62 protein-coding genes and 1 other annotated feature (2 of these 63 running past the window's edge) are annotated in these 57,671 nt (G+C 35.1%); of the genes, 25 read left to right on the top strand and 37 right to left on the bottom strand.

Annotated features, from left to right (window positions below):
• Positions 1 to 190: the 3' portion of a pyridoxamine 5'-phosphate oxidase family protein gene (locus tag IEV35_RS08650; RefSeq protein ID WP_188384277.1), read on the top strand. Its footprint begins 233 nt before the window's first position; the window shows 190 of its 423 coding nt (coding positions 234-423); its start codon lies off the left edge, out of view; its stop codon occupies positions 188 to 190.
• Between the two features lie 32 nt (positions 191 to 222).
• On the opposite strand, the gene IEV35_RS08645 is transcribed toward IEV35_RS08650, so the two are convergent.
• Positions 223 to 1,410, bottom strand: coding sequence for an amidohydrolase (locus IEV35_RS08645; protein ID WP_188384276.1), 1,188 nt, complete (start codon positions 1,408 to 1,410; stop codon positions 223 to 225).
• Between the two features lie 63 nt (positions 1,411 to 1,473).
• Positions 1,474 to 2,895: an MFS transporter gene (locus tag IEV35_RS08640; RefSeq protein ID WP_188384275.1), complete on the bottom strand. Its 1,422-nt coding sequence runs from the start codon at positions 2,893 to 2,895 to the stop codon at positions 1,474 to 1,476.
• Between the two features lie 196 nt (positions 2,896 to 3,091).
• On the opposite strand from IEV35_RS08640, the gene IEV35_RS08635 reads away from it, so the two are divergent.
• Together IEV35_RS08635 and trpS are read left to right on the top strand one after the other, a co-directional pair.
• Positions 3,092 to 4,003, top strand: a complete 912-nt coding sequence (locus tag IEV35_RS08635; protein WP_188384274.1) for a nuclease-related domain-containing protein — start codon at positions 3,092 to 3,094, stop codon at positions 4,001 to 4,003.
• An 829-nt stretch (positions 4,004 to 4,832) separates the two neighbouring features.
• Positions 4,833 to 5,004, top strand: a binding site (T-box leader).
• A 56-nt stretch (positions 5,005 to 5,060) separates the two neighbouring features.
• The gene (gene trpS, locus IEV35_RS08630) at positions 5,061 to 6,050 is read left to right on the top strand and encodes a tryptophan--tRNA ligase (protein ID WP_188384273.1); all 990 of its coding nucleotides are present in this window, start codon (positions 5,061 to 5,063) and stop codon (positions 6,048 to 6,050) included.
• A 37-nt stretch (positions 6,051 to 6,087) separates the two neighbouring features.
• Here the strand turns inward: trpS and IEV35_RS08625 are convergent, their stop codons facing one another.
• The 7 genes from IEV35_RS08625 to IEV35_RS08595 form a co-directional block, all read right to left on the bottom strand.
• Positions 6,088 to 6,948, bottom strand: coding sequence for an MBL fold metallo-hydrolase (locus IEV35_RS08625; protein WP_188384272.1), 861 nt, complete (start codon positions 6,946 to 6,948; stop codon positions 6,088 to 6,090).
• Positions 6,949 to 7,020: 72 nt separating this feature from the next.
• Positions 7,021 to 7,794: a YjbA family protein gene (locus IEV35_RS08620; RefSeq protein ID WP_188384271.1), complete on the bottom strand. Its 774-nt coding sequence runs from the start codon at positions 7,792 to 7,794 to the stop codon at positions 7,021 to 7,023.
• A 139-nt stretch (positions 7,795 to 7,933) separates the two neighbouring features.
• Entirely contained in the window at positions 7,934 to 8,140 is a 207-nt protein-coding gene (locus IEV35_RS08615) for a YuzI family membrane protein (RefSeq protein WP_188384270.1), read from the bottom strand.
• A gap of 513 nt (positions 8,141 to 8,653) precedes the next feature.
• A complete protein-coding gene (gene fabF, locus IEV35_RS08610) occupies positions 8,654 to 9,895 on the bottom strand; it encodes a beta-ketoacyl-ACP synthase II (RefSeq protein WP_188384269.1) in 1,242 nt (413 codons plus the stop codon).
• 106 nt (positions 9,896 to 10,001) lie between these two features.
• Positions 10,002 to 10,937 (bottom strand): beta-ketoacyl-ACP synthase III, encoded by a 936-nt coding sequence (locus tag IEV35_RS08605; protein WP_188384268.1) that lies wholly within the window; start codon positions 10,935 to 10,937, stop codon positions 10,002 to 10,004.
• Between the two features lie 123 nt (positions 10,938 to 11,060).
• Complete coding sequence (locus IEV35_RS08600) at positions 11,061 to 12,020, bottom strand: BMP family ABC transporter substrate-binding protein (RefSeq protein ID WP_229740691.1); 960 nt, start codon at positions 12,018 to 12,020, stop codon at positions 11,061 to 11,063.
• 33 nt (positions 12,021 to 12,053) lie between these two features.
• Positions 12,054 to 12,662, bottom strand: coding sequence for a hypothetical protein (locus IEV35_RS08595; RefSeq protein WP_188384266.1), 609 nt, complete (start codon positions 12,660 to 12,662; stop codon positions 12,054 to 12,056).
• A 129-nt stretch (positions 12,663 to 12,791) separates the two neighbouring features.
• On the opposite strand from IEV35_RS08595, the gene IEV35_RS08590 reads away from it, so the two are divergent.
• Positions 12,792 to 12,968, top strand: a complete 177-nt coding sequence (locus IEV35_RS08590) for a YjzD family protein (protein WP_188384265.1) — start codon at positions 12,792 to 12,794, stop codon at positions 12,966 to 12,968.
• A 66-nt stretch (positions 12,969 to 13,034) separates the two neighbouring features.
• On the opposite strand, the gene IEV35_RS08585 is transcribed toward IEV35_RS08590, so the two are convergent.
• Positions 13,035 to 13,388, bottom strand: coding sequence for a hypothetical protein (locus IEV35_RS08585; protein WP_188384264.1), 354 nt, complete (start codon positions 13,386 to 13,388; stop codon positions 13,035 to 13,037).
• Positions 13,389 to 13,473: 85 nt separating this feature from the next.
• Here IEV35_RS08585 and IEV35_RS08580 point away from each other — a divergent pair, with 85 nt between their 5' ends.
• Positions 13,474 to 14,286 carry an undecaprenyl-diphosphate phosphatase gene (locus IEV35_RS08580; protein ID WP_188384263.1) on the top strand — a complete coding sequence of 271 codons (813 nt, stop codon included), beginning with the start codon at positions 13,474 to 13,476 and terminating at the stop codon, positions 14,284 to 14,286.
• Between the two features lie 59 nt (positions 14,287 to 14,345).
• Here IEV35_RS08580 and IEV35_RS08575 read toward each other — a convergent pair whose 3' ends face one another.
• Entirely contained in the window at positions 14,346 to 14,657 is a 312-nt protein-coding gene (locus tag IEV35_RS08575; protein WP_188384262.1) for a metal-sulfur cluster assembly factor, read from the bottom strand.
• A gap of 68 nt (positions 14,658 to 14,725) precedes the next feature.
• On the bottom strand, positions 14,726 to 15,490 hold the full coding sequence (locus IEV35_RS08570) for an alpha/beta fold hydrolase (RefSeq protein ID WP_308419776.1): 765 nt from the start codon (positions 15,488 to 15,490) through the stop codon (positions 14,726 to 14,728).
• Positions 15,491 to 15,632: 142 nt separating this feature from the next.
• On the opposite strand from IEV35_RS08570, the gene IEV35_RS08565 reads away from it, so the two are divergent.
• The 4 genes from IEV35_RS08565 (at position 15,633) to IEV35_RS08550 (ending at position 17,492) form a co-directional block, all read left to right on the top strand.
• The gene (locus tag IEV35_RS08565) at positions 15,633 to 16,463 is read left to right on the top strand and encodes a Cof-type HAD-IIB family hydrolase (RefSeq protein WP_188384261.1); all 831 of its coding nucleotides are present in this window, start codon (positions 15,633 to 15,635) and stop codon (positions 16,461 to 16,463) included.
• A 178-nt stretch (positions 16,464 to 16,641) separates the two neighbouring features.
• Positions 16,642 to 16,791 (top strand): hypothetical protein, encoded by a 150-nt coding sequence (locus IEV35_RS08560; RefSeq protein WP_188384260.1) that lies wholly within the window; start codon positions 16,642 to 16,644, stop codon positions 16,789 to 16,791.
• Between the two features lie 3 nt (positions 16,792 to 16,794).
• Entirely contained in the window at positions 16,795 to 16,989 is a 195-nt protein-coding gene (locus IEV35_RS08555) for a DUF3813 family protein (protein ID WP_188384259.1), read from the top strand.
• Between the two features lie 239 nt (positions 16,990 to 17,228).
• Positions 17,229 to 17,492, top strand: coding sequence for a NifU N-terminal domain-containing protein (locus IEV35_RS08550; RefSeq protein ID WP_188384258.1), 264 nt, complete (start codon positions 17,229 to 17,231; stop codon positions 17,490 to 17,492).
• Between the two features lie 41 nt (positions 17,493 to 17,533).
• Here IEV35_RS08550 and IEV35_RS08545 read toward each other — a convergent pair whose 3' ends face one another.
• Complete coding sequence (locus IEV35_RS08545) at positions 17,534 to 17,941, bottom strand: hypothetical protein (protein ID WP_188384257.1); 408 nt, start codon at positions 17,939 to 17,941, stop codon at positions 17,534 to 17,536.
• 10 nt (positions 17,942 to 17,951) lie between these two features.
• Positions 17,952 to 18,794, bottom strand: a complete 843-nt coding sequence (locus tag IEV35_RS08540; protein ID WP_188384256.1) for a YitT family protein — start codon at positions 18,792 to 18,794, stop codon at positions 17,952 to 17,954.
• Positions 18,795 to 18,893: 99 nt separating this feature from the next.
• On the opposite strand from IEV35_RS08540, the gene fakB reads away from it, so the two are divergent.
• From fakB to yppF, 3 genes are all read left to right on the top strand, one after another.
• Positions 18,894 to 19,754: a DegV family protein gene (gene fakB / locus IEV35_RS08535; protein ID WP_188384255.1), complete on the top strand. Its 861-nt coding sequence runs from the start codon at positions 18,894 to 18,896 to the stop codon at positions 19,752 to 19,754.
• A gap of 202 nt (positions 19,755 to 19,956) precedes the next feature.
• Positions 19,957 to 22,206: a beta-propeller domain-containing protein gene (locus IEV35_RS08530; protein WP_188384254.1), complete on the top strand. Its 2,250-nt coding sequence runs from the start codon at positions 19,957 to 19,959 to the stop codon at positions 22,204 to 22,206.
• A 321-nt stretch (positions 22,207 to 22,527) separates the two neighbouring features.
• Positions 22,528 to 22,716: a YppF family protein gene (gene yppF / locus IEV35_RS08525; RefSeq protein WP_188384253.1), complete on the top strand. Its 189-nt coding sequence runs from the start codon at positions 22,528 to 22,530 to the stop codon at positions 22,714 to 22,716.
• 92 nt (positions 22,717 to 22,808) lie between these two features.
• Here yppF and IEV35_RS08520 read toward each other — a convergent pair whose 3' ends face one another.
• From IEV35_RS08520 to IEV35_RS08495, 6 genes are all read right to left on the bottom strand, one after another.
• Positions 22,809 to 23,192, bottom strand: coding sequence for a nuclear transport factor 2-like protein (locus IEV35_RS08520; protein WP_188384252.1), 384 nt, complete (start codon positions 23,190 to 23,192; stop codon positions 22,809 to 22,811).
• Between the two features lie 14 nt (positions 23,193 to 23,206).
• Positions 23,207 to 23,713 (bottom strand): hypothetical protein, encoded by a 507-nt coding sequence (locus IEV35_RS08515; RefSeq protein ID WP_188384251.1) that lies wholly within the window; start codon positions 23,711 to 23,713, stop codon positions 23,207 to 23,209.
• Positions 23,714 to 23,794: 81 nt separating this feature from the next.
• Positions 23,795 to 24,223 carry a DUF1801 domain-containing protein gene (locus tag IEV35_RS08510; RefSeq protein ID WP_188384250.1) on the bottom strand — a complete coding sequence of 143 codons (429 nt, stop codon included), beginning with the start codon at positions 24,221 to 24,223 and terminating at the stop codon, positions 23,795 to 23,797.
• A 46-nt stretch (positions 24,224 to 24,269) separates the two neighbouring features.
• Positions 24,270 to 25,448 (bottom strand): PstS family phosphate ABC transporter substrate-binding protein, encoded by a 1,179-nt coding sequence (locus IEV35_RS08505; RefSeq protein ID WP_188384249.1) that lies wholly within the window; start codon positions 25,446 to 25,448, stop codon positions 24,270 to 24,272.
• A 215-nt stretch (positions 25,449 to 25,663) separates the two neighbouring features.
• Positions 25,664 to 27,163, bottom strand: coding sequence for an alpha-amylase family glycosyl hydrolase (locus IEV35_RS08500; RefSeq protein WP_188384248.1), 1,500 nt, complete (start codon positions 27,161 to 27,163; stop codon positions 25,664 to 25,666).
• Between the two features lie 145 nt (positions 27,164 to 27,308).
• Entirely contained in the window at positions 27,309 to 27,674 is a 366-nt protein-coding gene (locus IEV35_RS08495) for a YisL family protein (protein ID WP_188384247.1), read from the bottom strand.
• Positions 27,675 to 27,957: 283 nt separating this feature from the next.
• Here IEV35_RS08495 and IEV35_RS08490 point away from each other — a divergent pair, with 283 nt between their 5' ends.
• The 7 genes from IEV35_RS08490 to IEV35_RS08460 all read left to right on the top strand — a co-directional run bounded on the left by IEV35_RS08490 (position 27,958) and on the right by IEV35_RS08460 (position 31,527).
• A complete protein-coding gene (locus IEV35_RS08490; protein ID WP_188384246.1) occupies positions 27,958 to 29,154 on the top strand; it encodes an ornithine--oxo-acid transaminase in 1,197 nt (398 codons plus the stop codon).
• 407 nt (positions 29,155 to 29,561) lie between these two features.
• Positions 29,562 to 29,774, top strand: coding sequence for a spore germination protein (locus IEV35_RS08485; RefSeq protein ID WP_188384245.1), 213 nt, complete (start codon positions 29,562 to 29,564; stop codon positions 29,772 to 29,774).
• Between the two features lie 15 nt (positions 29,775 to 29,789).
• Positions 29,790 to 30,011: a spore germination protein GerPB gene (locus IEV35_RS08480; RefSeq protein WP_188384244.1), complete on the top strand. Its 222-nt coding sequence runs from the start codon at positions 29,790 to 29,792 to the stop codon at positions 30,009 to 30,011.
• A gap of 77 nt (positions 30,012 to 30,088) precedes the next feature.
• Positions 30,089 to 30,664 (top strand): spore germination protein GerPC, encoded by a 576-nt coding sequence (gerPC, locus tag IEV35_RS08475; RefSeq protein ID WP_188384243.1) that lies wholly within the window; start codon positions 30,089 to 30,091, stop codon positions 30,662 to 30,664.
• A 4-nt stretch (positions 30,665 to 30,668) separates the two neighbouring features.
• Positions 30,669 to 30,848, top strand: coding sequence for a spore germination protein GerPD (locus IEV35_RS08470; RefSeq protein WP_188384242.1), 180 nt, complete (start codon positions 30,669 to 30,671; stop codon positions 30,846 to 30,848).
• A 12-nt stretch (positions 30,849 to 30,860) separates the two neighbouring features.
• Positions 30,861 to 31,232: a spore germination protein GerPE gene (locus IEV35_RS08465; protein ID WP_188384241.1), complete on the top strand. Its 372-nt coding sequence runs from the start codon at positions 30,861 to 30,863 to the stop codon at positions 31,230 to 31,232.
• Between the two features lie 76 nt (positions 31,233 to 31,308).
• On the top strand, positions 31,309 to 31,527 hold the full coding sequence (locus IEV35_RS08460; protein WP_188384240.1) for a spore germination protein: 219 nt from the start codon (positions 31,309 to 31,311) through the stop codon (positions 31,525 to 31,527).
• Positions 31,528 to 31,560: 33 nt separating this feature from the next.
• On the opposite strand, the gene addA is transcribed toward IEV35_RS08460, so the two are convergent.
• From addA to IEV35_RS08445, 3 genes are all read right to left on the bottom strand, one after another.
• Entirely contained in the window at positions 31,561 to 35,310 is a 3,750-nt protein-coding gene (gene addA / locus IEV35_RS08455; protein ID WP_188384239.1) for a helicase-exonuclease AddAB subunit AddA, read from the bottom strand.
• Complete coding sequence (gene addB / locus IEV35_RS08450; RefSeq protein ID WP_188384238.1) at positions 35,303 to 38,806, bottom strand: helicase-exonuclease AddAB subunit AddB; 3,504 nt, start codon at positions 38,804 to 38,806, stop codon at positions 35,303 to 35,305. Before addB ends, addA begins: the two co-directional genes overlap by 8 nt.
• 81 nt (positions 38,807 to 38,887) lie before the next feature.
• Positions 38,888 to 39,544, bottom strand: coding sequence for a TVP38/TMEM64 family protein (locus IEV35_RS08445; protein ID WP_188384237.1), 657 nt, complete (start codon positions 39,542 to 39,544; stop codon positions 38,888 to 38,890).
• Positions 39,545 to 39,767: 223 nt separating this feature from the next.
• Between IEV35_RS08445 and IEV35_RS08440 the strand changes: the two genes are divergently transcribed.
• Positions 39,768 to 40,157: a YhjD family protein gene (locus IEV35_RS08440; protein WP_188384236.1), complete on the top strand. Its 390-nt coding sequence runs from the start codon at positions 39,768 to 39,770 to the stop codon at positions 40,155 to 40,157.
• Here IEV35_RS08440 and IEV35_RS08435 read toward each other — a convergent pair.
• From IEV35_RS08435 to IEV35_RS08420, 4 genes are all read right to left on the bottom strand, one after another.
• The gene (locus IEV35_RS08435) at positions 40,111 to 40,629 is read right to left on the bottom strand and encodes a competence protein ComK (protein ID WP_188384235.1); all 519 of its coding nucleotides are present in this window, start codon (positions 40,627 to 40,629) and stop codon (positions 40,111 to 40,113) included. The two genes, IEV35_RS08440 and IEV35_RS08435, sit on opposite strands and share 47 nt — an antisense overlap.
• 137 nt (positions 40,630 to 40,766) lie before the next feature.
• Positions 40,767 to 40,907, bottom strand: coding sequence for a hypothetical protein (locus IEV35_RS08430; RefSeq protein ID WP_188384234.1), 141 nt, complete (start codon positions 40,905 to 40,907; stop codon positions 40,767 to 40,769).
• Between the two features lie 147 nt (positions 40,908 to 41,054).
• Positions 41,055 to 42,050 (bottom strand): lipoate--protein ligase, encoded by a 996-nt coding sequence (gene lplA, locus IEV35_RS08425; protein ID WP_188384233.1) that lies wholly within the window; start codon positions 42,048 to 42,050, stop codon positions 41,055 to 41,057.
• Positions 42,051 to 42,125: 75 nt separating this feature from the next.
• Positions 42,126 to 42,857 carry an MBL fold metallo-hydrolase gene (locus IEV35_RS08420; protein ID WP_188384232.1) on the bottom strand — a complete coding sequence of 244 codons (732 nt, stop codon included), beginning with the start codon at positions 42,855 to 42,857 and terminating at the stop codon, positions 42,126 to 42,128.
• Between the two features lie 103 nt (positions 42,858 to 42,960).
• On the opposite strand from IEV35_RS08420, the gene yhfH reads away from it, so the two are divergent.
• Together yhfH and pepF are read left to right on the top strand one after the other, a co-directional pair.
• A complete protein-coding gene (gene yhfH / locus IEV35_RS08415) occupies positions 42,961 to 43,089 on the top strand; it encodes a protein YhfH (RefSeq protein WP_373284718.1) in 129 nt (42 codons plus the stop codon).
• 761 nt (positions 43,090 to 43,850) lie between these two features.
• Positions 43,851 to 45,668, top strand: coding sequence for an oligoendopeptidase F (gene pepF, locus IEV35_RS08410; protein ID WP_188384230.1), 1,818 nt, complete (start codon positions 43,851 to 43,853; stop codon positions 45,666 to 45,668).
• A gap of 743 nt (positions 45,669 to 46,411) precedes the next feature.
• Here pepF and hemY read toward each other — a convergent pair.
• The 3 genes from hemY to hemE are packed head-to-tail and all read right to left on the bottom strand — an operon-like array spanning position 46,412 to position 49,819.
• Positions 46,412 to 47,821, bottom strand: a complete 1,410-nt coding sequence (gene hemY / locus IEV35_RS08405; RefSeq protein ID WP_188384229.1) for a protoporphyrinogen oxidase — start codon at positions 47,819 to 47,821, stop codon at positions 46,412 to 46,414.
• Positions 47,821 to 48,756, bottom strand: coding sequence for a ferrochelatase (gene hemH, locus IEV35_RS08400; protein ID WP_188384228.1), 936 nt, complete (start codon positions 48,754 to 48,756; stop codon positions 47,821 to 47,823). The genes hemY and hemH overlap by 1 nt, the downstream gene beginning before the upstream one ends.
• A 34-nt stretch (positions 48,757 to 48,790) precedes the next feature.
• On the bottom strand, positions 48,791 to 49,819 hold the full coding sequence (gene hemE / locus IEV35_RS08395; protein ID WP_188384227.1) for a uroporphyrinogen decarboxylase: 1,029 nt from the start codon (positions 49,817 to 49,819) through the stop codon (positions 48,791 to 48,793).
• 351 nt (positions 49,820 to 50,170) lie between these two features.
• Between hemE and IEV35_RS08390 the strand changes: the two genes are divergently transcribed.
• Positions 50,171 to 50,659 (top strand): antibiotic biosynthesis monooxygenase family protein, encoded by a 489-nt coding sequence (locus IEV35_RS08390; protein WP_188384226.1) that lies wholly within the window; start codon positions 50,171 to 50,173, stop codon positions 50,657 to 50,659.
• A 70-nt stretch (positions 50,660 to 50,729) separates the two neighbouring features.
• On the opposite strand, the gene IEV35_RS08385 is transcribed toward IEV35_RS08390, so the two are convergent.
• The 7 genes from IEV35_RS08385 to IEV35_RS08355 all read right to left on the bottom strand — a co-directional run bounded on the left by IEV35_RS08385 (position 50,730) and on the right by IEV35_RS08355 (position 56,180).
• Entirely contained in the window at positions 50,730 to 51,203 is a 474-nt protein-coding gene (locus IEV35_RS08385; protein WP_188384225.1) for a thioredoxin family protein, read from the bottom strand.
• A 1-nt stretch (position 51,204) separates the two neighbouring features.
• Entirely contained in the window at positions 51,205 to 51,633 is a 429-nt protein-coding gene (locus IEV35_RS08380) for a disulfide oxidoreductase (RefSeq protein WP_188384224.1), read from the bottom strand.
• Positions 51,634 to 51,716: 83 nt separating this feature from the next.
• Positions 51,717 to 52,349: a response regulator transcription factor gene (locus IEV35_RS08375; RefSeq protein WP_188384223.1), complete on the bottom strand. Its 633-nt coding sequence runs from the start codon at positions 52,347 to 52,349 to the stop codon at positions 51,717 to 51,719.
• A gap of 38 nt (positions 52,350 to 52,387) precedes the next feature.
• A complete protein-coding gene (locus IEV35_RS08370; RefSeq protein ID WP_188384222.1) occupies positions 52,388 to 53,425 on the bottom strand; it encodes a sensor histidine kinase in 1,038 nt (345 codons plus the stop codon).
• 17 nt (positions 53,426 to 53,442) lie between these two features.
• Positions 53,443 to 54,195, bottom strand: coding sequence for a cell wall-active antibiotics response protein LiaF (gene liaF, locus IEV35_RS08365; RefSeq protein WP_188384221.1), 753 nt, complete (start codon positions 54,193 to 54,195; stop codon positions 53,443 to 53,445).
• Positions 54,192 to 55,448 carry an MFS transporter gene (locus IEV35_RS08360; RefSeq protein WP_188384220.1) on the bottom strand — a complete coding sequence of 419 codons (1,257 nt, stop codon included), beginning with the start codon at positions 55,446 to 55,448 and terminating at the stop codon, positions 54,192 to 54,194. Before IEV35_RS08360 ends, liaF begins: the two co-directional genes overlap by 4 nt.
• 93 nt (positions 55,449 to 55,541) lie before the next feature.
• Complete coding sequence (locus IEV35_RS08355) at positions 55,542 to 56,180, bottom strand: phosphatase PAP2 family protein (protein ID WP_188384219.1); 639 nt, start codon at positions 56,178 to 56,180, stop codon at positions 55,542 to 55,544.
• 125 nt (positions 56,181 to 56,305) lie between these two features.
• Between IEV35_RS08355 and IEV35_RS08350 the strand changes: the two genes are divergently transcribed.
• Entirely contained in the window at positions 56,306 to 57,475 is a 1,170-nt protein-coding gene (locus IEV35_RS08350) for a M20 family metallopeptidase (protein WP_188384218.1), read from the top strand.
• Between the two features lie 122 nt (positions 57,476 to 57,597).
• Positions 57,598 to 57,671 carry the start of a hypothetical protein gene (locus IEV35_RS08345; RefSeq protein ID WP_188384217.1) on the top strand. The gene runs 478 nt beyond the window's last position, so the window shows 74 of its 552 coding nt (coding positions 1-74); the start codon lies at positions 57,598 to 57,600; its stop codon lies beyond the right edge, outside the window.

The raw sequence follows: 57,671 nt of genomic DNA, 5'->3' as shown, positions 1-57,671 counted from the left end.
ATTTGTTGAATTTGAAGGCCGTGTACAACAATCAGATTCTGAGGAGATAAAGAAAAAGGTATGGAATCCTCATTTGGAAAACTGGTTTAGCGGTCCTAATGATCCTAATTTATTAATCTTGGAAATAATACCAGAACAGATTAGTTTGATGAATAAAAAGGATTTGAAGAGAAGGTTATTAGAATTATAAAACAAGCAGCTCGGCGGTCGAGCTGCTTTTCGCTATTGTTTTTCCATGTATCCACATACAACATACCCCACCGATTTAGCTGCAACTAATAAAGAATCCTCATCAATATCAAATTTAGGATGATGGTTAAAGTACGGTTCTTCTACCCCTTTTGGCGTACATCCTATATAGAAATAGCAACCAGGAATCTTCTCTAAATAATAGGCAAAGTCTTCTGATGGAGATAATTTAGGTAATTGTTTCACTTCTTTAATATCTTTATCTTGCACTGCTTGCAAAGTTTCAGCTACAAATGTAGTGATTTCCGGATCATTGTACAATGGTGGGTAATCTGGTGTATATGTAAGTTCACATGTTACACCGAATAAGCCTTCCAATCCTTTTACAATTTGATGAAATTCTTTATCAATTACTTTTTGCGCTTCATCATTCGAGTAGCGAATATCTCCTTCAATTTCAATACTATCTTTAATAACGTTAAAACTTCCTTTTCCATCAAATGAGCCGATAGTTACTACACCTGCTTCTAAAGGATTAACCCTTCTGCTTACAATCGTCTGAACTGCAGTTACAAAGTAAGCACCAGCAACAATTGCATCGTTTGCTTTATGAGGTGAAGAGCCATGGCCCCCTTGACCTTGAATCTTTAATTTAAAATAGGTACGACCATTAAAGGAATACCCACTATGATAACCAACAGTACCCGCAGGAGCCATTGGCAAAATATGAATACCAAATATGGAATCGAGATCATCTAACTTTCCAGACTCCATTATACTTTTTGCCCCACCAGGAGGTTCTTCCTCTGCGTGTTGATGAATAATCTTTACTGTTCCTTTTAATTGGTCCTTTAGTTGAATAAGGCAATCTGCTAAAACTAACAAGTAAGCCGTATGAGCATCGTGACCACAAGCATGCATAACACCTTCATTTTTTGATTTAAACGGAACATCCGCTTCTTCTTGAATTGGTAATGCATCAAAATCTGCACGAAGTCCAATCGTTTTTCCTTCAGATGCACCTTTGATTGTTACGATTATCCCATAACCATTTCCTACATTTTTCTCAATTTCAACATCTTTTCCCTTATAGAAATCTGCGATATATGCCGCTGTTTTTTCTTCTTTAAACGATAGTTCTGGATTCTCGTGTAAATAGCGACGTATTTCAATCATTTCTTCTTTTCGTTCTTCCAGCATTTTCATTAATTCATCTTTCACGATTTTTACCTCCTTTATTTTTTAGCAGGGAATGAAACTAATCACTCCCTGCCTTTACTATGATTACCGTTTGGCTAATTCTGGTTTTGACACCGTGCTCTGGCTACTTTTTGATTTTGAATCATTAGGAACTAGTACTATGACAGAGATTAACGATACTGCTGCAAATATAACATTTGTAATAATCCCCGCCATCGCAGCAGTATGAACGCTACTTACGGTCTGTATCGTACTGAAAACTGTCGCTGAAATGGCTACCCCAAATGCATTACCGAGAGAACTTGCCATCTTATATATTCCAGAAGCTTCACCTACTTTATTATCTGGAGATGAAGAAACAGCCGTATCTGTCGATGGGGTTGCGTAAATTCCAAGACCTAATCCAAATAACGCAAAGCCAATTATTACAATGATGGTGTACATGAGATCAGGTAAAAAGGTTAATCCCATAACCGCAACACCAATTAATGTGATTAATGATCCCCACACCATTGGTTTTTTGGCGCCAGTTCGTTGCATGATTTTCTCACCTACACGAATCATAGCAAGTACAACGACGAGATATCCAATAGAAAGTAAACCAGCTTGGAATGGTGTAAACCCTCTTCCTAATTGCACATATGTATTTGCAACTATTAGCGTACCAGCAACTGCGTTTAGTAAAAAGTTAGAAATCGTTGCACCCGTATAAGGTTTATTTTTAAACAGTTTAAAATCGATTAACGCATTATCCCGTTTTGCCTCAAATTTTACAAACGCAAATATAGATACGATAGATACGACTGCTAAGATAATCGAAGTTATACTTGTCCAACCTAATTCTCCACCTTGAGTAATTAGAATATTAATCGCTAACATCGCCACGATGAAAATGGCCAAACCACCAAAATCGAATTTAAATTTGCCTGAAGTTTCTGCTTTACTTTCAGGAACTTCACGAATTAGCCACATCGCGAGTAATGCAAAAATGATGGAGAAAATGAAAATCCATTTCCATCCTAGATACGTGGCAATAGCACCACCTGCAAGTGACGTAATTCCTGATCCTCCCCAAGAACCAATCGACCAATAACTAAGGGCACGCTGTCTCTCTGCCCCTTCAAAATATGCCTTCATTAGTGCAATAGTTGCAGGCATAATAGCAGCTGCAGATAATCCTTGCAGCACCCTACCGATAATTAAAAGCACTGCTCCCTGTGCCAACACAAGCAACAATGAGCCAATAACACTTAATATGAGCCCAATGTACGTAAGCTTTTTTCTACCAAGCCTATCCGCCATCCCCCCAGCAACAACGATAAACATTCCTGAAAAAAGTGAGGTTAAACTGATCGCTATGTTTAATACACCTAATTCAATGTCTAGATCTTTTTGTACTGCTGGAACGATATTTACCATGGCTTGAGCAAATAACCAAAACGTAATTACCCCAAATACTATACCTATAATTAATTTATTTGTACCTTTATAGGTTGTTCCCTCCATATACATTTCTCCTTCTCTTTAAAAGCATTGTTCAATTACATATCGTTAGCTTTTGCTCAATTTCATGTTTATAACACTTTTAAGTGAAGAAACATTTTCCAACTAAGGAGTTTCTATGTTTTATCTATCTTTTCTTTCATTTCTGATTTTTATATAATAGACTTGTACAAATTTTAGAAAGGAGCAATGAAATGGAATGATTTATAAGAAACGCACTAAATCAAAAGAGTTACGAATTCTTGAAATTCTGAATCAGCGGATGGACTTAGATACCAATGCAAAAAAACATTATTTAAATTTAAAGAAAGGTTATGAAGGAGAATTAATTTTTGATGGATTAACTGAAAAACTTCAATGTGAATGTTTAATCCTAAATGACTTGTTATTTGAAATGAACAACACCCTTTTCCAAATTGATTCGTTGATTATTTTGCAAAAGAAAATTTACTTCTTTGAAGTGAAACACAATGAAGGCGATCACAAATACGAATCCGGAAATTTCTACAAACTCCCCAATTATCTAATCTCGAATCCACTTGACCAATTAAGTCGAAGCGATACATTATTACGCCAACTACTCTCAAAACTCAAATACAACCTTCCAATCGAACCCAACGTCGTGTTCATCAACCAGAAATTCACACTTTACCAAGCACCTCTTGATCAACCAATCATTTATCCAACACAAGTTCGTAACTATTTAAGCAATTTAAATGCAACACCATCTAGATTAACGAATAGGCATAGGGAACTTGCAGAGAAGTTAGTCTCATTGCATATTGTGGAATCTCCATATGATAAGCTACCTGAGTATGAATATGGTGATTTGCGGAAGGGGATTGTTTGTTTAAAGTGTGAATCATTTTTAGAGGATATAGAAGGGAAGATTAAATATACGACATGCAAAAATTGTGGTTCAATCGAGTTAACAGATAATGCCATACTAAGGACAATTAATGATTTTAAACTTTTATTCCCTAATGAAAAGCTGACAACAAAAACTATATTTGAATGGTGTAAAGTAGTAAAATCTGAAAGAAAGATACGTAATATACTTCTAAAGTACTATAAAAAATCTGGTGAGCATAGATGGTCCTATTATGAATAGTAAAAGCCCTTCATTTGAGGGGCTTTTTTGTTTGGGTTTTGAGTATTTACTGTGGGGATCATATTCTTGTGATTTTTCTTTGGTTCTATTTGCCGTGAGAATCTTCTCTCAGCTGATGCTGATTACTTCCATTAGATTTTCTTCCGTGAGAGTACTTCTCTTGGTAGATGTACATACATTCTTTAGTGTAACTACCGTGAGACAGCTCCTCTCGGTTGTTATTACGTACTTTCAAAAGGTTTTCTACCGTGAAACGGCTCCTCTCGGTGGTTATTACGTACTTTCATTAGAGTTTCTACCGTGAAACGGCTCCTCTCGGTGGTTTTTACTTACTTTCATTAGTGTTTCTACCGTGAAACGCTCCTCTTGGCTGATATTACTTACTTTCATTAGAGTTTCTACCGTGAAACGGCTCCTCTCGGTGGTTATTACCTACTTTGATTAGAGTTTCTACCGTGAAACGGCTCCTCTCGGTGGTTATTACCTACTTTGATTAGAGTTTCTACCGTGAGGCGGCTCCTCTCGGGGGTTATTACTTACTTTCATTAGTGTTTCTACCGTGAAACGGCTCCTCTTGGCTGATATTACTTACTTTCATTAGAGTTTCTACCGTGAAACGGCTCCTCTTGGCTGATATTACTTACTTTCATTAGAGTTTCTACCGTGAAACGGCTCCTCTCGGTGGTTATTACCTACTTTGATTAGAGTTTCTACCGTGAGGCGGCTCCTCTCGGTGGTTATTACGTACTTTCATTAACAATTACAGCCCTCAAAAACAAAATAACTTGCATTCTATATTTAAGGTATATATAATAATAAAAAACTCAATATCCTAGCTATGAAAAAGGCGTAGTACAATAACCCTCTGATTTTTAGAGAGCTTGTGGTTGGTGAAAACAAGCATCAAGGTGAATTGGAATTGGACTTTGGAGCTAGTACTAATGAAGTGATCTTAAAGTTTAAGATAATTAGGGTGGCAACGCGGTTCATTCGTCCCTTTCCATAGGGAGACGAATGGGCTTTTTTTATTGTAAAAACGAAGAAGGAGTGAATTAATATGAAAACTATTTTTTCTGGAATCCAACCAAGTGGTTCCTTAACAATTGGTAACTATGTGGGAGCAATCAGACAATTTGTAGAACTTCAAGAAACTCATAATTGTTTTTTCTGTATTGTGGATGAACATGCAATTACTGTGCCTCAAGATCGACTGCAATTACGAAAAAACATCCGTTCATTAGCAGCACTGTATCTTGCTGCGGGAATTAACCCGGAGAAAGCTACTTTATTTATTCAATCGGAAGTTCCGGCTCATACGCAACTTGGCTGGATGATGCAATCGATTAACTATATGGGTGAGCTTGAGCGAATGACCCAATTTAAAGATAAATCAGAAGGTAAAGATGCTGTATCTGCTGCATTATTTACGTATCCTTCTCTTATGGCGGCTGATATTTTACTTTATCAAGCGGAAATAGTCCCAGTAGGTGATGATCAAAAGCAACACCTTGAACTAACTCGAGATCTTGCGCAACGATTTAATAATCGCTTCTTAGAGGTATTTACTATTCCAGAGATTAGTATTCCTAAAGTTGGAGCACGGATTATGTCCTTACAAGAACCAACGAAAAAAATGAGTAAGTCCGATGAGAATATTAAAGCATCCATCTTTATGCTGGATGAGCCAAAGCAAATAGAAAAGAAAATTAAAAGTGCAGTTACTGACTCAGAAGGTATTGTAAGATACGATAAAGAAAATAAGCCTGGTGTTACGAATTTATTAGATATTCATTCTGCTTTCTCTGGCGAAACGATTGCTGAATTAGAAGCAAAATACGAAGGCAAAGGCTATGGAGATTTTAAACAAGGCGTAGCTGATGCAGTAATCTCTGTATTAAAACCGATCCAAGATCGTTACTACGAGATTTTAGATTCAAATGAACTTGATGAAATTCTAGACGAAGGTGCTGAAAAAGCATCCCGAACAGCAAATAAAACGATCCAAAAAGCGAAAAAAGCAATGGGATTAGGGAGAGTAAGGAAATAATTTTAGTGCCCCTTTATTCAAAAAAAGGGGCACTTTTTTAATGCAAATCATCCTTATCGACATATTTCCCGTAATCAGGAACAGCAATTCTTTCAAAATTATTTACTAAATCCTCCAAATTTGTAGTTAGCTCTTCACCAGTCATAGGTAAACCATGCCCAGTAATTGCATGCTCTGGTTTTAATTGTGCTAGCCTCATCACAGATTTCTTCGCAGCACCCCAATCAGTTGTTAAATAACGAGGTGGTCCGCTTATTTCTTTTTCTTGAGTAATGACTTTATATAAATATTCTTGTTTCACCGTTACAAAAGCATCTCCAACAATTAAGGTACGATCTTTCTCTCTAAATAAAGAAATATGACCCGGTGCATGGCCTGGAGTGTGGATCCACTTAAAGTCAGGCAAGTGTGGCACTGTTCCATCGGTTGGTAATACTTGTATCTGATTACCTAGATCAATTGGTTCATTCGGAAATAATGGTGACATCTTAGCTACCATTCCACCTTCTACAGTTGGATCTGGTTTTGGATACGGAGATTGCCCTGTTAAATAAGGTAATTCTAATTCATGTGCATAAACCGGAACTTCCCAGTGGTTGACAAGCTCGATGATGGCTCCTACATGATCAAAATGTCCATGAGTTAAAATGATAGCTTTAGGACGACTAGTTGGCCCAAATCGTTCTTCTGCTACCGCGATAATTTCATCCGCAGAGTTAGGCATTCCTGCATCTACTAATACAAACTCGTTAGATTGTTCCTTACCAATAAAACAAATATTAGCAATTTGAATGGTATATGCATATACATCCTCTACTATTTCCATTCCTATTCCACTTCCGACTGATGTCGCAGGTATATATTTATAATCACTACCATAGTTCATTTCTTTATCCATTCATCTAGCCTCCTCTCAAGTATTATTTCAAAACAACCAATAACTATGAATAAAAAAATCAGTGAGAGATTCTCACTGATTTTTTGACTTTTGTTTGGATGTACCTTCTGCATAGTTATTTTCCAATTCCCACATCTTTTCCAGAAATGGTTGGCCTTTAATTAGTTTTTCACAGAGTTCTTCATGAGCAAAACTCCAGCCATATTTCACACCGTCATATAAAGCTTGCCATACTTCCTCTTCATCCATGTAGCGTATATCTGGGTATTTTTTTGGATTCCATTCGGTTAACCAATACCGTAATTCTTCAATATTATTCGTCGTACGAAGCTGGTCAAGCCCCATCATTAATAACTGCTTTAACTGTCGTTCTCTCCGTGTTAAACCAAATACAAACTCTGGCGACATAGAAAGCATATGATATTCTTTTACATAATTCGAATCATCAAATCCAAAATGTTGTGGTTTTGCTTTTTGAATCATTTCATAGACAAGCTGTTCCTGTCTTGGAATTAACCTACTTTTTCTAATTGGTATCCGGTAGCCAATTGTGTCAAATGCTAAAATGTCATTTCCATCTGTAACAATACAAGCATAATCAACAACAGATCGTTCTTGACCTTTTCTCGTATATGCACGCTTGTAAATCGCATCTAATAAACCTTGTGGTAAATCGTGCATATCATTTTCTATATATTGATATAAAGATTCTGTTATGTATATTAATGGAACTTGGTCAAGTAATTCGATACCATCATCTTTTCGCCATTCATGAAAATAACAAACATTATAGCCGTTCTCTTCACCTTCAAACCAGTTTACCCAAACGTCATGTAAATATAACATACAACACCCCTCACTCCCGCAATAAATCAATTCTGAGGTTGTACAAAAATTACCTTTCATACCAATTTTTTAACCTCACTTTAGAATACATTATGACCATCATTTAGAAATTTATTCGAGCGAGCGAAAATTTAACGAATTATAATCTATTTGGAAAAGTGTAAATAACAATTGCCATGATAAGTAAACCAATCGGAAAAAAGTAGCATTCAATGCGGCCACTAACGAATAAAAAATATTCTGCCCATGAAATACCAGCTGGTAAAAAGTTCATATATGATATAAGTGTTACTCCTCCGGCTACAGCTAGTCCAAATCCTAATAAAAATAAAAATACATGTCCCATTATTATCACCTATGCTTGTCCATTAAATATTTTATTGTAATTTATATGCAAACTAGCTGAAGTAAATGATAGAAATAGTAGAAAAGGGAATTGATTGAAGATTCATAGAGTTATTCTGGTCATCGTGGTTATGAAGGGGAATTTTACGGTTGCTCGCTTCGATTTTCCCTTTCATCAAGGCTATGAAAGGGATTTGGATAGAGTTTATCTGCAATTTTCTCGGTCATCAAGGTTATGAAAGGGATTTTTACAGTTACTCGCTTCGATTTTCCCTTTCATCAAGGCTATGAAAGGGATTTGCTTACAGTTTGTCGGCAGTTTTCCCGGTCATCACAGCAATGAAAGGGAATTTAACAGTTGCTCGCTTCAATTTTCCCCTTCATCAAAGTAATGAAGGGGAATGGGTTACAGTTTGTCGGCAGTTTTCCCGGTCATCATATATGTAACGGTTATTGATACAATTAACCCTCAATTGAAAAGGCTGACTCCATTCGAAGTCAGCCTCTCTGATACTTAATTATTAAATTTCTTAAATATTAGTGCTACATTATGTCCGCCAAACCCAAGTGAGTTACTTACAACCACGTTTACATCTTGTTTTCTAGCTTCATTTGGAACGTAGTCTAAATCACAATCTGGATCTGGTGTTTCATAATTAATGGTTGGTGGAATGACACCATCGTTAATTGCTTTCGCAGCAATTACAGCTTCGACTCCACCAGCAGCGCCAAGTAAATGTCCAGTCATAGATTTTGTTGAAGATACAGCTAATTTATATGCATGATCTCCAAAGATTGTTTTAATTGCTTCCGTTTCATACTTATCATTCAAATCAGTGCTTGTACCATGAGCATTAATATAATCAACATCTTTAGGTTTTAATCCAGCGTCACGTAATGCATGTTGCATAGCACGTGCTGCACCTTCTCCATGTTCTGCAGGTGCTGTAATATGGTAGGCATCTCCAGTAGCCCCATATCCAACTATTTCTGCATAAATTGTTGCACCACGTTCTAATGCTGTTTCTAACGTTTCTAAGATTAAGATTCCCGCACCTTCTCCCATAACAAATCCGTCCCGATTTTTATCGAATGGACGACTTGCTTTGGAAGGTTCTTCACTAAAGGATAAAGCTTTCATCGAAGAAAATCCTGCAAATGACATATTAGTAATTGGTGCCTCTGCGCCACCCGCAATAATATAATCCACATCACCACGTTGAACAGCTTTAAATGCATCCCCAATTGAATTGGCACCAGATGCACAAGCTGTAACGGTACATGAGTTAATACCTTTTGCTCCTGTTTGAATCGAGACTTGACCTGCAGCCATATCCGGAATCATCATCGGTACAAAGAACGGGCTAACACGTTTCTGACCTTTTTCCATAAATTTACGGAATTGCTCCTCATATGTTTGCATTCCGCCAATTCCAGAGCCAATCCATACGCCAACCCGATGAGCAATATCCTCTGTTACTTCCAGTTTTGCATCTTGTAATGCCATCTTAGAAGCAGCAACAGCAAATTGGGTAAACGGGTCCATTTTCCTTGCATCTTTTTTATCCATATGCAAAGTTGGATCAAAGTCTTTTACTTCTGCAGCGACCTTCGCTGGGAATTCATCCTTATTTACCTTTGTTACAAAATCAATTCCAGACTTACCATTTAAGAGACTTTCCCACATCTCATTGACATCATTACCAACCGGGGTAACAGCTCCAAGCCCCGTTACAACTACTCTTCTTCCTGACATCTTTGGTACTCCTCCTAGTTACTAAATATTTATAGGAACGTGCATTGCTAACATTATTTCTATCATAAATTGATTATTTCATCTTTAGAGACCACTTTCATATAACCTATCTTCCCCAGCGCAACGCTACTGCTCCCCATGTTAATCCTGCTCCAAATCCTACTAAGACAATAACATCATTATCCCTAATTTTACCATCTTTTACACTTTCAGATAAAGCCATAGGTATGGATGCTGAGGAATTATTTCCATATTTCTGAATAACTTTTGCCATTCTCTCTTCTGAAATCCCTAGTTTTTCCATTGCCGCTTCCATGATTCGAATATTTGCTTGGTGTGGTACTAAAAAGTCCACATCTTCTTTTTGTAAGCCAGCTTTTTCTAGGACATTTAATGAAGACTCTGGCATTTGTCTTACAGCAAATTTGAATACTTCACGACCATTCATTGCTAGAAAACCATCATCTTTTAGGTATAGATGTTTCCCACCGGAACCATTTGATCCAAGTTCAAAGGATAGTATTCCCTTGTTCTCTGAAACTTCTCCCATGACAGCTGCACCGGCACCATCTCCGAATAAAACACATGTATTGCGATCTTCCCAATCCGTTATTTTCGAAAGTTTCTCAGCACCTACTACTAATATATGTTTATACGATCCTGTTTCAATAAATTGTTTTGCAGTAATCATGCCATACATAAAGCCAGCACAAGCTGCACTAACATCCATTGCAGCAGCTTTAACAGCACCTAATTTTTCTTGTAGCATACAAGATACTGATGGAAAAGCAGTATCTGGAGTAACGGTAGCAACTAATATTAAATCAAGTTCTTCTGGACGAACTCCTGCATCTTCAAGTGCACTTAATGAAGCATGATATGCCATGTCGGACGTATCCATATCATCGGCAATTCTTCTCTCTTCAATACCAGTTCGTGTACGAATCCATTCATCGCTTGTATCAACTACTTTTTCTAAATCAAGATTGGTAACAATTTTAGAAGGCACATAATGGCCTACACCTAAAACTCCAACACCCATATATACATCCCCTTAAACTCTAAGTTATTAGCAAATATTATGACTTGGTACTAATTTTAATCCAAAAAAGAAAGACTTGCAAGATAGAACTTCTAAAATAATGAAAACTGAGTCCCCAAAAGCTTAGTATTGATTAGGAAGCAAGCCTGTTTCTTTATATTTTTGTATATAGTTATTTAACTGTTTTTGAAAATATTTTGGTACATCAGGATTATACTCCCCTAAAGTAATATAATTGTCCTTAAAGTCAAAGGACATGATCTCACCCTTTAGTGTACCTTCCATATACTTCTCTGTTGCTAGAACGTATAAACGATCGACATGTTGAATGGTACTAGTCAATACTGCAGTTGGCTCCACTTTGAACTGATCAGAAACAAATCCGATAGCATAAATGTCATCCTTGCTAGCTTGTTTTATTACATCTTCACTAAATGCATCCCCAGCAGGATAGATAACATCGATTCCTTTATTTTTCATCCGGGCATAAGCCTGTTTTGCTCCGTCAACATCTGTCCAATCATAGATCAATTCCATATTTACATTTGTTTCTGGATTCTGAAATTTAACACCTTCATAAAATCCCTCAATCTCAGGTTGCCACTGATAAGCAGCGATAATACCTACTTCTTCAGACTCCGTCATCTGACTTGCTATCATCCCAGCAAAAAATCCCATGGCATGTGAATTAAAGGTTAGACTTGTCAAATTGTCATTATAATAATTACCATTAAAATAAACGAAGTGAACGTCTTGATATGTTTGTGAAGATTGATAAAAGTTATCGCCATATTCACTACTATGGCCAAATATTAATGTTGTCCCTTCCTCAACTAATTTGGTAATTGCTTTAGCGATTTCTTCATCCGTTTCAACATTTTCAACTACATCAATCTCAACATTTAGTTCCTCTTCTAACGCTAACAAACCTTGATAACCTTTTTCGTTCCATGGTTTATCTGCTATTTCTCCCTCTACAATCATCCCAACTTTAAACCTGCTCTCTGTTTCTTGGGAACAACTAGCAAAAGTTATTAGTAAACCTAAAAATGCTATGCCAGCTAGGAAATATTTTCTCCTCAAGTTCGTGCACTCCATTCATCATATCAAAGTCTATTAATAGAAATTTTGATAGCGCTTATAATGTTCTATAACCTTCTTCACATTATGTTTCATAGGTATATTGTCACGGATATAAATAGAATTTTCAAGTTTAACTGCATCATCTAAGTACATTTTATTCGAAATGACTTGATAATCGCCGGATCTTTTGTTTGATTCAAACAATGGATAAGTACTTAAAATAAAATCCTCAATATAGATGGCATCTTGAAGAAATTCATCAGATTGAAAGGGAATGATGCGATTACCATCAGTTACACCTTCATTCGTCATTTCCATCCATTCTCCAAATAGTAGTGGTGCATTTATAGTAACGGCATCAGGGATTTTCTTAGTTTGTTTTAATACAATTTGAATAATTCTATCTGCATTTATAGGAATCGAGGAAATACGATTACCAATGATAAGCGCAGTGGAAACTTTTTCATCGTAGGAGTCCTCAAACCATTGAAAAGAGCTGTTTCTTCCAAAGAACATTGCAAGGTTATCTTTTTTATCCGAATTTATCTTATCAATACCTTTAACTACTATACCCTTTTCAAGTAAGAAATTAACATAATGATAACCAATCCAATGAAAGCAGTTTTGAACAAGAATTGTCAATTTTTTTCCCCCTCTCTAGTTAATTATATTGAAATACTTTTCATTTATTAGTTCCTTTGGTAAACTTAGTAGTGGTATTAGTTAGAGTTTTAAGATAAAAGTTAGAAAAGTAAAAACGAGGTGTTACATATGCGCTATATTGTTACTATTATTTGGGCTGTTTTGATAACTTTCGTACTTTCTTACGTATTATCAAGTATGGCAGGAGCATCATTTGATATGGTATCTACATTAGTGATGGCTGCAATTTTCTCCGTTATCGTCTTTGTATTAGGCGATGGTCTATTGAGAGATAGTAAAGAATAATTGGTCTAGATTGTAAAACCCTTGCCCAACTATAAGGTGGCAAGGGTTTTACATATTTTATCCTTGTTAATACCAAGGTAAGACACTCAAAGCAGTAAGAGCAGCTAACGGTAATACTAGGCGTCGAAATCTTCTTCTAGGACCATAAGGATAACCGAATCCGTAACCATAGCCTGGGAAACCATAACCAGGATAACCATAGCCAAAACCACCATACCATCCGAATTGACGTTGTTCATTATCCATGTATGGCATTGTTTGTGTCGATACATCTTGTTCTAGTGGTACAGCAAAATAAACATACTCATCATCTAGACCTGTAATGATGCCGTCAAATTTAGAGCCATCTTCAAGCTCTGCTAACACATAGGAATGCATGTGAGACTTACATAAATCGTACATTTGCTTATGTTTTGCCATTTAATTTCACCCTCCTCCCATTTTAGACTATTCATTAGCCTAAGTTGGGGTGACAAATTAACATAATCAAAAGGAGTTAACTTTAATGGAAAGTGAATTATTGACATTATTAAAATATATATTTTTAGGATTACTTCAAGGCTTTACAGAACCTATACCGATTTCATCAAGTGGACATATTGTCTTAGCTAGAGAAATACTGGGTATTAAAGCAGAAGGGTTGTCATTCGAAGCATTAGTGAACTTTGGATCATTAATTGCCGTCATTATTATTTATTTTAATGATATCGTTCGACTAGGTAAAAACGGGTTCAATTATGTATTTAAAAAAGATGAAGCTGCAAAGGGCGATTTTATATTTATTATCCTGTTACTTATTGCTACCTTTATTACCGGAATCATCGGGATTATACTAGAAGAACGTATTAGTAGTTTAAGTACAACTACTGTAGTAGGAATTACATTATTAATTACAGGAATTGCATTATGGATTATCCGAAATTTACGTGGTCGAAAAAGTGATAAACAAGTTACCTTGAAAGATGCTATTATTGTAGGCCTTGCCCAAACAGTAGCTTTAATTCCTGGAATAAGTCGGTCTGGTGCAACTATTGTAGCTGCGATGTTATTAGGAATGAAACAGGAAACTGCACTTCGATTTTCTTTTTTACTATATATACCTGTCAGCTTAGGGGTAGGATTACTTTCTATTGATGAGATAGTTAATGATGAGTATTTTGATACATTGTGGATCCCTTATTTATTAGCATTTCTAAGTTCAATTATTGCGACATACTTTGCCTTGAAATGGTTTATGAATATTATGGCTCGAGGTAATTTAAAATATTTCGCCTTTTATTGCTTTGTTGTCGGAGTGTTAGTTGTATTGTTTCTATAATGAAATTTATTTATGAAAAAAAGCCGACTAGTGCAGTCGGCTTTTTGTAATCATTGTTATCAATCAGGAATTCCTAAAGCAATTTTTGCATAGCGGGACATTCTTTCTTTGCCCCATGGTGGATCCCATACGATATCTACTCTTGTTTCTTTTACTTCTGGAATATCAGATAATGCGTGCTTCACATCCGCTTCGATATGTGCAGATAATGGACACCCCATTGCAGTAAGAGTCATCGTTACTACAGCAAGGCCGTCATCTTCTAAGTTAACGTCATATATCAATCCAAGATTTACAATATCAATTCCTAATTCTGGGTCAATCACATTTTCAAGAGCACCCATGAGATTTTCTTTTAATGCTTCATCCATGGTTTTCCCTCCTTCATTCTTCATAACTTTATTTAAACATACTTTGGAATATATTTAAATGATTTAAATCACAGATAAGAGACAAACCATTTTACAGTTTCTAATATAGCCATTCGACTTACTTTATGCCCTTGATTTTTTTCTCGAATGAATTTTATCTTGTCCTGATCCTTGTATACTTTTACCGTTGACTCATAGAAACGGAAAGAATGCTCAAATGGTACAGTAGGATCATTATCCCCGTGCCATAATAATAGAGGTCTTTCGTTTAGCTTTTCTACTTGTAGAGATAAATCAAACGTTTGTAGTGTTTCATATAATTTATCAACCTCTTCCTTTGTCATAGGAAGCTCACCTAATTTTTCGTATGTTGCTACCAATTCCCTCGCAAATGTTGTCAATTTAGGTGATCCCATTAGTATTGCAGCTGAATTTAGCCACTGATATTGTGATAATGCTGCTGCAGTAGTTATTCCACCCATACTCGTTCCAGCTACACCAACTCTTCCATCAAGAATAAGCTCTCTGCTTTCTAAATCATCCTTTATATCATTTAATTCTTTTACATTTTGTAATACAATATGGAATAAATAATATCGAACATCATCTATTTCATTTGTTTCTCGCTCTCCATGATAAATACTATCAGGTAAAACAACACGGATCCCTTTCTCCGCTAATAAAAATGCTAATGGCAAATTATGTTCTTTTGCACTTGTAATTCCGTGAAAGTATATAACTGTTGGCAAAGCTTCTTCTTTTTTTTCAGAATCAACTACAACTAAACTAGGGATTCCCCCAACTAATTCTTTTGAAATTCCAATCATCTGCATAATCCTCTCATCCTTTATGTACATATCCCAATAATAGTATTAATTTCCAAATAATTAAACTAATTTAACCAAAATATTACACAATAACTCTTTACATATATAGAAAACACGAATAAACTTAATTAATACGAGGTGATAAATAATGGCAAAACAACATTTAATTGCTTTAGATTTGGACGGTACATTACTTTCAGATGATAAAGTAATTAGTTCCAGAAATAAGCAAGTATTACAAAAGGCAATGGATGACGGTCATATCGTTGTCATTGCAACAGGAAGACCACATCGAGCAAGCATACAATATTATCATGAACTAGGCTTAAAAACTCCGATGGTCAACTTTAACGGTGCACTTATACATCATCCAACAGATAAGAAATGGGATGTACTTCATAACCCCATGCCAAATCGAACTGCTCTAAGTATCGTTCAAACCTGTTATGATTTGGATGTGCATAACGTGTTAGCAGAAGTACAAGATAACGTATATCTTGATAAGTATAGTGAAGACATCATTAATATCTTTTATCAAACCCAAAAAGATTCTCCATTTGTTATCGGAAGTTTAAAGAGCAAATTAAAGGACGACCCTACATCTATATTAATCCATCCAAAAGAAGAGCATATCTCTACCTTACGTGACACATTAGATGAATTCCATGCTGAAGTAATTGAACATCGTAAATGGGGTGCCCCGTGGAATGTGATTGAAATTGTTAAAAAAGGAATCAACAAAGCAGTTGGACTTCATAAAATTGCTCATTATTATCAAATACCACAAGACAGAATAATTGCTTTTGGTGATGAAGATAATGATTTAGAGATGATTGATTATGCTGGTGTTGGAGTAGCAATGGGGAATGCAATTGATCCATTAAAATCGATCGCTAAGCATGTAACAGTAACAAATGAAGAGAGTGGAATCGGTAAGTTCCTTGAAGAATACTTACAATTAAATTCTATTGTAAAGTAAAACTTTCCTACCGTATTTTACCTACTATAAAATATAAGCAATCTTTCCATACTACAAGTGAACGATTAAAAGTCGTTCACTTTTTTCTTTGGCATATGGTGTAGTCACCTGCCATTAAGAAAAACGAACTTAAGTTATTCGTCTTGCTAAAAGTGAGTTTTTCTAAGGAGGAATTGACTTGGGCAAAGGGAGCAAATCGAGAAGGTTTAGCCAACAAAGCGCAGATGCTGTAAGAAAACATGCAGAGAAATTTCCTTATCGTTCAAACTTTACTGAAGCAGAACGAAAAAAGGAAGAAGCAGATAATCATACAGTAGGAGGATTTTAAATTATGCAAAATAATTTATTCCAGCAAGCAAAGGAAGCTGTAACTAAATTTACAAATAATTTAGCAGGTGGTACAAATGAGCAAGATAAACAAGCTGCTCATAACGCAATCCAAGCTGCTATGAATGATGCAACCCCTGAAGAAAAACAACAATTACAACAGTTACAGCAGCAATTAGAGCAAAATCAGCTAAGCTAACCTCCAGATAAGTCATTCCGATCAATATACTCGTGATGGTAATAGCCAATTCATTCTTTGGATGAAACGGGATTACTGTTTGAATGAGTGATAAACAAAGGTGTTCTTTTAGAGCACCTTTGTTTTCATGAATGAAGAATTTGTGTCAAACCGTAAAGTTTTATCCTATTTTCTTTTTTCCTATTAGCTTTTCTGCTAAGATAGTATTAAAGAAGGAAGTATCAAGGAGGTATATTCAAGTGGGAGTACGAGCTGAAGGAACACCAAATCCAAACGCAATTAAATTTACTACTGACAAAATTATTTTTGAAGGAACAAACAGTATTTCGGTTATGCCAGGACAAACAAGTGAACATGAGATTATGAATGATTTACTGAAACTAGATGGTGTAGACAATGTATTTGGGTACCAAAACTTCATTACAGTTAACAAAAGTTTTGATGCCGAATGGGACGATGTAACACCAAAAGTTAAAGAAGTCTTCGCAAAACATGGCTATTAATACATAGTAAAAGAGGATGAAGAACTAAGCTTCATCCTCTTTTAATTTCTTGGAATATCTAATGGAACATAATTTGGATTAACAATCGAGTCATTATCTCGATTGAAAAACTTTACAAACACAACTTCTTCGCTTTCTTTCATATCTTCTGTAATGTCTATTGTAATTTCAAATGTTCCCCATTCCCCATCAACTTGTACACTCTCCTCTTCTTTTAAAATGTGGTCCTCTTTCTCCACATGATAATAAAACTCGTTGTTCGAAGCTTTTGCCTTCCCCTCGAGAACGGCTTTATCTTCCACAATCTTCACATCTAAATCTTGAATATTTAAGGAAGCTTCTGGGGAGGAAATTCCTTTGTCATTTGTTTTTTCCGTGTCCTGCTCATTCCCACATGCAGTCAGTACAAATATAACACTACATAATAAAATTATTAATTTCTTCAACATGATCTAACTCCTATTCTTTTCTAAAAAAGCCAAAGATCCCTGTCGTTTGAACGATATTTGTAAATGCTTCTGGATCTACTTCTTTAATAATTCGTTCTAAGTCATATAACTCATACCGTGTAATAACGAGATACAACATATGTTTATTTTCATTGGTATAGGCACCAACAGCTGGTAATATTGTAATTCCACGAACCATTTTGTTATGTATAGCTGTCTGTAACTCTTTAGCTTTTCTAGTGACAATCATCGCAGTAAGTTTATTGTATCTTGTATGAATGGTATCAATTACACGAGTTGTCACGTACAGAGCTACCATCGTATACAAAGCATTTTCTGGCAAGTACAAAATTCCTGCAAGAGCAATAATAATTGCATTTAATGATATAAAATACACACCAATCGGTCTATCCTTTAAACGGGATAGATACATAGCCACAATATCCATTCCACCGGTAGAAGCTCCTATTTTCAAGGTCATCCCTACTCCTATCCCCGCAACTAAACCACCAAAAACAGCATTTAATATAATATCTTCAGACAGTTGTATAACTGGCAAAAATTGCAGGAATAATGAAGAAAATAAAACAGAAATGATGCTATATATAGTAAATCCTTTTCCAACCTTAAACCAGCCTAATATTAATACCGGAATATTTAAAAGAAATAATAGAATTCCAGTTGAAATGTTAATACCAACAAAATCATTAAACACACTTGATATTAATTGGGCTGTTCCAGTAAACCCACTCGCATACACATTCGCACTAATTAAAAATAGATTTAAAGATAACGCATTAAGTAATGATCCAAGAATGACAATGGCAATTCTTTTAGCTTCTATTAAAAACATAACAGTCTCCTTTTTATATCACAATTATTTTGACTATATCCCATTATAGCTATAAACTAAACATTATATAATAAATTAAAGAAAAGAAGGTGAATGACAATGAGTATCAAAATTATGGCCGATTCAGCAAGTGATTTGACTAAAAATTACTTCACTGAGTATGACATGGAAATGGTATCATTAACAGTTCATTTAGATGACAAAGATTATGTTGACGGAATTAATATTACTCCTAAAAATGTATTTGATGCAATGAGAAAGGGCGCATCACCGAAAACATCCCAAGTTTCACCACAGACTTTTAAGAATATCTTTACCGAATATGCCCAGTCTAAACAACCTTTACTTTACTTAGCATTTTCTTCTGAACTATCTGGTACATATCAAACAGCGAAAATGATGGAACAAGAAGTAAAGGAAGAATATCCAGATGCAGATATTACGGTAATTGATACAAAATGTGCATCTATTGGATATGGACTAGTCGTTCTTCAAGCAGCGAAAATGGCCAAAGCAGGAAAAAGTAAAGAAGAAATTATCGAGGAAGCATCGAAACAAGCACTCCATATGGAGCATATTTTTACTGTTGATGACTTAGAGTATTTAAAACGTGGTGGCCGTGTAAGTAAAACAGCTGCTTTCGTTGGTTCTTTATTAAATATCAAACCGATTCTTCACGTAGAACAAGGAAAGCTTATACCTCTGGAAAAAATGCGTGGTACAAAAAAACTATTAGGAAGAATGGTTGAACTCATGGAAGAACGTGGTGGCAACTTCGAAAACCAAGTAATTGGTATTAGCCACGGAGACGATTTAGAAAGAGCTGAAAAACTTGCTGAAATGATTAAAGAGAAGTTCGGCGCGAAAGAATTTCTCATTGAATATGTAGGATCCGCTATAGGTGCCCACGCTGGTCCAGGAACAATTGCATTATTTTTCTTAAATAAATCATACAAATAAAAAACTCAGGGATAATCCCTGAGTTTTTCTCTCTTTTTAATTGGGATGATTTTTCATAATGGTGTCTGACACCTCCCGAAAAAGCTCGGATTTTGTCGAATTGTTTTTCTCTTATACCTTGTTATTTTGAAACAAACATTTCGATTGACACGTCTTATCGATAAAGGTGAACTTTCCTTTATTAAAAATGAGGTGAATAATCGTGTACAAAAGGATTGGGTTAATTAGTATTCTTTTAATTCTAGCTGTTTGGGCAATTGTATTCTTTAGTTTCTCCGATAAAATTACGGCAGAAATCCCATCCGCTTCCAGTTATGTGCTAAATCATAAAGATTTGACTGTCCATTTCTCCGAATCAATGGATCCAACCACTTTTACTGATGACACAGTAATCGTAAAAACAAAAAGCGGTGAAAAAATTACTGTAGAAATGGAATGGAATGATACATTTACCATTCTAACTCTCAAAGCACCAGATAAAGGATATGAGACAGATGAGGAATATAACATAAGCATTTTAAAAGACGTTAAAACGGCTTCTGGTGAAAATCTTTCAAAAACATTTACACATAATTTCACAGCAGTTGCAGAACTACCAAAAATAAAAGATAATAAGCAGCTGCTAACATTATTAAAAGAACGTATGGAACAAAACTCCAACGAAAAAAATTCGCTTTTTGAAACATCAGAATCTGCTGATATGGATTCAGGAGATGATAGTGCAGCTAGTGGTGGTGGAGGTGGAGAAACATCCGATACGAATATTCAAGTAGAAGGAATAGATGAAGCAGATATGATTAAGACGGACGGAAAGTCTATTTTCTTTGTTCGTGATGGGGATATTTTAATTACTTCCACAGAAAAAGAAAATAGTAAGCTTCTTAGTCAAATTAAAGTAGAGAACTTTTATCCATTTGAAATTTATCTTCATGACAACTTATTAATATCTATCGGACAAAAATCAGAACCACTACGAGTAGAAAAAGATTCTGAACATGATTCTGATCGTATTGAGATGATTATCCCTGAAATTTACCATGGTCAGACGACAGTAATGTTATATGACATAAAAGACCCTAGTAATCCAAAACAAATTCGTGAAGTTAGTCTAGAAGGGCATTACAATTCATCAAGAATTCTTGATGGCTATTTATATCTTATAGCAAATCAGCACCCTCCATACCAGATCTTAACTGAAGAAGAAGATATGGAAGTTCGACCTTTCATTAAGGATACTGCTGTCAGTGATGAAAGTATGCCAGTTGATTTTGATAAAATGTATTTCTTTCCTGAAAGTAAAGAAAATCAATTTTTACTTCTTACATCTATTGATTTAAAGGATATGAATAAGGAAGCAAATATTGAAACGTATTTAGGAGCTTCTAGTCAAATTTACATGTCCCAAAACAATCTCTATATTGCGATTGAAAAATTCAAAGAAATCGAAGAATCGGCTGAGAGTGAAGTAGAAACAAACGATACTGCCGTTGATATGATGATTTGGCTTCCAAGAGATGTAGATACAGAAATAACTCAATTTTTAATAGACTCAGGTAAAATAACTTATAATGCTTCTACATTAGTAAATGGAACACTCATTAACCAGTTTGCAATGGATGAGAGACTAGACCATTTCCGAGTAGCTACAACAAAAGGAAATACTTGGGATGAAGAACAATTATCTACGAACAATTTGTACACATTCGATATGAACTTAGAGCCACTAGGTAAAATAGAAGGGCTTGCTGAAGGAGAAAGAATATATAGTGTACGATTTATGGAGGATATTGCCTATATCGTGACCTTTAAAGAAGTCGATCCGCTTTTTGTCATTGACTTAAAGGATCCAACCAAACCGACTGTTCTCGGCGAACTTAAAATCCCTGGATTTAGTAATTACTTACATCCTTTAGATGATAACCATGTTATTGGATTTGGGCAAGATACGAAACTTGTAAAAGAAGAAGGTATGAAAGAACCGATTGTTCGTACAGATGGTATAAAGATCTCTGTATTTGACGTTAGTGACCCAACAAATCCAATTGAAAAATTCACAGAAGTAATTGGGCAAAGTGGTTCCTATTCCGAATTGCTTCATAACCATAAAGTATTATTTAAACATCCGTCCAAAAATATTTACGGATTCCCTGCTAATTTATCCGAAACAAAAAAAGTTGTAAAAGATGATATTACTTATGAAGAATGGAATGTAATTTTCGAAGGGGTATTACTTTATGAAATTGATGCAGAAAATGGCATTAAATTAGTGGATACGATAACCCATCAAGGTGAATTTGAAGAATATCCTGAATGGACATCTGAAATTAAAAGGTTAGTATCTGTTGATGATACGATTTATACGTTTTCTTGGGATCAGATGAAAGTTTACGACATGAACGAGAAACAAATATTAAAAACAGTTCAATTGCCAGAGTTAATATTTAATTATTAAGTTTTCAAAAGAGGTNAACATTAAAGTTAGAGCATCAGACCCGCCCCGGAAATATACTGCGCTTTCCGTGGGCGGCTGGTGAGCCTCCTCAGAGCTAACGCTCTTGCGGGGTCTCACCGATGCCTTTCCTCCCACAGGAGTCTCCGTATATTTCCGGTGCTAATGTGGCGATTGTTCGTTTTTTATTACCTTTGTTTGTCCCGGCCCCTTTTTATTTGAATTTATCAACATGCTATTACCATATTTTTCTATCATGATTCACTACCTCACTTCATATAATTTCATAAACATAGTACGAGCTAAATATAGGGAGGTATGGATATGCTAATACATGATTTAGTTGCAGAGTATGAGGCAGTTAGAAAGGCAACCCCCAAAACATTAAATGACATACTAGATTATTTTCAGTGGAAATATATAGCAGGTGAAATGGATATAAAAGATTATCGTGATATTTATAACTTTTTACACCAACAAGGTGCTACTTCTGCACATGAATATGTTTATTAAAAGCCAATATGGGCTTTTTCTTTTGTATTAACTAACTAAAGTTTTCCTGCAGCACCCTGCCATTTTTCCAAACGACTCCCCTCCCCGTTAAATCATATTCTAAACGATGTAATCTCTTTAATCTTTGCCGTTTTTACAGCACCAGCAAACTCATAGACGTCACAGAAAGCCATTTGGGTATTATTTTCAAACGTAACTACACCATTTACAGAAGCTGTCTTTCCATGCGTAATAAGATGGTCAATTTTCAGCTCAACTGGCCTATCTATATGCATGAGCGAAATTTCATTTGATACGACATCTTTTCCTGATAATTGCTTATGACCGATGCAACTCCAAGTTACTTGATCATGGAGCCACTCCTTAATTTGAAGTAAGTCGTTGGTTGCAAGAGCAATTGTAAAATCCCTTAATATTTCTTTCCGCGGTGCATTATTGCATGATTCTTGGCAAATTACATGTAGTTCACTAGTCATCTACTTACTCCTTCCTACTCTCTATTTCTAACCTTATATTGATCAAAATATTGTAACCACTCCAATAATTCCTCATCAAAATTTGGTTCTATTGAAAAGATGAATGATTTAAGCTGATTACCTTCTAAGTAAAGTTGTTCTGCCCATATTTTGTCCCTCTTTTTATCGTCTATAGTACCCGTATGTAAAAAAGCTTCTTTTATCAAACGTGGATCCTCTACATTAATAAAAAACAAATAATAATTGGCCTGTAATGCTTGTACTACCAGTTCCTTGCTTATATTGTTTATAAAATTTGGTTCTATTATAACAAACTTATATTCTTCCAATGATAAGTCTATCATCCTAACATTTTTATATTCAATTGGTAATGTCTCTAGTTTATTAATGATGTTTTGTTGCCCACCTATATATTGAACTCCTGATGACAGTAGTTTATTTGTCTCTTTTTCCACTTCTGGTGTGCACGCCATAAGTAGTAAAATAAAAGATAAAAAAGTGAAAACATATTTCCTTCTCAACCCCGACCCTCTCCTACTGTCTTGACCTCTATTACTGGTAGATAAAAATGACTATCAAAGTGTTTGATAGTCTTGTTTTTGTTATTCTGTTCCTTCAGGATATGTTTCTCTTAAGAATGAAATAGATTGAGTGATTAACTTCTTTAATACATCCTCGTCAATATCTGCAACCTTATTAATATACACACAGGCTTTACCAGTTGTATGCTTTCCAAAGTCCTTTAACAATTTCTCACGTTCAGGGTCTCCAGTTGCAAAATATAAGCTTATCTTTGCTTTTCGTGGCGAAAATCCTACTAATGGTGCATCTCCTTCATGACCAGATGCGTATTTATAATGATAAGATCCAAAACCTATGATGCTTGGCCCCCACATTTTAGCAGGATAGCCAGTTGTTTCCGTGAAAATATCTAATAATTGGTATGCATCTGCTTTTTTCTTTTCACTTTCTACTGTTTCAATAAATTCTATAACACTATTATCTGTTTCCTTTGTCTTTAGTTCGTACATGTATATCACCTCTTACTTTTAATATAACCTTATTAATCTTCTTTCATTACTTCGTAAGACTATTAATTGGTACATAACCTGTTTTTTCAATAATTAATTGTCCCTGATCGGATAAAACCCAGTCAATAAATGGTTTAATATTAGGATTTTCACTTCCGGCAGTTACAATATAAAATTCATAAGTAAGTGGATACTCCCCATTTCTAATCGTCTCAATGCTTGGGTGAATGCCATCTATTGCTAGATGACGAATTGAATTATTTTGAACCATTTCATTAGAAAAAAAACGGAATGTATAACCAATTGCATTTTTATAATTTTTGTAATCAGCAGTCTCTTCAATAATCCCCCCCATTAGACTAACGATATCATTAGTTGGTGCTTCCATTATTGGGGTATCAGCCATTAATTGTTCAAGGGTTGTTTGACTTCCACTATCAGCTGGTCGTTGAAAAGCTCTGATAGAGTCATTTTTACCCCCCACATCTTTCCAGTTCGTAATTTTACCAGAGTAAATCCCTTTAATTTGGTCGAGTGTTAATTTTTTTACTTCATTTTTAGCATTGACAAAAAATACAAAGGCTTCTTTACCAATTGGGGTTAACTTCAGTTCTACCCCTTTAGTCCTTGCCATATTCATTTGTGCTTTAGACGGTGCTAATGCTACAATCATATCTACTTCTCCGTTAATTAAATTCTCATATGCATATGGCGTTCGGTTAGACATGACTTCACTGTCATAGACATCATATTGTTTCTCTGGGTATGTTGCCTGTACAAATGCAGCATAAATTGGATATAGCGCAGTGGCACCATCTATTTTAGGTATTTCTCCTTCTATTTGAAAGGTAGCCTGTTCCTCTAATTGAACGGCTTTCGTTCCTTCCCTAAACGGTTGATAATCATATAAATTAACATCCCCACTAGCTACCGTTGGAATTCCTCGATCAATCGCTTGGATTGTTTCATAACTTACTACTGATAATATAGCAATAACAATATATCCGATAACTAATCGTTTAAATAGGCGTTTATTTATAAATGAAAAAAAAGCGTTCGATACTAAAAACAGAAATATTAATGCGATTACAATAAAGTATGGAGTGTAAAACTTTGGATTACCACCAATAAGCAATACAAATATCGTCCCTATAAATGTGAACAAAGCTACTATTCCACAGACAAATATAAATGATAGTATACTAATACCTTTTCCAGGCTTCATTCTATCCCTTCTCTCCACTAAGCGTGAATACTTCCATTTTATTGTAACTAATTTTCTGAATAGTTACAATGTGAAATATTTGTGGTTTGAAGAAGATATTTAAATAACTACTAGTTGATGAAGTGGTTTTTCATTTATTAAATATGGTTATTCTTCCACACCATTATATCTCACAACAAAAAAGCCCTCCACTGCAATCGTGAAAGGCTAATCTATTAATTAGTTTGATCTCTTTTTTTCTGTTTTTTACTTAAATAAACAACCGCACTTACAAACAATAGGAGAATGATGACAATTGGAGCTACAAATGCCCAGTTAATTCCGGAGTCTTCTTCCATTATATAAACATCGGCTGCTTCACGTGGTAAAGCAATCTTGTATTCTCCATTCCCTTGATCACGAACTAAGTCATCTCCAAGCACTCCACGTAGTTGGATACCTTCTTCAATATCTGTAATGGTTACCCTTCGGGATTCACTATCATTATTGATTGCAATATACATGGTTTCACCCTGATAGGAGCGTTTAAACACACTCATTCCTTGGTCAGTTTCCACTAATTCAAAGTCACCATATTGAAGCACGGGGAACTGTTTTCTTAATGCAAGAATTTTAGAATAGACTTCTTCCAATTCTTGATCTCCACTATTAAAGTTTACTAACTGTTGTGTCTGTTCTACTCCTGAGCCATACATTGGTATTTCTGAACCTTGGAAAATAATTGGAACACCAGGTGTGGTAAATAAATAAGTTAAAGCTAAATTCCAAGTATTCACGTCGTCACGTTTATTTTCTGAAACAATTTGAGTGAAACGGTCCATCCATCTGTTATCAACATAAATTAAGTTTTTATTACTTTTGGTTTCTTCCCACTTCTCGTAAATACTAATAATTGGATTATCTGCATTCGCAAAAGCATCTACTATTGCTTGAGATAGTTCTGGATTATCAACCGCATCAATTGCAGAGAGTTCCAATAATTCTTTAGGCATTTGATCGGAAAGAACTTCTGCAATTATCATTAATTCTGGTTTAAATTCCTTTAACTCTGTAGTCAATGTATCCACAAATTCCATTGACCCTTGATCAGCTGCGTGTAAAATAAATCCATCAACATCAGTCTCTTCTAACCAATGAAGGGCTACGTCCATTAACATTTCCTGGACCTCTGGATTATCCTGATTTAACACAGAAACATTAGATAACCATGATTCATTTGTTGTATCTAACTCCACATTAGATAAGATCCAATTTTCTTTTTCTACATCAGTTACAATTGGGTGGGTGTTTGCAACATAATTCGTTACAAGTTCTAACATAACTTTCATATCTCGTTTATGAGCTTCTTCAACAAGTAAAGTCAAATCTTCAAGTGTACCAAATTGTTCTTCCACTGTATAAAAGTCTTCAATCCAATAGCCATGATACCCATCTGTAGCATTATCCATAATGGAAGATAAAGATATCGTTGTAAAACCTTGCTCCTTTAAATCATCCAGTTTTAATAGGATACCTTCCAAATCTCCTCCGTGATATGCATATGGGTCATCGATGCGGACTTGTTCACTAAATGCATGATTACCATTGTTGAACCGATCCACTAAAATATCATAGATAATTTCTTTATGTATAGTTGCCTCTTGGGCAAAGCTTACAGTTGGAATCGTTGTCATTACGAACAAAACCACTATAAAAATATGTAATAGTTTTTTCATCTAATATCCTCCAGACTCTAATCTACAATACTTATTATTACCTTAATCCGACAATATTCCAATATAATTGCATAAAATGTAGAAAAAACGACACAAAAAAAGATGGCTTGACAGAGACTAACACCGTCAAGCCATCTTTTTTCTTTTAAGCAAGTCCACCTGGTAAACGGAAGAATCCTAATACAATTGTAATTAGAAGGGAAATAAGTAATACAGACCAACCTACTTTAGCTGAATCCCCATCTTTTATTTTTCCTAATGTCATTTCCATTCCAGCAATTACCCCGACACCAGCTAAGCCTTTAACAATAGCTTCTGCCATCATTGGGCTGTCACCGAAGTAATTCATGATTAGATCCCCACCAGAATATAAAATTAGTAGATAATCTAAACGTAGAATCATTTGTACAATTTTACCAGCTTTTTCGTTTCCTTTTTTATGTAATACTAGAGCAACAACAAATAAAATAATTGCTAGTCCCCATGCTGTTACATGTAAATGTGTATTCATTTTTTTTCCTCCTATTTGGTACAAGTCAATAATAATTCTATTCTATCATACCATGGATATGACTTAATACATATGATAAATTTTTGACAATAATAAAGACTTTTATTCTTTTTCCTTGAGTTGTCGGTTGCTTCTATGAAAAATTGCAAAATCTAGCTTTAAATCAGTTTACTTTTTTAACCAAAATCTATTATTATATATTTGTATGCATAATTATGCATTGTTAAATCTATTTAATAATTTTCTAAGTTGTGTTACATTTGCTATATAGGAGGGGATTTTGTTGACTAATTTAAGTGAAACAATTATCAATCAAACTGAAAACTTTGGTGCTAAAAATTATCACCCACTGCCTGTCGTTGTTGCGAAGGCTGAAGGGGTTTGGGTAGAAGATCCTGAAGGTAATCGTTACATGGATATGTTAAGTGCATATTCTGCCGTTAACCAAGGCCATCGTCATCCTAAAATTATAAATGCATTAGTTGAACAAGCAGGGAAAGTTACTCTAACCTCCCGTGCTTTCCATAATGACCAACTTGGTCCATGGTATGAAAAAATTTGTAAACTTACAAACAAAGATATGGCACTTCCAATGAATACTGGTGCTGAAGCTGTAGAAACTGCTATTAAAGCAGCTCGTCGTTGGGCTTATGATGTAAAAGGTGTTCCTGATGGCAAAGCAGAAATTATTGCTTGTGTTGGAAACTTCCATGGTCGCACAATGCTAGCTGTTTCCTTATCATCTGAAGAAGAATATAAGCGCGGATTTGGACCAATGTTACCTGGAATCAAATTAATTCCTTATGGTGACATCGAGGCACTGAAAGAAGCAATTAATGAAAACACTGCTGGATTTTTATTTGAACCAATTCAAGGGGAGGCAGGAATTGTTATCCCACGAGAAGGATTCTTAAAAGAAGCATATGACGTATGTAAAGAAAATAATGTTCTTTATATTGCAGATGAAATCCAAGCAGGTCTTGCTCGTACAGGAAAAATGTTTGCTTGTGATTGGGAAAATGTAGAACCTGACATGCTTATTCTTGGTAAAGCATTAGGTGGTGGAGTTATGCCAATCTCTTGTGTTGTTGCAAATAAAGACATTCTTGGTGTATTTAACCCTGGTTCTCATGGTTCCACATTTGGTGGTAACCCATTAGCATGTGCTGTTTCCCTCGCTTCTTTAGAAGTATTAGAAGAAGAGAATTTAGCAGATCGCTCGCTTGAACTTGGAAACTATATGATGCAAGAATTACAGTCAATAGACAATCCTAAAATTAAAGAAGTTCGTGGAAAAGGGTTATTCATTGGTGTAGAACTTACGGAATCTGCTCGTCCTTATTGTGAAGCACTTAAAGAAAAAGGATTACTATGTAAGGAAACTCATGAAAACGTAATTCGTTTTGCCCCACCATTAGTTATTGAAAAAGAAGATTTAGATTGGGCAATATCGCATATTAAAGATGTGTTAAAAGGATAATAGAGATACCGCTACAGAGCGGTATCTTTTTATTTTGGCACATACCCTTTGCCTTTGGGCACATTCTTTTCATTTTAGGGCACATACCTCTTGCCCTTGGGCACATTCATTTCATTTTAGGGCACATACCTCTTGCTTTTGGGCACATTCTTTTCATTTTAGGGCACATACCTCTTGCCCTTGGGCACATTCTTTTCATTTTAGGGCACATACCATTTGCCTTTGGGCACATTCATTTCGGTTTAGGGCACATTCATTTCATTTTAGGGCACATACCATTTGGTAATTTATTGGCCTCATATTAGATGCATACCACAAATCACTAACATACACCCCTAATAAAAAATCCTCTCCACACTTTCAACAAATCCAACTCCTATCATAAACTAACTATGAGGAGGATTCATATGCCAGCAAAAGTAGGAGCTGTAAAAATAAATAGTATATCATCATCCAGTATTTTTAATATTGGCGATGTTTATTCCATGAACCCAGAAAGTACTGCAAAGACTTATGCTGGTGGTGGATCATTTAATACTGGGGATGGAATGCACGTAAATTTACAACAATCAAACACGTATGTTTATGACAAAGATACCATTGACCAACCGACATCCTAAGATTGGAGTGAGAGCATGAACATTACCGTTCATCAGTCCATTCATATTAACTTTCTTAAAATAGGTTCCATATCCAATTCATCTGTGCTTCAAATTGGAAGTACAGGAGCCATACAAGCACAATCGGATTTATATAATAGTGGAGGGTTTACAGAACCTGCTGAAGAGGCAGAACCCCAGTCACAAGCACAATCATACCAACTTGTTCCTCTTAGAACTTATACCACTAGCACTTAATCCCTTCCCCTTGCATAAGATAACGATAGGTATTAGCCTACCATCTGCTATGGAATCAATTTAAGGGGGACATGAATATGTATAACTGGAATCAACAAATCTATGAACTTCAGCAAATTATCTTTAATCAAAGTGAACAAGTAAGACTTCTAGAACAAAAAGTAAAACGATTAGAACAGCAAATACAAGATAATAGTTCTCCAACAATAGATAAAATTGAATATCACTTTGACCAGCTAAAAATCGAGCGGTTAGAAGGTACGTTGCATATCGGTCTTTCCCCAAATGAATTAGCAAATATTGATGATTTAGCTATACCTAAACTGACAAAAACAACAGTACATCACCAACTAGATCCAAATTTAACTACATCATTAAATCAATTTGTTAATCAGGAAGGTCCACAAATGATACGTAATTTATCGGAAAAATATAATAAACGAATTGACCATAAATTAGAAGGAGATATGATCCATGATATATTAAGTCAAATTCCAGATCGAATCACTTTTTACGAGAAGGAAGCTAAAGAAAATCATCAAATACAATCACCGGAGCAACTAAATCACTATATTATGGACCATGTCAAAAAAGAGGTTTATATATCATTACAAAAGTTCATGGAAAAGTTTAATAATGAAAAAGGAGATTAGCTATATGAATTTAGAAGTTCATAATTGGGGATTATCAGTTGGAGATGTTGCAATTGAATTAGTGGCCTCTTCTTCTGTTTTTTTAATTGGAGATAACGAAGAAATAAAATTATCTTCCTTTCTCGATACCCCTCCTGAATCGTATGTTATTGGAAATCTAGTTCCATTATCTGCACAGCCATAATGAGGGATATAAATGAAGGAAAGACTCGTAATAATTTCTAGTAGTGCCATTAATTCTATTGGTTTCAGCTCCATCTTCAACATTGGGGATACGATTGAATTTAATCCTACCTTCAATGGTATTGCTGTACAACGTGAAGGTATCGCTTGGAATGATGCATATGATCTGCAGTTTGACTATTATTCAATTTTTAAGAGAAAAGCAAAATGGTTATCTAGTGAATTACCGATTCAATCTGAACATTTCCACCATCAAAACTATATTAATGTTGGTACTGTATCCATTACTGGTGTAAGCCAATCCTCAACTGTTCAGCATGGGAGTTTAAAGAAAATCAATGCCGAATCAAGGGTAAAGCATTTCCGACTGCTAAAAGAAGAATAAGAATTAGAAGAACTACACATTAGAATTAATAGAATCATATTATAAAGTAAACCTTAAATATTAGTAGGTGTATACAATGCCATCAATCGTTGGACCAATTAAAATTAATAGTATCGGGGGTGGGGTTGTTAACTTTGGCGACTCGTTTTATCTTTCACCAAAAAGCTCTTCTAAAACAAGTGCTGGTTCTGGTTCTTTAAATACCGGGGATTTTATCAATACAAATACAGGTGCGAGTATAACGAATCCAATTGATCCAGACGTTAACGATCAAACCCAAACTGCTAATGCATAAAAAAATGACTTAGGGAAGATCCCCTAAGTCATTTTATTCCGGTACTTTCACCAACAATTGTTTGTTGAAGAAATATAAATAGGTCTCTTTCACTGGTGTTTTCCAGATCGTTTCTAGTGCGTGACGGTACAAGCTTAATTGTACCTTATAACGGTTGATTAGTTTTGTAATAACTTCTTCTGTAACATTCTCCGGAACGTAGTCTGTCTTATAATCTAGAATTATCCAACCATTATCGGATGGAATTAGCGCATCAAAGACACCTTGTACAAGTACTTGTTCATCGGTATCACTTTTCCAATTCGCATAAACATCTTTGGCAAGTAATGTAATACTAAATGGTACTTCTCGATATAATCTATCTGCATTCATCATCTTTCTTGCAATATCTGTATCAAAGAATTTTTCAATCGCATCTATAGAAATAGAATCTGCTTCTTGTCTACGCAGGATTTCTCGTTCTACTAGAGTTTCGATGAATTCTTCAATTTCTGAACTAGTCATTTTCTCCTTAAACGGCAAATGTTGCATTACAGTATGCATTGCAGTACCTTTTTCTGCAGCTGACAATGTTTTTTCCTTCTGCATAAAGATCGGCTTTTTCACAATTGGCGTTTTAAATGGTTGAACGAGTTGAGTGGCACTATATTCATCCTTTATTGCACGCTGACGTTTTATTTCTGTAACACTTTGTTTTGCTCGTGAATGAGCCGCTTCAGAAAATGGATATTGAAATGACAAACGGTCATCAACAAAGGCATCTAATTCTTTATTATTTAGCACTACTGGTTGCCATTCCATAATTTTTTCTTTTAAATTCAAATCTTCTTCCATGGATGTCTCTTCCAAATTAGCTAATTCACTACCATGGATAATCGTGATATCCCATTTGGAAGGGTCCACCCTTATTTCTTTCAATACGACATCTTTTACATCTTCTGAACGAAGGGCACTTGAATCCTCATGACGAATTAAAGCTGGGCCAACCCAATCTAAATAAGAAACAGACTTAATACGGAAATGAGCAGGCAAAATCCATTCCGAATGTTCCATAATGGCTTCCCATTTTTCAAGTTTTTTCTCTACAGAAGCTACATTACCTACCATTACTAACTTCTCTCTTGCCCTTGTTAAGGCTACATAGAGTACACGCATTTCTTCTGCTAGTAACTCTCTTCGCTTCTCTTCCTTAATCGCATGATAATAAAGGGTCGGATACGTAATTCGTTTTACAGGATCAATATACTTACTTGCAAAACCAAGATCCTTATGAAGTAAATAGCTTTGCTTTAAGTCTTGCATATTAAATTGCTTGTCCATCGCACCGACAATGACAACTGGAAACTCTAATCCTTTACTTTTATGGATTGTCATAATACGGACAACATCTTCTTGCTCACTTAGTGCTCTTGCTGCTCCTAGATCATCCCCTTTTTCTTCCATTCGCTCAATAAAGCGTAGGAATCGGAATAAACCTCTGAATGATGTTGTTTCATATCCTCGAGCACGATCGTATAATGCTCGTAAGTTTGCTTGTCTTTGTCTTCCACCAGGCATTCCACCAACAAAGTCAAAATAACCTGTTTCCCGATAGATTTGCCATATTAATTCGGATAACGCACCTTGCTTAGAAGATTCTCTAAACTGATTGAGCAAATCTAAAAATCTCCCTAATTGATCGGCAAGAGAGTCATGATGCTCACTACGGTATTTTACCATTGCTTCATAGTACGTATTACGGCGATCTGTTAGTCGAACTCGTGCTAATTCATTCTCATTTAATCCCACTATTGGTGACTTTAATACAGAAGCTAGTGGGATATCCTGTCTAGGATTATCAATTACTTTTAACAAATTAAGCATGATTTTTACTTCAATAGCTTCAAAATACCCTGTAGATAGTTCTGCATATACAGGAATTCCTTGCTTCTTCAGTTCTTCCACAATGGTCGGTGCCCAAGTCATTGATCGTAATAAAATTACAATATCACGATATTGAACATCTCTTAATTTCTCAGACTGTTTATCTACTACTTGAAGAGGCTGTTCATCCTCTTTGCCAATCCATTGTTTAATTTTTTTCGCATAAGCTCTTGCCTCAAGTTGTGCTTTTTCTAAGTCTTCGTAATTCTCGTCTTCACTGTTTTCATCTTCCGAGTCTTCTTTAAAGTCTTCAGCTTCCTCTGGCTTTTCACGGTCAATAATAATTAATTCTGGATTCGGCTTAACAAGTGGCAAGTCTTCATACATTTTATTGGCATAGATTAATTCTGCATCTTTATCATAGTTAATCTCACCAAGATCTTCATCGAGAATTTGTCTAAATATATAGTTCGCACCAATTAACACAAGTTCACGACTTCTAAAATTACTAGCTAAATCAATGCGTGTTGCCACATGATCCTCACTTGCAAATCGTTTATATTTTTCTATAAATAGTGACGGTTCCGCATGTCTAAATCGGTAAATACTCTGTTTTACGTCCCCAACCATGAACATATTACCTGGCCCAACTTGGTCACTAATTAATGTAAGAATCGTTTCTTGCACTAAATTAGTATCTTGGTATTCATCTATAAGAAGTTCGCTAAATTGTTTTTGTAAATTTTTCGCTACAATGGATGGCTTCGGTTGTTCAATTGATGAAGACTCATCGATAAGTAGTTGTAATGCTAAATGTTCTAAATCGGAAAAATCTACAACAGCCTTTTCTCTTTTTGTCTTAGAGAAGCGTTCTTTAAATTCCTTGACGATTTCGGTTAGTGTCTTAATAACTGGTGCCAATTCTCGCATATCTTCAACATGAGAAGCAATATTTCGGTTGTACCAATTATTCTTCATCGTATCCCAACGTTTTTTATAACCATCACGTAGTTTTTTTACTTTTTCTTTCTTGACTTCATCACATTCTGGCTTTTTTCCACCGGCTACTCTTGCAAATTTGCTTGTACTCATAAAGACTTGCAATTCATTCCAGTTATCCAATAAATCAAACGCAGTCGCTAACATCGCTTGATCTGATTCAATTGCTTCAAGATACCAAAATGGTCCATCCTGACTCGATGCAAGCTGATGCGCTAGATTCATTTCCTGTTCGATACCTTTTAATTTTTCTCTAGCTTCTCTTTTAATTATTTCTAACCATATTAAGTCTTCCTCTTGCCAATCTTCCTTCACTTCATACACGGAAGCTATATGATCTAACCAAACATCTGGAAATGGATTTTGAATGGCGAATGTATAGAGATCGAGAACAAGTTTTTCCACATCTACATCATTTCTATCGCCAGAAAATCGATCCACGACTTGGAAAAACTTCTCTTGTTCTTCTCCTTCTTTTCCGTACCAATCTTCAAATAAATCTTCTAATACCTCTTGTTGCATTAAATCTGCTTCCATATCATTTGCAATTCGAAAGCTAGGATCTATATCTAATAAATACGCATATTGCTTCACTATATCTAAACAAAAGGAATGTAGTGTCGAAATTGAAGCGCGTTGTAATAAAGATAATTGTTTCTTCAAATGAATAGAAGTAGGATCTTTCTCTAAAGCTTTCTCAAGTGCTTGTCCTACTCTATTTCGCATTTCCTGTGCTGCTGCATTCGTAAATGTAACAACGAGAAGAGAGTCTATATTAACTGGATTATCCTTCTTTAGTAACTTTTGTATGATACGCTCTACAAGTACCGCAGTCTTTCCTGAGCCAGCAGCTGCTGCAACGAGAATATCATTACCTTCAGTATAAATCGCTGATTCTTGTTCTCTCGTCCAATTAACCAATAATGTCACCCTCTTTCTTTCTTAACTTTTGTATGACTTCATCTTCTTTCATTTCAGTAAGTTTTCGGTAATTATTCGTCTCTAACGACGTATCAAATTGACAAACCGATAAAAATGGACAATACGTACAAGCAACTTGTTGTTTTCTTTGATATGGATTTAGGTGTACAGCCCCTTCCGTCATATCAATTCCTGCATTTAGCATTAACTTACGAATATGTTCTTGTAAACTGGAGAATGTCTCCTCACTGGCAATTTTTGAGCCGGATCGGAAGTTTCCATCCTTTTTCAATGCAGCAGGTATAATTTGACTAAAACCAGATTCTAACGAAGTATCCATCATCTGTACGACATTTTCTTGATTAATCAATAAACCTTGCATTTTATACTTCTTAAAAATCTCTTCTTCTAATTCCTCATCTGACATTTTAAAAGTACCAGAGATCATCGGATTATGAACATGGAAATATAGTACTCCAGCTGGTGTTGCTTTTTTACCTAACCATTGTTCCGATTGGGATAAAACAACATCTAAATACGTCAACATTTGTAAAGCTAAACCATAATATACCTCGACCATATCAAGGCCTCTTGCACTTGATTTATAATCTATAATTCGTAAATATAATTCTTCTTCGTTTAACGCTCTATCTACTCGATCGATGCGTCCTCTAAGCTTTATCTCATAACCATTCGGTAATTCCAGTGTTACTGGTGCTAGCTTGTCCTGTTTTGTACCAAAACCAAGTTCAAGTCCTACAGGTGAGAAGTTACTTAACCGGGCTTGCTCACTTAATACATAGGCAGCACGTGCGATTACTTGTTGTAACTTATGTTGAATATATTGGTATCGATTCGAACTATGCAAAATTTGATGCTGTAATATTGGTGCTAAACTAGTTACTGCTTTTTCTGCATATTTATCGGTTTCTTTTTTCGTTAATCGAGCAAAATCTTTTCCTTCTTGTTGAACCCATTCAGTAATAATTCTTAATGCTTCATGAAATAGATTTCCAATATCTGGAGCATCTAGCTTATATGTTTTTCTTTCCTTTAATCCTAAACTATACTTTGCAAAGTGTTGATACGAACAACGATAATATGTTTCTAATCGAGAAACACTCGCAACAACTTCTTTAGGATATAAATGCTCTACTGTTTCTTCTTCTAGATGAGATGGACTATTTTCATAAAATAAGCTTTGTAATATTTTGTGTGTTGTATGTTGTTTTTTATGATTAGTCATGTACCAATTGAGAACATGCCACCATACTTCTTTTACTGGATATCCTTTACGACCTCGCGCCAATTGTGCCGTTAGAGCAGATCTTGTTTTTATTGGTGATGTAATAAAGCGATCTGCTTCATAAAGCTCATCTGGATCTTGTAATAAAAGATGTTCATTATTATCTGGGAACATGTCTTCTATTCTCTTAATGAGTTGTGATGGCATTTTTGCTTTTCCTTCTTCATCACTTAGTGGATAACTTACCCATAAATAATCAGAGGCTGAGCAAAAAGCCAAATACATATAAAACCAGTCATCTAATAACTGGCGTTTACTTGTATCTGCAAGCTTCATTCCATGTGTAGCTAATAGTTCACGTTCTGTTTCATTAATCATTCCGTCAGCTGGTGGTTTTAATGGCCAGACACCATCATTAACCCCTACTAGGAAAGAACATTTAATTCCGCTTATACGTGAACGGTCAATAGTTCCTACGATTACATGGTCAATACTTGGAGGCACATGGGAGAATTTTAACGTTTCTAATCCAGCATCAAGGGTAGAACGAAAAGAAGACAATGTCATTTGTTCGTCCCCTGCCATTTCAACCATTTCATCAAAAAGATCAATAATTGCATTCCAAACTTGTTCTTGCTCTCTACCTTTGGATAGTTGTCCATGTTCATCTAAGTAATTTCTCATTTTCTCCAATTGTTCAGGTGCCTGAATATCTTCTAATAAAGTAAAGATTTCTGTACAAATTTCTCTAATAGTAGATGCTTCTCTAATCTTTTGATCAAACTTCTCAAGCGCATGAACAATTTGCATTCTATACCGATTAATCCGTATTTGCGTTTCTTTTTCCGCATCGGTTTGTGTCTTTTGGTCAAATCCATGGAATCGTTGAAAAATCCAATCTTCTTTACTCATCCACTGCTTTCTTGAGCGAATTCCATATTCAATGACATAATTTTCAAGTTCATCAATGGCATCACTCGTTAAAGGATATTCCTCATCTATTGCAGGAATAAATCCAGTCTTTAACATACGGAATACAGCATCATAACGGAAGTTTCCATCGACTACTTCTAAACATGAACGAAGAAATTCTATCAGGGAATGATTTAGCATTGTTCGCTTTTCATCAATGAATACAGGAATATTATAATCCGCAAAAATAGTTCCGATAATATCTTGATACGTTTCTGTTTGGCGGATTAAGATAGCAATATCACGATATCGGTAATTCTCTTCTCGAACAAGACGTAATATTTCTTGTGCTACCCCTTCAATTTCTGCACGTGGATGTACCGCTTCGGCAATTTGAATAGGTACTTTTCCTTCAAATGTTGGCGTTGGCCGTGTATCAAAATAACGCTCTAAATGAGCAAAATATGGTTTCTTATAAAACACACCATTAGCTGGTTCTAACTCAATGCTATTTTCTACCGTTATACCATTAACCCTAGCAATCTCATTTAAAACATGATACGTCTCCTTGGTCTGATAAAATAAATCCATTTCAGATAAGTTTGGATTTTCGGTATCATCAACTGTCAATGTAACAGTTACACGTTCACATTTTTTCAGTAATGCTTCAACAACAATTAATTCCTTAGGGGTAAAGCGATGGAACCCATCAAAATAAATCTCAGCACCCTCTAATGAATTTGCTTCAGCAATCTTTTCTGCTAAGAGACGAAGCTGATCTTCACTATCAATATACTGGTTTGCTAATGCCATTTGTAATTTGTCATAAATATAATATAAATCATCGAGTTTATTTACTAATGCTTGTTCCCCAGGTTCTTTATGTGCATATTGATTAATCTCATACTTCTGCATCTGTAACATGTCTGGTGTAACTTCATATCGTTTAAATTCTGTTATTACTTTTTCTAATTGATTCAAAAAGCCTTGCTTTTCTACTGCTTTTTGAAAAACTTGCCATTCTCCTTCTTTCTCATCGATTATTTTCTTTAACATCATTTGAATCCCGACAGAACTAATAAATTGTCTAGTCGCCCCACCAGTTTCTTGTAAAATAAGCCAAGCAAGCCGAGAGAAGCTCGTTACTTGAGTACGAATACTACCTTGAAACGCTTCATCTCTAAATAGTGCATATTCTTGCTCAAAGGTCATCTGATCAGGAACGATATAAAAAATCGGTGGGCCTTGTGGATTATAGTTGGAGTTTTCTTTTATTTCTTCAAATGCTATTTTACTTTTTTCAGTTCCAGCTCTTCCTAATATAAAACGGAGTCCCATATAAATACCTCCTTAATTATGTAAAGTAATGAAAAAAACTTCTGACCAAGTACATACGTAAGACAGAAGTTTTTTTCGTTTTTATTCCAATTCTATTGAATCGGATTGTTCTTTTTGCTTTGACTTTTGATGAAGTTTGTTTTCAATGAATTTCCCTATTACCCAGAATAAAACGATGCATACTCCCACTACAATGGTTTTAGTAGGGTTTTGAGCAAATGACAAAATACTTGATCCGACATACGAAATAGAAAATATCATAACTGATTTCCCTAACAACACCGCTAAAATAAATTGATACATATTTATTTTTGATAAACCCGCTACAACATTAATAACGGACGATGGCGAAAACGGAAAACACATCAGTAAAAAGAGTGGGCCGAAACCATGTTTTTCTAACCAGCCAGTTACTTTTTTTACTTGTTTATTTTTTCTAACCGCAACAAAGATTCTTTTGTCACCGAGGTTCCGCACAATCAGAAACACAAGTATTGCACCTAAGCTCGAACCTGCCCATGATAATAAAAATCCCTCTAATAATCCATATGCAGCTGCATTAGCCATAACAAAAACAACTAATGGTAGGAAAGGAAGAAATGCTTCTATAAACGGTAATAATATTCCCGGTAGTGGACCTAGACTTTCATAATCACTTAATAAATCCATTATGTACTGGTCTAATTCATCGTTTCTAACTGCTGTTTTCCAATCTGTAATGATACTCGATAAAATCATTTGTGTAAAATCTCCCCATCCCAAGGCCATATATACACTTTTATTTTAAAGTAAATTCTGCATTATGAAAAGTTTTAACCTAATAATGTCTATCTTAACCTTTCTTTTTGATTTTAGTATAGCCTCTTTCTTTCTTTTTTCTTATCTTAAGTAATTTTTTTAGTGTATTTTTTAAAACTTTAGCGTATAATGAGAACAAACGTTCCTTTATGGAGGGGAGATTATGCGCTATCTAACAGATGAAGAATTAACAATTACTTCAAGATTTCTTTTTCTTTCGATGGCAATTGTCGTCATTCAGCAAGATATTCAACATATCCAAAAAGGTGCTTTTAAAATTAAAGAACCTTATTTACAACTACTTGAAAAAATGAATGCTAACGCTTTAGCAGAACGTAGACAATTACGAATAGAAATGAAAAAAAGAAAACTAAAAGTTATGTTAATGAATAAAAATGACTCCTTTTCATCTTATCTTTTTATATCGAAAGGAAAAGAAGAAAAACGAAATTACTTTAACCCTGCTATTCGAAAAAAAGTCGAGACAATTGTACAAGAATTCATGCTTAAAGCTCTTTCCCGGGATCAGGATCGCGCTGTTGCAACTGTTTAATTCGTTGATCTAGTAAGTAACGATACTGTGCAGTTCGGTGAATTTGATTCATTACAGAACCATAGGATGCATTAATAACAACTTTCTTTCCATTTTTAAACACAATTTCTGAAGTTTTGCTATCAATACGTAAAACATGGTCGATGTGGGAATGTGCTATCCAAGAGCACTTGGAACTTGTGGGTGATGTTGTTGGAAAGAAATACATGCCACTAGAAGGATCGATTGAAATAGGTGCTTTATGTGTTATACCGCATATATTCTTCGTTCCTTCTTGCCTGCCTTTCAAACTTGCTCCAAAGAATTTACAAGCATAGTCAATAAACTTACTTGGTGAATGTTCTACCTTATATTCAATTTCATCTTCTAAAACAACGGTTTGAACGTTTCCTGTTTCATCTTTTTTTGCAACAACAGCCAAGGTTAAAGGGGAAATTTCATGAGTTGGAGTAAACATATTGTCATATAACATCGTAATCAAACATCCTTTCACTATTTTTCGAAAGGAAGAGGCTATATGCATTAATTTACCAGATTTTTCGCCAAATTAATACACTTAATCGACATTTTTCAAATTTTACTAAAAAACTCGTTTTTTCTTAATTTAATCTACTGATTTTCATTTTTTTCGGAAAAATTTCCTTCAATTCTTTGTTTTTCTTGAAATAATTTCTGGCTTTCTTCTAATGAAAAATTAGGATTTAAAATTGTAAATGTTTCTAACTCAGGATTTTGCTCGTTCTTTTCCAATGTAACCACCTCCATTTATACTAGTATGTAATATTTCCATTTTTTTCATACGAACAAAAAAAGGTAGGAATAATAACTCCTACCTTTTTTGTTTGCAATATAAACTGCTGTCCCTTGAGAACCGTTTATATCAATTAAATTTTAAATCTAGTAAAGTAAGTTAATGAAGTCTTCTTTTGTAATACGGCCAAGATAGTGCGCTACATCAACATCGCTAAGTGCTTCTTCAATTGCTTGTTTTTCATGGCGCACACCGATTAATATTTCTTCTAAATCTTTAATTTCTCCTAATCCAAAGAAATCACCATAGATTTTACAATTTTGGATTGTACCCTTATTCACGTCAAAACGAACGTCTAATAAACCAGTTGGGAATTTATGTGATGCTTGTACGTTAAATGCAGGTGATTTACCATAGTTCCATTCCCATTTTTGATAACGTTCTTCAGATATTTTATGGATGTTTTTCCAGTCTTCTTCCGTTAACTCATAACGTGGGACATCCTTCACATCATCAACTTGGAAAACATGCTTAAGAATACGTTCTTTAAATTCATCCATAGTAATTTTCTCATCAAGGAATTCAGAAATATTAGCTACGCGGCTACGAATCGATTTAATTCCTTTTGATTCAATTTTTTCTTTTTTCACTTTTAGTGCTTTAACAACGTTTTCAATTTCAGAATCAAGCATTAAAGTACCATGGCTGAACATACGTCCTTTAGTGGAGAACATCGCATTTCCAGAAATTTTGCGCCCTTCCACAGCGACATCATTTCTTCCTTGAAGTTCAGCAGGTACACCTAAATCATTTAAAACTTCAATAACTGGTTTTAAAAACTTAGCAAAGTTATGGAAGCTTTCTCCATCGTCCTTCGTAATAAAGCTAAAGTTAAGATTTTGTTCATCGTGGTAAACTGCTCCACCACCAGATAATCGACGGACAACTTTAATGTTATTTTCCTCAACATAATCTGTATTAATTTCTTCAATTGTATTTTGGTTTCTACCTATAATAATAGAAGGCTTGTTAATATAAAAAAGTAAATATGTATCCTTTTCACCAAAATTTTGTAAAATATATTCTTCAATTGCTAAATTAATCATTGGATCTGTAATACCTTTATTGTCTATAAATTTCATCGTATTTCCCTCCTAGTTCTGATTGTACAACTATAAGTTTATCGAAAACAGGAATTCTAGGCAAAGAAAACAGTCTTAAGATTCCCACACTAACCCTTCTGTAGCAAGACTAATTTTTCCGTCAAACACATTACTTGCTTGTTCAATTAAATCTTGTCGGTTTCCATATTGCGGTAAATGACTTAAGAGTAGTTCAAAAACATTTGCTTCTTTCGCTATCGTTGCCCCTTCAACACTCGTCATATGCCCTGCTTGTGACCCATCCTGATCAGCATAGAAATTACAATCAGTAACTAACAAATCAGCATCACTACTGAACGGAATCCAATCGTCTTGGAAGCTTGAATCCGCAGTATACACCATAACAGATTCTCCATCTGTTATCCGCATTCCGTAACATGGAACAGGATGCTTTGTTTTTTGAAAAGTGATAGAAAAAGGACCGATTTCTAAAGTTTCATTTGGATCATAAGCTACCCCTTCTGTAAATTCATGGGTTAACTTTCCAAACCCTTCTTTGTCTTCCATATGGCCATAGATTGGTAAAATATCTTTATTTCCTACAACATAGGATTGAACTAACCATGCATACTGAAGAACCCCGATATCCGCTATATGGTCTTGATGGTAGTGTGAAAGAATAACTGCATCAAGATTCAGTATATTTTTATATTGTTGTAGCCTCGATAATGCTCCACTACCACAGTCAATCAGTAATGTAAAATCATCTTTCTCTAATAAGTATGAAGATGTTGCACTTTCTGGAGCAGGAAAACCACCCCAATATCCGATAACCGTTAATTTCAATATTTCCACCCCATTTTTAAAATTTGTTGTAACACAGCATTGACCAATTGCATACTGTTATAATACAATAGAATTATCAAACAAAAGGAGGAACCACCCCATGTTGATAAATGTGCTAGAGTTTTTCCGAAATCTACCGAAGAAAAAGTGTCAAGAATGCGGTCAAGATATTAATGAACAAGCAGACTGCTACATTAATATTTGTACGGAATGTGATCACCCCGCTAGATAGATAACACTCAAGTTTATTTTAAGCTTAAAAAGAATAGGAAACAACTTTTGCACAGCTGATTATAAGCTGTGTTTTTTATTTATATATGAAACAAAGGATGATTGTGTATTCTGTTATAGTACAATTTGGAAATTAGCTGCCTTTGGAACTGGATATGTGACTGGGGTACTTTTATTTTGAGTAGAAGGGAACTGTGAACACGTCTATGTGACCTTACCTCCTTCTGCTCGGCTAAAAGGGAATAGAGAATGCTTCTATGTGACCTTACCTCCTTCCGATCGGCTAAAAGGGAACAGAGAATGCTTCTATGTGACCTTACCTCCTTTTGCTCGGCTAAAAGGGAATAGAGAATGCTTCTATGTGACCTTACCTCCTTTTGCTCGGCTAAAAGGGAATAGAGAATGCTTCTATGTGACCTTACCTCCTTCCGATCGGCTAAAAGGGAATAGAGAACACGTCTATGTGACCTTACCTCCTTCTGCTCGGCTAAAAGGGAACAGAGAACTCGTCTATAAGACCTTAGCTCCTTCTGCTTCACTAAAAAGGAACATAGAATGCTTCTATGCTACTTTATCTCCTCTTTCACAACACGAGAGTATATCAAGCAACTTTTAAAAATTATTTAAGATCCCCCCTAATCACTATTCACACAAACACTTAAAAAAATCTTCAGAAAAAACATTCAAAATAATATCCATCTGTTAAATTTTATATTATAATATTTAGACTACCGAAATACTTTTTTGAAAGGGGAAATTGTAATGACTACAACAGCAACTGCTAAAAGACTACTTCGTTCTGAAGTACCAGAGGAGCAAAAATGGGATTTAACAGACCTGTTTGCTACTTTTGAAGATTGGGAGAAAGAATTACAAGCTGTACAAGAAGATATTACAGAAGTAACAAAATTCCAAGGAAAACTAGGAAATGATGCTAAAACATTACTAGAATGCCTGCAAACATTAGAAGCCTATGAACAGCGTTTAGTCCGTGTGTTTACATATGCAAGCTTAAAATCGAGTGCCGATGGAAGTGACCCAGAAAACCAACGTGATTCAGCTAAAGTTTCTGCTGCTGGTGCTAGCATTGGGGCAAAACTTTCGTTTGTTAAATCTGAATTACTAGCTTTACCAGATGGTAAAATCGAACAATTTCTTAATGAAGAAGAGAATTTAAAACCTTATTCAAAAGTTTTAATTGATATTTTAGAAGAAAAGCCACATACCCTTTCACCAGAGCAAGAAGAAATGTTAGCAGCATTAGGACAAGTTCATGGCGCTCCATATATGATTTACTCACGAAGTAAAGCGTCAGATATGGTATTCGATTCTGTAGTAGATGAAGATGGAAATGAACACCCGATGTCAGCTGCACTATATGAAGATCGTTTTGAATTAGAATCCAATACGAAACTACGAAGAGACGCTTATGACTCTTTTACAAAAACTTTAAATCAATATAAGAATACATTTGCTGCAACATATGCAACAGAAGTTTCTAAACAATTGACTATGTCTAAGTTACGAAACTATGATTCTGTTACAGACATGCTACTAGCTCCACAACAAGTTACAAAAGAAATGTACGAAAACCAGCTAAATGTTATTCAAGAAGAACTTGCACCACATATGCGCAGATACGCTAAACTAAAAAAAGAAAAACTAGGATTAGATGAGTTGAAATTCTGTGACTTAAAAGCACCATTAGATCCGACATTCAATCCAAAAACGACTTATGAGGAAGCAAAAGAAGTTATTATCGAAGCTCTAAAAGTCATGGGACCGGAATACACAGAAATAATGGAAAAAGGATTAAATGAACGTTGGGTAGACTTAGCAGACAATGTTGGAAAATCAACTGGTGCATTTTGCTCAAGCCCTTATGGTGTTCACCCTTATATTTTAATTACATGGACAGACACTATGAGAGGTGCATTCGTATTAGCACATGAATTAGGTCATGCGGGACATTTTTATCTTGCTGGTAAAAATCAGTCCTTATTAAATACCCGTCCATCAACATACTTTATTGAAGCACCATCAACAATTAATGAATTACTGTTAGCAGACCATTTATTAAATAAAACGGATGATAAGCGTATGAAACGTTGGGTTATTACCCAATTACTAGGTACGTACTATCATAATTTTGTGACTCACTTACTAGAAGGAGAGTACCAAAGAAGAGTATATGAATTAGCAGAAGCAGGTACGCCATTAACAGCTAGCGTTCTAACACAACAAAAACAAGAAGCATTGGAAAAATTCTGGGGTGATAGTGTCGTATTTGATGAAGGTGCAGGTCTTACTTGGATGCGCCAACCACACTATTACATGGGATTATATCCTTACACATATTCAGCAGGATTAACTGTATCAACAGCTGTTGCAAAACAAATTCAAGAAGAAGGAAAACCTGCAGTTGATAGATGGTTGGATGTACTGAAAGCTGGTGGTACATTAAAACCGCTAGATTTAATTAAAAAAGCAGGTGTCGACATGTCTAAGCCAGATGCAATTCGTGAAGCAGTTGCATTTGTCGGTTCATTAGTAGATGAACTTGAGAAAAGCTATGAATAATTAATTCTAAATACACTAAAGCGCCTATGCAATTGGTTTCCATTGCATAGGCGCTATTTTATTTCCTGTTAATTTAGTTTATCGAGTTGATTTAACTGCTATTTTACGAACAAAATGATTTTGAGATCTCTTATCAAGTTTAATTCAGCTAGGATTCTAGACAAAATGATCTTGAGATCACTTATCAAGTTTAATTCAGCTGGGATTCTAGACAAAATGATCTTGAGATCACTCCTCGAGTTCATTTCAGCTAGGATTTTAGACAAAATGAACTTGAGATCACTTATCGAGTTTATTTCAGCTGGGATTTTAGACAAAATGAACTTGAGATCGCTCCTCGAGTTCATTTCAGTTAGGATTTTAGACAAAATGAACTTGAGATCACTTATCGAGTTTATTTCAGCTGGGATTCTAGACAAAATGATCTTGAGATCGCTCCTCGAGTTCATTTCAGTTAGGATTTTAGACAAAATGAACTTGAGATCACTTATCAAGTTTATTTCAACTAGGATTCTAGACAAAATGAACTTGAGATCACTTATCGAGTTTATTTCACTGCAATTTACGAACAAAATGAACTTGAGATCACTTATCGAGTTCATTTCACTGCAATTTACGAACAAAATGACCTTGATATCGCTCCTCGAGTTCATTTCACTCCAATTCCAAAAAGAAAATGAACTTGAGAACAATCCTCAAGTTCATTTCATCGCAATTATTTCCTAAAAAGAAGTTGATAATTCTTATCGACTCAATTGAAGAAATTCTAATACTTGCTCTACCGCTTTTTCACCTTGTTCAATGCAATCAGGAATACCTACACCTTCAAATGAACTTCCAGCAAGAAATACTCCTGGAAGATGTTTATTTGCTTCGTCTCGAACTTTCTCTATTCGTTCAAGATGACCAACGGTATATTGTGGCATTACATTTTTCCAGCGCGAGATTACACTAAACTCAGGCTTTGCAGTTATATTCATTGTTTTATTTAAATCATGTAAAACAATATTAATTAATTCTTCATCTGGTAAATCCACTACTTCTTGGTCGTTTGGTCTCCCAACATAGCAACGAATTAATGCCTTTCCTTCAGGTGTGGTCGTTGGCCATTTTTTGTGGGTCCATGTACATGCTGTAATTCTGTAATCATTATTACGAGAAACTACAAATCCTGTTCCATCAATGTCTTGCTTAATTGCTGATTGGTCAAATGCTAAGGCAACATTTGCTACAGAACTGGAAGGTACGTCCGTGAGCACATTAAGAAATTCAATATCATTAAACATTTTTGGTATAGTTTGGTGTGGTGTTGTAGCTATTACGGCACTAGCTGTTACAATTTCACCATCACTTAAAGATAGTTGATAACCTGAATCTATCTTTTCTATATGAGTGACTGCTTTCTCCATAGTAATAGATTCTTCATTTAATTTTTCTACTAATTTGTCAACAACTATCCCTAGCCCTTCTTTAAAGGAAAAGAATACTCCAGGAACTTTCTTTCCAGTAGGTTTAGGTGGTGTTGGGATTGTTTCTTGTAAACCTTTGATTAAGCTACCATATTTTTGCACGAGATGATAAAAGTTAGGAAATGTTGCCATTAAACTCATCTCATCAATATCACCAGAGTATATCCCAGCAAGTAATGGTTCAATTTCATTTTCAACTAATTCATCACCTAATCGTCGACGCAAAAAAGCACCTAATGATTGGTCTGCCTCTTCTTCTCCTTTACCCATTTCTAAATCTAGTAAGGCACGCTTCTTTCCTTCAGGGGAAACAAGTTCAGATTCTAGGAAACCCTCTATATCCTTTGGAATTCCCATAAAAGCACCTTTAGGCATTTTATGTAATTCTCCGTTTACAAGAATATACGATTGACCTGTTCCATTCCGAATCATCTTATCCTTTAATCCGAGTTCCTCCACTAACTTAACACCAGGTTTCTTTCTCACAATAATGGAATCTGGTCCTCGTTCTATAATAAATCCATCTCGCTTAAGGGTGTCTATTTTCCCTCCTAAGCGATTACTTGCTTCAATTAATTTTATCTCATATGGTAAATTCTTTTCCTGTATACTCTTTTGTAAATAGTAGGCAGCGGATAACCCTGTTATCCCACCGCCAATAATTACAATAGTTTCTTTTTCCATTACGCATCACGCTTTGCTCTAGTTTGAACTACATTCGCTAACGTTTCAATAAATAATGGATGAGTATTTGGCATTGGCGGGCGATAATAACTTACCCCAAGCTCATCACATACCACTTTACATTCATAATCATTGTCATATAATACCTCTAAATGATCAGCGACAAAACCTACTGGAGCGTAAACAAAAGCACGATATTCTTTTTCATTATAAAGATCTCTTGTTAGGTCTTGTACATCAGGTCCTAGCCATGGATCTGGTGTATTTCCTTCACTTTGCCAACCCAGTGCATAATTTTCAATATTAGCTTTTTCTACAATTAGTTTTGCTGTTTCTGCTAACTGTTCTGGGTAAGGATCGCCATGTTGTAAAATTTTCTCTGGCAGACTGTGAGCAGAGACGATAAGGACTGCATTTTCACGTTCTTCCTCAGACATCTTATTGTATTCAGCCGAAATATGGTCTGCCCAATATTGAATAAATCCTGGTTCTTGGTACCAGCTTTCAACTGATTTAATTTCAATACCATGCTTTTCAGCTTCTTCACCAGCACGAGTATTATATGATTTCACACTAAATGTAGAGTAATGTGGTGCAAGTACTAAAGAAACCGCTTCTTTAATCCCATCTTTCGCCATCTCTTGTACAGCATCCTCAATAAATGGAGCAATATGCTTTAATCCAATATACATTTTATATTCGTATTCATCTTGCATTTCATTTAATTTTACTTCAATAGCTTTTGCTTGTTCCTCTGTAATACGAGCTAATGGGGAAATCCCACCAATAGCCTTATAACGATCTTTTAAATCTTGTAATTGCTCTTCTGATGGTTTTCTACCGTGACGGATATGTGTGTAATATGGTTCAATATCTTCTTCTTTGTATGGAGTTCCATACGCCATAACTAAAAGTCCAATTTTTTTCTTTTCCATTTCAAACACCTCTTCAAGTAAGTTTCCAGATTCATTATCGTCTTGAATAAGTATGAATCAATTCAGTTAATTTCTTTAACGTATCTGGCTTCACATCTGGTGTAACACCATGGCCTAAGTTAAATACATGATTACCATCTTTTATCGATTGGTCTAAGATTGCTTTTGCACGCATTTCTATTGTCTCCCAATCTGAAAGTAAAATAGCAGGATCTAAATTACCTTGAAGTACTTTTGTCACTCCTAGTTGTCTTGCCTCTTCAATGGAAGTTCTCCAATCTAGACCAATAACATCAAGTGGTAGGTCATTCCACTCTTTTAATAGGTGACTTGCACCTACACCAAACATAATTAGTGGGACATTTTCATTTTTCAATTCACTAAAAATACGGTCCATAACTGGCTTAATATATGTACGATAGTCTGCTGCATTTAACGCTCCAACCCATGAGTCAAAGATTTGTACAGCTTTTACCCCTGCTTTAATTTGTGATTTTACATAGGTAATCGTCATATCAGCTAATTTTTCCATTAGAGCAGTCCATGCTTCTCTATTTGCATACATAAATGCCTTTGTTTTTCCGTAAGTTTTAGACGGACCACCTTCGATTAAATAGCTTGCTAACGTAAACGGTGCTCCACTGAATCCAATAAGAGGTACCGTAAGTTGTTCTTCTGTTAATAATTTAATCGTATCTAATACATAAGGCACATCAACTTCAGGAGTAATCGTACCAAGTCTTTCCACATCTTCTAGCGTTCTAATTGGATTATCAATTACAGGGCCAATACCTGATTTTATTTCAACATCTACACCAATTGCTGGTAGAGGTGACATGATATCCTTGTACAGAATGGCTGCATCCACATTATACTGTTCGACTGGAAGTCTTGTTACATAAGCACAAGTTTCAGGCCGGTGTGTAATTTCGAATAAAGAATACTGTTCCTTTAATTTTCGATATTCAGGTTGGGATCTCCCAGCCTGCCTCATAAACCAAACTGGTGTATAAGATGTTTCCTCCCCCTTATACGCACGAATAATTGTGTCATTAAAAGTCATGTAATCACCTTCAAAAGTTTTTTTATAATTTAAAATAACTACTTTAGTAATTAGGGTATTTACATCGAGCCCTATGAATAAACTTTCATTCTATACTATACCTATTTCGCTAATTAATGTATAGGAAGAAGGGTGTTTTTCATTAAATTGTCTCATTTAATAAAACATCCCATACAATTTGATATTAAATTTTTATTTCCTGGGTAATATTTTGTCGAAAGAAGTCATATTTGACAAGGGTTTGACTAGTCTAATGTGACTTAAATAGTTATATTTTTAATTATTATTCGGTACAATAGATATTACAATACTGTTAACTTTTCTACAATTTAGTGAAAAGAGGGGTTCTAAATGTATGCACATATGACAAATGGAACGATTGATTTTTTGATGAAATTAACAGAAAAGCACCCTACCATTCCATTTCACTTTATGAGTGGTACATCCAAGGATGTTGCTTATTATGAAGGAGTTAAGAAGAAATATTTCCAAGCGGGAAGAAGTTTTGAAATACTCGTACAACTAGGCGAAATTCAAGAACAAGGATATGTAGTGATGAATCATATACCTGTGTTAGATGAAGGAAGACCAGTATTTGAAGATAATTTTAGAAAGAGGAAAGATGAAATACATCATCAAAAAGGGTTTCAAGCATTTCGGTTATTAAAACCATTAAAAGGAAATACATATGTTGTCTTTACACAGTGGGACTCCGCAAATAGTTATGAGCAGTGGAAGAACTCTAAAGAATTTCAAAAAGCACATACAAACATAAAACCACCCGCCTACTTCGCAGACAGACCATTTGTAAATGTGTATCAGATGATAGAAGAGGAATAATGTGAAATGGGGTCCGTCCTCAATACAACACCGTGTACTAAAGACAGACCCCATTGTAATAGGTATTTACTTAATTCAACACATACTCCTCAAAAAATGCCTCATACACTTCTTCTGTTTGTTGACCTTCTAAACGAACTACTTCTTTTCCATCTTCATAATGAACAAGAGTTGGTGTAGATTGAATTCCAAACATTTGAACATCACGAGCAAATTCTAGTAGATTTAATTTTTTCATATCCACATCCATTTCCTCTGCTAAAGGAACAAGATATGGTGTTGTTGCCTTACAGAAAGAACAGGTTGGGCTGTAATAATAAACCGTTACAGACTCTCCGCTTTCTACTTTTTCAATTAAATCATCAGGTAGAATTTGATTTCCGTAGTTTGGATCCTTTAACTGGTCAATTGTTGCTTGCTCCAAATCATCAGTACCATATGGATTATTTTCTAACGCTTTACTGTTCTTATAATTTATAACTACGAATAAAGCAACAAATAGAACTACAATTGCTGCAATGATTGCTATCATTTTCTTTTGCATATTATTTCCCCCTAGCTTGTTTTAATAAAATGAAATGAGTAACAAAAATAATAATAAAAGCTGTACCAGCCATAAATGGAATCGTAATAAATCCAAAGTAATTCACATATTCCACATTACAAGGTACTAATCCACAAGCACCACCAACTTCATTAAGGGCAGGTAATTTTTGTAATAAATAATGATATGTAGATACACACATACCTATTCCGCTTAATATCAAACCAGGTAAAGCAATGGACATATCTTTCTTAAATAGTGCAGTACCATAAATTATTACTAATGGGTACATAAGTATACGCTGGAACCAACACAATTCACATGGTTCATATCCCACTATTTCAGAGTAAAATAAACTACCTGCTGTTGCTAATACTGCAACTCCCCATATCCCTAGTAGAATATTTTCTCTATTTTTACCAAGATCCATATTGGTTTCTCCTCATTTTATATTTCCCTAGTATTATACTAGGATTACGAACAAAAAACAAAAAGGAGAGCTTAGAAATGCTCTCAAGATTTTAATAAATTATTTTTATGAACATATACGGCTGCTTGTGTCCGGTCATGTACATCTAGTTTAGCCAATATATTCGAAACATGTGTTTTCACGGTTTTTATACCGATATATAAATGCTCGCCAATTTCCTGATTCGTCATCCCATTTCCAATACATAAGAGAACTTCCATTTCTCTTTCTGTTAAACTATCATGAAGCTTACGTTTTTCCCCTCTGAAACTAGTCATCATTTTACTTGCTACTTTAGGTTCGATGACATTTTCTCCATTAGCTGCTTTTTTTATTGCTCGAACAATTTCATCGCCTGATGATGTTTTCAATATATAGCTAAACGCCCCGGCCTCTAATGCAGGAAAAACTTGGCTGTCGTCGTAATAACTTGTTAAGATAATGATCTTGCATGCTGGGAATTCTTTCATTACTAATTTTGTCGCATCAATTCCTGTCCCGTTATCCATCATTAAATCCATTAATACAACATCTGGCTTTTCTTTAAGAATCAATTGTGCACCTTCATTCCCACTCCCTGCTTGACCAATTACATCTATATCTGGGTCTGTTTGTAAGTACGAGATGATTCCTTTTCTAACTATGTCATGGTCATCCACTACTATGACACGTATCATTCTGCATCCTCCCTTTCCCCTTCATTAAATTTCTCTATTCAACACGGAATCCTTATATCAATATATGTCCCTTCATCTTTATTCGACCTAATTGTAAAGGTTCCTCCTAATTCTTCACTTCTTTCTTTCATCGTTTTCAATCCATACGATGTTTTTTTCGTATTATCATTAGATAAATCAAATCCCTTTCCATTATCTGCAATATGCGTAAAGAGTTCTTTCCCACGTTTTAGTAATTCTATTTTTACCTCTGTTGCGTTCGCATGCCGTAAAATATTGGAAAGAGACTCCTGGATAATTCGAAATACATGCTCTTCAATCGTATCCGCTACTTTCAATGTATCATCTATATCTACCTGGAAGTTTATTTGTGACTTTTGTTTTAATTCTGCAACAAGCTTTTTAATACCTTTTGGTAACGGATCACCAGATAAATGTACGGGTCTTAAATGAAGTAGTAAAGCACGCATTTCTGCTTGCGCTTGATGAGCTGCACTTGCAACATCTATCATTTGTTCTTTTGCTAAAGTTGGATTTGTATCTAATTGTTTAATAGATGCCTCTGTAATCATCGTTAAGGCAAAAAGTTGTTGGCTAACTGCATCATGTAAATCTCTTGCGATACGCTGCCTCTCCTCAATAACAGCTGATTTATGTGCAGACTTCGCTAATTCTGCCTTTTCATCAGCAAGTCGTCTTAGTGATTTTACTTGGCTCTGTAGTTTTTCTCCTAGCTCATTTAATTCATTACCAATTCTAGCTAGTTCATCACCTTCATTAAAATAAATCTTAGATTGATAGTTTCCATTAGAAAATTGCGTGATTAATACGGATAAATAATCCATTCGTTGTTTCATATCTCCACTTGAACGAAAACCAACATAAAGTGAAACGATAAATGCAATCCCTGCATATAAGCCAATAAATAAAAAGATGGCTTCAGGGGTAAGCCAGGTTGGACTCACAACAACATAAACAGAAAGTAGGATCGCAAGGATGATGACTAACGTTAAGAACACCCCATTAAAATGTGAGATAATGTAACTATAACGAATACTTGAAAAGCGTTGTTTCATTGTATTCTCCCCCTGTTTTAGACATAATCAATGCGAATCGATCCAGCCTTTAATTTCAATGTAAAATTAATTTTTCTCTTCGCTGAATCATAGTTAGGCGTTTGGTAGCTTAAGGACCGGTTAATCCCGTCCACCTGATTGCCAATAATATCGATATCTCCCGCCTTCACGGAAGCAGTAACTTTGAAGTCTAAATTTTCGGGAATAAGCATATGAACATCACCAGCTAATGAACTTATTGTTACAGGGATCTCTTTCTCTGGAATATATGCTTTGGAGAAATCATAATAAAAATCTCCAGCTAATGTCTTAATCATCATTGGCTCAACTTTCCAGTTCGGTTGATTATATTCATGATTGCCGACAGTAAAATAAGAACTATTCTCGTCCTTCCTAAATTCAGAACCATTTCTATGAATAATCACTTTTGGTTTTGACGAGTTTCCAATAAACATAAACCCCATATATATAATTAACAGTGGCCATAGTTTGACAACATCTCTAAATGCAAATTCAATTATTTCGAAGCGATCGAATAATAACAACGTACCAAAGATAAGTAGAAATGAGCCCCAAGTCCAACTTCCACCTATTTTTCTCATTCGATCGATCATTAATTTTAAACCATATAATACAAAGAACGTTGGATAAATATATCCCCAAGCATTCTTACTATTAAATTCTAGTAATCCAATATTTTCTAAGACTAAAATAAGTCCAAAAGCAATTAATATTGCTGCGATGATATATCTAAAAAATCCTCTTCTCATACTGAATCGCTCCCATACGAAATGTTAAATCCTAGTATTTTCTTATTCCTAAAGTTATACAATGCTATAAGGGTTACAACTATTCCGCTAACAAATATGATCCATTTTATATCAATACCAACTGCAATTAAGGATGAAGTAACCACATAGGAGACAGGTGTTAATCCAGTTGAAACTGTCATAAACATACTCATAATTCTGCCAAGCATCTGTTTGTCCGTAGTCTGTTGTAGCATGGTAAACAACGGAATATTAACGATTTGAGTTAATACCGCCATTAATGCAACTAGACCAGCCATCATCCAAATATTTGCTGATAATCCCATGACACTGAATGATACACCTAATCCACTTAACCCAATTAAGACTGTCTTACCAGGACTTTTCAATTTCCAACTAGCGAGTAAAATTGCTCCGAACAAAGCACCGATTCCCATAGCAGTTTGAACAGTTGCTAGATGTGCTGCACTACCATCGAAGATATCTTTTACAATTACTGGCATTCCAATGGCGATTGGTCCAGAGAAAAAGAAGTTTAAGAAGAATGCCATAATGACAACCGAAATAATTAATTCTTTCTTACGTGCGTACTGGAAACCTTCTTTTAAGTCAGAAATTGGTGATTTCTTTTTATTTTCTTCTTGACTTTCTTTTTTCAAACGAATAAACAAAACAGCGATCGATGCAAGGAGTAACATGATGAATGCAACAGAGAATACGCCTTCAAAACCTAATAATGCAATTAATGTTCCCCCTAGTGCAGGACCTAGAATCGGACTTATTTGAGCAGTCATCTGAATAAATGAATTCCCTCTTTGTAGCTGATCTTTTTCTAATAAAGTAGGTATGAGAGATTGCATTGCTGGATAACTAAACGCATCTGAAATCCCAAATAATCCTGATAATACTAATAGATGCCAAACCTCTATTTGATTAGTTATAATTAGCAAAATTAATACACCTATTAATAATGCCCTAGAAAAATCGGACCAAAATAGAATGGTACGTTTATTTAAACGGTCAGCAACTATCCCTCCCACCATTAGCAATATGAGTCTAGGTATTGCTGCCATAAAAAACAACATTCCGAAATAAAAACGATTTTCTGTAATATTCAGCATTAACCATTCGGCTCCAATTAAATAAACAAAATAACCTGGTGAGGAAAATAATGCACTAACTAATAGCAATACAAAGTTGCGGTTATGAAAAATAGGGACTTTTATCTTCTCTTCTTTCACCGTTGCTTCCATCTGACTGTGCTCCCTTCTATCTTTCCTGTTACTTATATAGTAGTCATGAATGAAAGAAGGGAAAACCAACTCTAGAATGCTTTTCTCTCCGCCTTAAGACCGAGATCTTAATTTATGAACCCATTCATATACAAATATTAATGCTAGCAAGCACATAAATCCAAAAACAAACCCAGCAATAATATCGGTTAAGTAATGAACATTAATGACATATCGACTAATTCCAATGAGACATACGAGTAAAGCAAAAAATACTTGAAGAACCAATACAATTCTAGTTGATTTAATCTTCTTTGCTAGAAAGTAAGATATAAGCCCATAACAAACAATTGGAACCATCGCATGTCCAGATGGAAAACTTTCTCCAACAGCATTTGCTTCTTCCAGAATCGATGGTCGTTCCCTAGCTACAAGATCTTTTATTAAATTATTAGCTTTATGAGTTAGAAAGACACCTAATCCAAAAACTACACCCGGTAACCAATCACGAAATCCAATAACAAGTAAGATCGTGACGACTGCCACAAATGGGTACATGAAAGACTCAGAACCTAAATTAGTGATTACTCGGAAAAAACTATAGATGTATGTATCAGGAAACGTATCTACTAAAGCTCTTGTCCAACTATCAATCAGTGGTACTTGTCCACGTATTATTTTAACAATCCATATACTAATTACGATTAACATTACTAAGATAAAACTAGTTAGCACCAAATGGCGTCTCTTCATATGAAATACCCCTTTTATTCAATATCTTATTGACCTTATCATACCTTATTTCTGAATAATATAATATCATTTATGCATAATTAAAGTGCTATAATAATAGAAAGATAAAAGGAGGTATTATTACTATGTTAGAAAAAATATATCAATCTATTGAATCAATATATCCACAAATGGTAGAAATACGCAGATATTTACATCAATATCCTGAACTGTCTTTTAAAGAATATAAAACAGCACAATACATAGCTAATTTTTATGAGGAATTAAACATCCCTTATCAAACTGGGGTTGGAGGTAATGGAGTAGTAGCTACATTAGAAGGGGCAAAACCTGGAAAGACAATTGCATTACGTGCTGACTTTGACGCTCTACCAATTCAAGATGAGAAAGATGTACCTTATAAATCAAAAATTGACGGTGTCATGCACGCCTGTGGTCATGATGGACATACCGCAACACTATTAGGATTGGCAAAAGTAATGAAATCCTATCAAGATAAATTACCTGGTACTATTGTTTTCCTTCACCAACATGCAGAGGAATATGCTCCAGGTGGTGCAAAACCAATGATTGAAGCAGGTGTACTAGAAAATGTGGATGCGGTATTTGGTAATCACTTATGGGCTACAACACCAGTTGGAACGATAGAAACTTCTAAAGGAGTATTCATGGCTGGTGCAGATCGATTTGAAATTAAAATTCAAGGTCAAGGTGGACATGGAGCCTATCCTCATGAAACAAAAGATGCTGTCGTTATCGGTTCGCAAATTGTTACACAACTACAGCAAATTGTAAGTCGACGCATTGATCCACTTGAAACAGCAGTAGTTACTGTAGGAGTATTTGAAGCTGGCAATGCCTTTAATATTATTGCTGATACTGCTAGATTAGTAGGAACGGTTCGTTATTTAAACACAGATATTCAAGAGCAAATAATTGAAGAAATAGAGAGAATTATTAGTGGTATTTGTACTGCTAATGATTGTTCATATACATTGGACTATAAGAAAGGTTATCCACCTGTAATCAACCATGAATCAGAGGCGACACTTATTTTAGATGTTGCTAGTAAGCTACCAGAAGTCAAGCAAGCTGCTGAAGTGATTCCTAGCATGGGCGGAGAAGATTTTGCTTATTACTTACAAGAGAGACCAGGGGCATTCTTCTTTACAGGGGCACAAAAAGAAGGTAATCCATATCCACATCATCACCCACATTTTGACTTTGATGAGCGCGCAATGTCAATTGCAGCAAAAACTTTGATTAGTGCGTATTTTGCTTATCAGGAGAAATAATATGCTGGTAAAGAGGCTACTTATGTTAGCCTCTTTTTTGATAATTTTTCCCAATTTTTACGAAACTTTTCTTTTCTCTATCCGTATTGAAATACAGAGAATAAGAAAAAGGAGAGTAAAAAATGTTAAAGAATTATGAAGCACGTCACTTTTTTATGGCAATTGGGATAGGTATTTTACTTATTTCACCAATTTC

The sequence above is a fragment of the Ornithinibacillus halotolerans genome (assembly GCF_014637405.1).
GTDB lineage: Bacteria > Bacillota > Bacilli > Bacillales > Amphibacillaceae > Ornithinibacillus > Ornithinibacillus halotolerans.
Note: the sequence above shows the minus strand (reverse complement) of the source record. Positions and strands in the feature narration are given on the sequence as shown.

Bases quoted from the DNA above. Each gene is read 5' to 3' on its own strand.
- IEV35_RS08640 (WP_188384275.1), bottom strand. From the start codon at position 2,895: ATGGAGGGAACAACCTATAAAGGTACAAATAAATTAATTATAGGTATA.
- IEV35_RS08635 (WP_188384274.1), top strand. From the start codon at position 3,092: ATGATTTATAAGAAACGCACTAAATCAAAAGAGTTACGAATTCTTGAA.
- trpS (WP_188384273.1), top strand. From the start codon at position 5,061: ATGAAAACTATTTTTTCTGGAATCCAACCAAGTGGTTCCTTAACAATT.
- IEV35_RS08625 (WP_188384272.1), bottom strand. From the start codon at position 6,948: ATGGATAAAGAAATGAACTATGGTAGTGATTATAAATATATACCTGCG.
- IEV35_RS08620 (WP_188384271.1), bottom strand. From the start codon at position 7,794: ATGTTATATTTACATGACGTTTGGGTAAACTGGTTTGAAGGTGAAGAG.
- IEV35_RS08615 (WP_188384270.1), bottom strand. From the start codon at position 8,140: ATGGGACATGTATTTTTATTTTTATTAGGATTTGGACTAGCTGTAGCC.
- fabF (WP_188384269.1), bottom strand. From the start codon at position 9,895: ATGTCAGGAAGAAGAGTAGTTGTAACGGGGCTTGGAGCTGTTACCCCG.
- IEV35_RS08605 (WP_188384268.1), bottom strand. From the start codon at position 10,937: ATGGGTGTTGGAGTTTTAGGTGTAGGCCATTATGTGCCTTCTAAAATT.
- IEV35_RS08590 (WP_188384265.1), top strand. From the start codon at position 12,792: ATGCGCTATATTGTTACTATTATTTGGGCTGTTTTGATAACTTTCGTA.
- IEV35_RS08585 (WP_188384264.1), bottom strand. From the start codon at position 13,388: ATGGCAAAACATAAGCAAATGTACGATTTATGTAAGTCTCACATGCAT.
- IEV35_RS08580 (WP_188384263.1), top strand. From the start codon at position 13,474: ATGGAAAGTGAATTATTGACATTATTAAAATATATATTTTTAGGATTA.
- IEV35_RS08575 (WP_188384262.1), bottom strand. From the start codon at position 14,657: ATGGATGAAGCATTAAAAGAAAATCTCATGGGTGCTCTTGAAAATGTG.
- IEV35_RS08570 (WP_308419776.1), bottom strand. From the start codon at position 15,490: ATGCAGATGATTGGAATTTCAAAAGAATTAGTTGGGGGAATCCCTAGT.
- IEV35_RS08565 (WP_188384261.1), top strand. From the start codon at position 15,633: ATGGCAAAACAACATTTAATTGCTTTAGATTTGGACGGTACATTACTT.
- IEV35_RS08555 (WP_188384259.1), top strand. From the start codon at position 16,795: ATGCAAAATAATTTATTCCAGCAAGCAAAGGAAGCTGTAACTAAATTT.
- IEV35_RS08545 (WP_188384257.1), bottom strand. From the start codon at position 17,941: ATGTTGAAGAAATTAATAATTTTATTATGTAGTGTTATATTTGTACTG.
- IEV35_RS08540 (WP_188384256.1), bottom strand. From the start codon at position 18,794: ATGTTTTTAATAGAAGCTAAAAGAATTGCCATTGTCATTCTTGGATCA.
- fakB (WP_188384255.1), top strand. From the start codon at position 18,894: ATGAGTATCAAAATTATGGCCGATTCAGCAAGTGATTTGACTAAAAAT.
- yppF (WP_188384253.1), top strand. From the start codon at position 22,528: ATGCTAATACATGATTTAGTTGCAGAGTATGAGGCAGTTAGAAAGGCA.
- IEV35_RS08520 (WP_188384252.1), bottom strand. From the start codon at position 23,192: ATGACTAGTGAACTACATGTAATTTGCCAAGAATCATGCAATAATGCA.
- IEV35_RS08510 (WP_188384250.1), bottom strand. From the start codon at position 24,223: ATGTACGAACTAAAGACAAAGGAAACAGATAATAGTGTTATAGAATTT.
- IEV35_RS08505 (WP_188384249.1), bottom strand. From the start codon at position 25,448: ATGAAGCCTGGAAAAGGTATTAGTATACTATCATTTATATTTGTCTGT.
- IEV35_RS08500 (WP_188384248.1), bottom strand. From the start codon at position 27,163: ATGAAAAAACTATTACATATTTTTATAGTGGTTTTGTTCGTAATGACA.
- IEV35_RS08495 (WP_188384247.1), bottom strand. From the start codon at position 27,674: ATGAATACACATTTACATGTAACAGCATGGGGACTAGCAATTATTTTA.
- IEV35_RS08485 (WP_188384245.1), top strand. From the start codon at position 29,562: ATGCCAGCAAAAGTAGGAGCTGTAAAAATAAATAGTATATCATCATCC.
- IEV35_RS08480 (WP_188384244.1), top strand. From the start codon at position 29,790: ATGAACATTACCGTTCATCAGTCCATTCATATTAACTTTCTTAAAATA.
- gerPC (WP_188384243.1), top strand. From the start codon at position 30,089: ATGTATAACTGGAATCAACAAATCTATGAACTTCAGCAAATTATCTTT.
- IEV35_RS08470 (WP_188384242.1), top strand. From the start codon at position 30,669: ATGAATTTAGAAGTTCATAATTGGGGATTATCAGTTGGAGATGTTGCA.
- IEV35_RS08465 (WP_188384241.1), top strand. From the start codon at position 30,861: ATGAAGGAAAGACTCGTAATAATTTCTAGTAGTGCCATTAATTCTATT.
- IEV35_RS08460 (WP_188384240.1), top strand. From the start codon at position 31,309: ATGCCATCAATCGTTGGACCAATTAAAATTAATAGTATCGGGGGTGGG.
- addB (WP_188384238.1), bottom strand. From the start codon at position 38,806: ATGGGACTCCGTTTTATATTAGGAAGAGCTGGAACTGAAAAAAGTAAA.
- IEV35_RS08445 (WP_188384237.1), bottom strand. From the start codon at position 39,544: ATGATTTTATCGAGTATCATTACAGATTGGAAAACAGCAGTTAGAAAC.
- IEV35_RS08440 (WP_188384236.1), top strand. From the start codon at position 39,768: ATGCGCTATCTAACAGATGAAGAATTAACAATTACTTCAAGATTTCTT.
- IEV35_RS08435 (WP_188384235.1), bottom strand. From the start codon at position 40,629: ATGTTATATGACAATATGTTTACTCCAACTCATGAAATTTCCCCTTTA.
- lplA (WP_188384233.1), bottom strand. From the start codon at position 42,050: ATGAAATTTATAGACAATAAAGGTATTACAGATCCAATGATTAATTTA.
- pepF (WP_188384230.1), top strand. From the start codon at position 43,851: ATGACTACAACAGCAACTGCTAAAAGACTACTTCGTTCTGAAGTACCA.
- hemY (WP_188384229.1), bottom strand. From the start codon at position 47,821: ATGGAAAAAGAAACTATTGTAATTATTGGCGGTGGGATAACAGGGTTA.
- hemH (WP_188384228.1), bottom strand. From the start codon at position 48,756: ATGGAAAAGAAAAAAATTGGACTTTTAGTTATGGCGTATGGAACTCCA.
- hemE (WP_188384227.1), bottom strand. From the start codon at position 49,819: ATGACTTTTAATGACACAATTATTCGTGCGTATAAGGGGGAGGAAACA.
- IEV35_RS08390 (WP_188384226.1), top strand. From the start codon at position 50,171: ATGTATGCACATATGACAAATGGAACGATTGATTTTTTGATGAAATTA.
- IEV35_RS08385 (WP_188384225.1), bottom strand. From the start codon at position 51,203: ATGCAAAAGAAAATGATAGCAATCATTGCAGCAATTGTAGTTCTATTT.
- IEV35_RS08380 (WP_188384224.1), bottom strand. From the start codon at position 51,633: ATGGATCTTGGTAAAAATAGAGAAAATATTCTACTAGGGATATGGGGA.
- IEV35_RS08375 (WP_188384223.1), bottom strand. From the start codon at position 52,349: ATGATACGTGTCATAGTAGTGGATGACCATGACATAGTTAGAAAAGGA.
- IEV35_RS08370 (WP_188384222.1), bottom strand. From the start codon at position 53,425: ATGAAACAACGCTTTTCAAGTATTCGTTATAGTTACATTATCTCACAT.
- liaF (WP_188384221.1), bottom strand. From the start codon at position 54,195: ATGAGAAGAGGATTTTTTAGATATATCATCGCAGCAATATTAATTGCT.
- IEV35_RS08360 (WP_188384220.1), bottom strand. From the start codon at position 55,448: ATGGAAGCAACGGTGAAAGAAGAGAAGATAAAAGTCCCTATTTTTCAT.
- IEV35_RS08355 (WP_188384219.1), bottom strand. From the start codon at position 56,180: ATGAAGAGACGCCATTTGGTGCTAACTAGTTTTATCTTAGTAATGTTA.
- IEV35_RS08350 (WP_188384218.1), top strand. From the start codon at position 56,306: ATGTTAGAAAAAATATATCAATCTATTGAATCAATATATCCACAAATG.